This is a genomic window from Bradyrhizobium sp. CCBAU 25338 (assembly GCF_028128965.1).
Lineage (GTDB): Bacteria > Pseudomonadota > Alphaproteobacteria > Rhizobiales > Xanthobacteraceae > Bradyrhizobium > Bradyrhizobium liaoningense.
The window spans coordinates 1-55,903 of record NZ_LFKY01000026.1 but is presented as its reverse complement, the minus strand read 5'-3'; the positions used below and the strand labels follow the sequence as shown (position 1 = coordinate 55,903).

Genomic DNA, 55,903 nt, shown 5'->3' with positions numbered 1-55,903 from the left:
GCGGGCCTGCACCGCGACGACGTGGCCGTCGATCGTGCCCTGCCAGACCGGATCGCCCGGTTTCCATGCGGACCGCAACAAATGCGCGTTGCCGGCCCTGCCGTCGACATCGATGAAACGGATCGCGATCGCCTCGCCTTCGCGGGCAACCTCGAGCAGGATCTCCTGGCGATCGAGCCAGACCGCGCGGCGGCGCTCGCGCTGCACGACGCGGCCGCCCATCTGGCCCGATATCTGCCGCTTGCGCTCGCCGAGTACGTGATCGATGGCAGCGCCAACCGCTGCGATGCGACGCGCGACCTCGCCCTCGGGCATGCGCGGGGCAAAGCCCCTGGGGAATTCCTCGGCGATAAAGCCGGTCGAGAGGTTGCCTTCGCGCCAGCGCGGATGGTTCATCAGCGCCGACAGGAACGGGATGTTGTGCCTGATACCGTCGACATAGAACGAATCCAGCGCTGTGGCCTGCGCTTCGATCGCAGCCGCGCGCGACGGTGCGTGCGTGACCAGCTTGGCGATCATCGGATCGTAATGGATCGATATCTCGCCGCCCTCCTGCACGCCGGTGTCGTTGCGCACGGTGATGCCGTCCTGGCTCGCTTCCGCCGGCGGACGATACTTCACCAGGCGCCCGATCGACGGCAGGAAATTGCGGAACGGATCCTCGGCGTAGAGCCGCGACTCCACCGCCCAGCCCTTGAGCGTAACGTCCTTTTGCGCGATCGCGAGCTTCTCGCCGGCGGCCACGCGGAGCATCTGCTCGACGAGGTCGACGCCGGTGACGAGCTCGGTGACGGGATGCTCGACCTGGAGGCGCGTGTTCATCTCGAGGAAGAAGAAGCTCTTGTCTTGTCCTGCGACGAACTCGACGGTGCCGGCGGAATCATAGTTCACGGCCTTGGCCAGCGCGACCGCCTGCTCGCCCATCTTGCGGCGGGTGGCTTCGTCGAGCAGCGGCGACGGCGCCTCCTCGATGACCTTCTGGTTGCGGCGCTGGATCGAACATTCGCGCTCGCCGAGATAGATGACGTTGCCGTGCTTGTCGCCCAGCACCTGGATTTCGATGTGGCGGGGATCGACGATGAATTTTTCGACGAAGACGCGGTCGTCGCCGAACGAGGCCTTGGCCTCGGCCTTGGCGAGGTTGAAACCTTCCGCGACCTCGGACGTCGAATGCGCGATGCGCATGCCCTTGCCGCCGCCGCCGGCGGAGGCCTTGATCATCACTGGGTAGCCGATCTCGTCGGCGATCCTGACCGCGTGCTTGTCGTCCTCGATGACGCCGAGATAGCCGGGCACGGTCGAGACCTTGGCCTTCGCGGCCGCCTTCTTGGATTCGATCTTGTCGCCCATTGCGGCGATCGCGCCCGGGTTGGGGCCGATGAAGACGATGCCGGCGGCCTCCAGCGCGCGCGGAAATGCTTCGCGCTCGGACAGGAAGCCGTAGCCGGGATGCACGGCCTCGGCGCCCGTCTTGCGGCAGGCCTCGACGATCTTCTCGATCACCAGATAGCTCTCGGCCGCGGCGGGCGGGCCGATCAGCACGGCCTCGTCGGCCATCTCGACATGGAGGGCATCGCGGTCGGCCTCGGAATAGACCGCAACCGTCTGAATTCCCATCCGGCGGGCAGTCTTGATGACCCGGCAGGCGATTTCGCCGCGATTGGCGATCAGAATCTTCTTGAACACAGCTCTTCCTACAACGGCAGATTGTCGTGCTTCTTCGCGGGTGCCTCAACCTTCTTGTCCTTCAGCATCGACAGCGCCCTTGCGATCCGCTTGCGGGTCGAGTGCGGCATGATGACGTCGTCGATGTAGCCGCGCTCGGCGGCAATGAAGGGTGACAGGAAGCGGTCTTCGTATTCCTTGGTGCGGGCGGCGATCTTGTCGGGGTCGCCGATGTCTGAGCGGAAGATGATCTCGACCGCACCCTTGGCTCCCATCACCGCGATCTGCGCGGTCGGCCAGGCGTAGTTGAGGTCGGCGCCGATCTCCTTGGAGGCCATCACGTCGAAGGCGCCGCCATAGGCCTTGCGGGTGATGATCGTCACGAGCGGCACGGTGCACTGCGAGTAGGCGAACAAGAGCTTGGCGCCATGCTTGATCAGGCCGCCATATTCCTGCACGGTGCCCGGCAGGAAGCCCGGCACGTCGACAAAGGTGACGATCGGGATGTTGAAGGCATCGCAGAAACGAACGAAGCGCGCCGCTTTTCGTGACGCATCGCTGTCGAGCACGCCGGCAAGCACCATCGGCTGGTTGGCGACGAAGCCAACGGTGCGGCCGGCAATGCGCCCGAAGCCCGTGACGATGTTCTTGGCGAACATGTCGGCGATCTCGAAGAAGTCGCCCTCGTCCACGACCTTCAGGATCAGTTCCTTCATGTCGTAGGGCTTGTTCGGATTGTCGGGGATCAGCGTGTCGAGCGACATGTCGACGCGGCCGATGTCGTCGAAGCTCGGCCATTCCGGCACGCCGTCGGTGTTGTTGGACGGCAGGAAATCGATCAGGCGACGCATCTGCAAGAGCGTCTCGACGTCGTTCTCGAAGGCGCCGTCCGCGATCGAGGAGCGCGTCGCGTGCACCGAGGCGCCGCCGAGCTCTTCGGCTGTCACGACCTCGTTGGTGACGGTCTTCACCACGTCCGGGCCGGTGACGAACATGTAGCTGGTGTTCTTCACCATGAAGATGAAGTCGGTCATCGCCGGCGAATAGACGTCGCCGCCGGCGCAGGGACCCATGATGACGGAGATCTGCGGGATCACGCCGGAGGCGAGCACATTGCGGCGGAACACATAGGAATAGCCGGCGAGCGCCGCGACGCCTTCCTGGATGCGGGCGCCGCCCGCGTCATAGAGGCCGATGATGGGCGCCCGCGCCTTCATCGCCATGTCCTGGAGTTTTGTGATCTTCAGCGCGTGCGTTTCCGAGAGCGACCCGCCGAACACCGTGAAGTCTTTGGCAAAGACAAACGTCTTGCGGCCATTCACCGTGCCCCAGCCGGTGACGACGCCGTCGCCGGGCACCTTGTTCTTCTCCATGCCGAACTCGGTGGAGCGATGCTCGACGAACATGTCGAACTCCTCGAACGATCCCTTGTCGAGCAGGAGCTCGATGCGCTCGCGGGCGGTCAGCTTGCCGCGGGCGTGCTGCGCCTCGATGCGCTTCTCGCCGCCGCCGAGTTTGGCACCGGCGCGACGTTGTTCAAGCGCTTCGATAACGGACATCGATTGGGCCAACTGATCTACCGCTTTCTGGCGATTGGAGGCAGGTCGGTGCAAATGCCCTCATGGACTTCGGCAGCCATGCCGATCGTCTCGCCGAGGGTCGGATGCGGGTGAATGGTCTTTCCGATATCGATCGCGTCAGCCCCCATTTCGATAGCGAGACAGATTTCCCCGATCATATCGCCGGCATGCGGTCCGACGATCACGCCCCCGACGATGCGACCGGTTTCGGCGTCGAACAGCAGCTTCGTCATGCCATAGGATGCGCCCGACGCGATGGCCCGGCCGGACGCGGCAAATGGGAATTTTGTCGAACGGATCTTCCGTCCGGATTCGGCGACATCACGCTCGGACTTGCCGACCCAGGCGATCTCAGGATCGGTGTAGGCAACATTGGGGACGATCTTCGCGGTAAAGGCCGCCGGCTTCCCGGCAGCTACTTCCGCGGCGACGTGCCCCTCGTGAACGGCCTTGTGCGCCAGCATCGAACCGCCGACGACGTCGCCGATGGCGAAGACGTTGCGCGCCGTCGTTCTCATCTGATCGTCGACCTGAATGAAGCCGTTCGAATCGATGGCAACGTCGATCCGTTCGAGGCCGAGCTCGCTACTGTTGGGAACACGGCCGGCCGATTGCAACACCAAATCGTACGATCGTGTCCGTACCGATGCGCCTGTGGTACCGACCCTCACGCCGTCCGGCGTGATTTCGGCGGTTGATACGCTGCTTGCGACGTCGATATGCTCGAAGCGATGCGCGTTGCGCGAACGCCAGATCTTCACCGCGTCGGCATCCACGCCCGCCAGGATATCGGGAAGCCTTTCGACAAGATCGATCTTGGTGCCGAGCGAGTTGTAGACGGTCGCCATCTCCAGCCCGATGATCCCCGCTCCGATCACGAGCATGCGGCCCGGAATGCTTCGCAGCGCGAGCGCGCCGGTCGAGGTCACGACCCGCTCATCCTTGGGAAGCACCGCTAGCTGCACCGCGCGCGAGCCCGTGGCGATGATGCATTGACCAAATTCAATTTGCTGCGAGCCTGCCCCCTCACCGACAATCTCGAGCCGCGTGGCGGAGGCGAATTTCGCGATGCCGCGGATCACCGTGACGCGGCGCGCTGCTGCCATCTGGCTCAGCCCATCCGTCAGCTTCTTGACAGTGGCGTGCTTGAAGGCGCGCAGCTCCTGCAGATCGATCTGCGGCGCGGCGAAGCGAATGCCCTTGTCCGCGATCCGTTCGGCTTCCTCCTTGACGGCCGCAACATGAAGCAGCGCCTTCGACGGGATACATCCAACGTTCAGGCAAACTCCGCCCAAGGTGCCGTAGCGTTCGACGATCGCGGTGTTCAGTCCAAGGTCTGCGGCCCGAAACGCTGCTGAATAGCCGCCCGGCCCGCCTCCGATCACGACAAGATCGTAGCGCGTATAATCTGTTGCGCGCTGGCCAACATCCTGATCCGCTGAGATCGTCTCGCCTTGCGCGCCCGCTTCGTCCGAGGCCGACGCCGTGCCAATCATGGAGCCTTGAGACACCTTGTCTCCAACACGCAGCGACATGCTCGTGATCACCCCTGCGATCGGCGACGGAATCTCCAGCGTGGCCTTGTCGGATTCCACTGTGATCAACGCCTGCTCTCGCACGACGACGTCGCCCGCCCTGACGTGGACCTCGACGACCTCGACGTCTCGAAAATCCCCGATGTCGGGGACCCGGATTTCCTCTGTCCGCATCTGCGTCCTCACAACGCGAAGCGCCGCAGATCGGAGAGCACCGACGCGACGAAGCCCAGGAACCGGGCCCCAGCCACGCCGTCGACGACCCGGTGATCCCACGACAGACTCATCGGAAGGATGAGGCGCGGTTCAAACTCGCGGCCGTTCCAGACCGCCTCGGTGGCGGCCCGCCCGGCGCCGAGGATCGCCACCTCGGGCACGTTGATGATGGGCGTAAATCCCTGACCGCCGATGCCTCCGAGAGACGACACCGAGAAACAGCCGCCCTGCATGTCGCCCGACGCGAGCTGCCCCGCGCGCGCCTTGTCGGCGAGCGAGCGCATCTCCGCGGCAATTTGCCGAAAGCCCTTCTTATCGCAGTCCCGGATCACCGGCACGACCAGACCTCTCGGCGTGTCGACAGCGACGCCGATGTGGACATAGTGCTTGAGGATCAACTCATCGCCATCGAGCGACGAATTGAAGCGCGGGTATTTCTGCAGCGCCAAGGCCGCGGCCTTGATCAGCAACGACACCATGGTGAGCTTCGCCGTGTCCTTCGCGGCCTCGGCATTGGCGAGTTGACGAAAGGCTTCGGCGTCGGTCACATCCGCTCTGTCGAAATTCGTTACATGGGGAATGACGCTCCAGTTGCGCGAGAGGTTCGTACCGGTCAGCTTCTGGATCCGTGTCAGCGGCAGGCGCTCGACCGCGCCGTACCTCTCGAAATCCACCTTGGGCCAATCGACCGGGGCGCCGGGCTCAGGCGCCGTCGCCGGTCTCGATCGCACCAGTCCGTTGACGAAGGCCGCCACATCCTCGCGCAAAATCCGGCCCTTGGGGCCTGTGGGCACGACAGAGTCCAGCGTCACGCCGAGCTCACGCGCCAAAGCGCGGACCGACGGCGATGCATGCGCCGCCCCGCTAAGCTGCGGCTGCTGTGCACGTGCTCGCGAGTCATCGACTGGAGCCACGGGCGCCGGCCGTGACAGCGCCTCCTGCTGCGAGATCCGTTGCTCCACCTGCTGTGCCGACGCAGTCGCCGGCGGAGGCGCGGTGGATTCGCCGCGCCCTTCGAGGACCATCAGAACCGAACCTTGAGAAACCCGCACCCCGACGTCGATCATCAGTTTGGCCACCGTGCCTGCGGCCGGGGATGGCACCTCCATCGTCGCCTTGTCGGACTCGATCGACAGCAACGGCATGTCGATCGTGACCTCGTCGCCGACCGACACATTGATTTCGACTACCGGAACATCCTTGTAGTCCCCAATATCTGGCAGAACGACTTCAATTGAACGAGACATGCGCGCTCCGCCCTCTCTCAGCGCGACCAAGGCGATGCAACGCCGGTCGGCAATTCGTAGCTGGCGATGGCTTCGGCGACCTGCTCACGCGCCACTTGACCCAATTTTGCCAGCGCCGACAGCGCCGCAACGACGATCTGCTTGCGATCGACCTCGAAGAACGATCTCAGCGCGACGCGTGTATCGCTGCGCCCGAAGCCGTCGGTGCCCAGCACCGTATAGGGCGCCTCGATGTAAGAACCGATCAGTTGCGGATACGCCCGGACATAATCCGATGCCGCGACGATCGGCACCTTGCCGCCGAGGCATTGTACGACGTGGCTCTCGACCGGGGTCGACAGTGGCGAGAGCCGATTAGTTCGCTCCACATCGCGCGCCTCCCGCGCCAGCTCGGAAAAGCTCGTTGCCGACCAGACTTCGCAGGCCACTTTCCATTCGCTTTGCAGCATCGCTGCGGCGGCGAGCACCTCCGGGAGAATGGCGCCCGAGCCGACCAGCCTGATCTTCGCTGGCCCGTCAGCGCTCGGCAGAACCCGATAGAGACCCTTGATGATGCCGTCGCGTGCATCGTCGGGCATCGAGGGCTGCGCATAGTTCTCGTTCATCGCCGTGAGGTAATAGAACTCGTCGTTGCCCTGCTCGAGCATCGACCGCATGCCGTGATCGACGATGACGGCCACCTCGTAGGAGAATGCCGGATCGTAGGCCCGGCAGTTCGGAACGGTCGCCGCCATCAGATGGCTGGACCCGTCCTGATGCTGCAAGCCTTCGCCGCCGAGCGTCGTCCGGCCGGCCGTCGCCCCGATCAAAAAGCCACGCGCGCGCTGGTCCGCCGCCGCCCAGATCAGATCGCCGACCCGCTGAAAGCCGAACATCGAATAGTAGATATAGAACGGCAGCAACGGGAAGTTATGGATGCTATAGGAGGTCGCCGCCGCGGTCCATGACGAAATCGCCCCCGCCTCGGTGATCCCCTCCTCCAGCAATTGACCGTCGATCGCTTCCTTGTAGTATAGCATCGAACCGGCATCTTCCGGCTCGTAGAGCTGTCCCGCCGGCGAGTAGATGCCGACCTGTCTGAACAGGTTCGCCATTCCGAAGGTGCGGGCTTCGTCGGCGACGATCGGGACGATGCGCGGGCCGAGCGTTTTGTCCTTGAGCAAATTGGTGAACAGCCGCACGATCGCCATCGTGGTCGACGTCTCCTTGCCGTCGCCGCGCAGCGCGAACTCCGCGTAGGATTGCAGCGGCGGCACCGGCAGCGCCGCCGAAGCGCGTCGCCGCGCCGGCATGTAGCCACCGAGTGCCGCGCGACGGGCGCGCAGGTACTGAATTTCCGCGCTGTCTTCCGCAGGCCTGAAGAATTCCAGATCCTCGACTTGCTCGTTGCTGAGCGGCAGGGCGAACCGGTCGCGGAACGCATACAGCGCGTCGACATCGAGCTTCTTGGCCTGGTGCGACGTCATGCGCGACTCGCCGGCGCCGCCCATGCCGTAGCCCTTCTTGGTCTTCGCCAGAATGACGGTCGGCCGACCCTTAATGTCTTTCGCGGCGGCAAAGGCCGCGAACAGCTTCTTGAAGTCGTGGCCACCGCGCTTCAGGCCGTCGATATCCGCGTCCGACATGTGCGCAACTAGCGCCCGGACCTCGGGATCCTCGCTGAAGAAGTGGGCGAGGTTGTAGGCCCCATCCTTGGCGCCGAGCGTCTGATATTTGCCATCGACGGTGTCGGCGAATTTGCGCAGCAGCGCATGCTTGCTATCGCGCGCGAAGATATCGTCCCAGTCCGATCCCCACAGCACCTTGATTACGTTCCAGCCGGCGCCCTGGAAAAGTGATTCGAGTTCCTGAATCACCTGCCCGTTGCCGCGGACCGGCCCATCCAGGCGCTGCAGGTTGCAATTGACGACGAAGGTGAGGTTGTCGAGATTTTCCCGCGCCGCCAGGGCGAGCCCGGCGATCGATTCCGGCTCGTCCATCTCGCCGTCGCCGAACACACCCCAGACGTGACGACCAGCCGTCTGCACCAGGCCGCGATGCTGCAGATACTTCATGAACCGCGCCTGGTAGATCGCGCTGATTGGCCCAAGGCCCATCGACGCCGACGGCACCTGCCAGAACTCCGGCATCAGCCAGGGATGCGGATAGGACGACAGACCGGGGCCGCTCAGTTCCTGGCGATACAGCTTCAGATTTTCGTCCGACAGTCGGCCTTCGAGATACGCTCGTGCATAGACTCCGGGGGACGAATGCGGCTGGAAATACACCAAGTCGCCCTCCGACTCGGAGCTTGACGCGCGAAAGAAATGATTGAAACCGACTTCGAAAATCTCCGCGGCCGAGGCGTAGCTGGCGACGTGCCCGCCGAGTTCCCCATAGGCCTTGTTGGCACGGACCACCATCGCGAGCGCGTTCCAGCGAATGATCGCCGTCAGGCGGGTCTCGATCGCGATGTCGCCGGGGTAGGGCTTCTGCTGCTCGAGCGGAATAGAATTGCGATAGGGCGAAAACGGCGGAGAGTCCGGCAGAACGCCGAGCTCCTTCGCGCGCCGATCGAGCGCAGCCAGGATGTAACGCACGCGCTCGGCACCGGCGCTGTGGTGGAGCGATCCAAGCGAGGCGAGCCAATCGGCGGTTTCGACCGCATCCTGATCGGCGTTGACGACCTTGCGTGGCGGATCGATGTGTGCAGTCATGCGTCGGGCTCCGAGAAAGCCCGCACTTGGTAGCATCGGGTGCTATGGCACGTGGTGCTGAATTCGGCCGCGTTCCGACGGATTGCCCGGCTCCGGCGGGACGCGGAGGCTCGCATCGCAGCATTCTCTGCTGTTGGTTTAATCGGGCGAGTGATCGAGCCGTCGGCCGCCTGACAGGTGCTCCCGCTTGGTCACGGCGCAGCATACCGCATCGCTCAGCGCTCACGCCGCAGTAGCGGGCATCTTGTCGCAGATCAGCGAACTCGACGGCTCGCCGCGACTAGTGACCTGACCTTTCAAAACAGCTAACCTCGGCTAGCAGCAGGATCTGCATCAAGGCTTGACTGACTTGACGAATTGGCAGGATTGAAATGCCGCCCGAGACCGAGTTCGATCGCGATTTTGCGCGAATGGATCTGCCCGATCTTCGGATCAACTATGATCCTGTCGATCCGGATCAGTTCGATCGTCCCGTCACTTCATTCTGTCTCGAAACCAGCAAAGACAACGACGACCTGCCGCTGCACTCACACCGCAAAGGCCAATTGGTCGTCGCATCTCACGGCTCGGTGATGTGCCGGGCGCCCGGCGGCTTGTGGATCGTGCCTCCGCAAGGCGCGGTATGGATCCCGGCCGGCGTGCAGCACAGCAATTGCGTGGCCGATTTCGGCAAACTCTACACAGTGTTCATCGATCCGCAGGTCAGCATGCTGCCGCGGACCTGCTGCACGCTGATGATCACGTCGCTGGTGCGGGAATTGATCCACCGCCTCTCGGTGTTCCCACCGCTCTATCCGCTGGATGGACCGACCAGCCGTCTCGGCCGGGTTTTGCTCGACGAACTCGTGCAGATGTCGACGACGGATGAAATGTATTTGCCGATCTCCCCCGACGCCCGTCTTCAACACCTCGCGACCTCCTTGTTGAATAATCCGGGCGACCGCAGCACGATGGACGAAGTCGCCTCGCGCTACGCGATGAGCGAGAGTACCTTCGCACGCTTCATAGCCAAGGAAACGGGGATGACCTTCGGGCGCTGGCGCCAGCGTCTCCACATTCTGATCGCCATGCAACGCCTCACGGCGGGCACTTCGGTCCAGGCCGTGTCGCTGGAACTGGGGTACGAAACGCCCAGCGCGTTCATCACGATGTTCAAGAAGACGATGGGAAAGAGCCCCCGCCGCTTCCTTGCCGAGCGGTCGCGCCTGATTAATTCGGACAGTTTGTCCTAGCTCGCACGTCCCTGCCTGGGCACTTGACGACCGCGACCCCGCGACGCTTTCGCGGGGCCGCCCGTAACGACGTCAGCGTTTGCTGTAAGGCGCAAGCGGATACTCGAGCGACGCTTCCGCAATGGCCTTTGGAGCCACCACCCGAGGCCTGCCTTTCAAACCCTGCAGCATCACCATCGAACAGTGGATGTTCTGGCCGGTCTCGTCGAACTTGGTGTTGTCGCCGTACATCAGGATCGGCTTCATGTCGGTCTTCTTGAGCGCGCCGTGAATCGCCGCGGACTCCGGCGAAGCCGCCCGCGTCACGGCGTCTGCGACGATCTGCACCGCCTCGAACGCGCAGCCCGCATTGGCATCGAACCAGTCGTTCGGGTAGTCGGCCGCGAACATCTTCATGATCTTGTCGGTCTCGGGGCCCTTGGGATTGAGCCACAACGCCGACAGAACCGGACCGTCACCATACTTTCCGAGCGCGTCGTGATACGCCTTGTCGGACACGCCGTTGGAGTTGGGCGAAAACACCATCTTCGGGTCCCAGCCCTGCTTGATGCATTCGCGCGCGATCATGATCGCGTCGTTGACGCGCGTGACCGAGATCAAAGCATCGGCACCCGACGCTTTCGCCTTGGCAACTTCCACCGACAGATCCTTGGCCTTCTCGTCATAGGCAACGTGCTGCGCGATCTTGAGCGGAACATCCACTTCCTTCCACGCCTGATCGATGCTGGCCGCCGTCGACTGCCCCATCGTGTTGTTGAGATGGAGAACAACGGCGCTGCTCGGCGGATCCTTCAGCGTGCCGAGCACGGACTTCAGCTCGGCCAACGATTGCCGCACGATGGTCAGCGACGTGGGGTAATAGCGGAACACCTGGGTGAAGCCCTGTGAAGTTACCTGGGTGGCGCTCGCGATGTGGACCACCATCGGCACCTTGGCGGCCTCGCAGGCCTGCAGCGCCGAAATGGTGGCACCGGAATCCCACGCGCCGATCAGCACGGTGCAGCCCTGCCGGATCAGGCTCTCGGCGGCAATCCGGCCGTTCTCCGGACGGCTTTGCGTATCGGCGTGAACGATCTCGATGTCGAGGCCGAACTTCTCACGCGCGAATTTGGCGCCGAGATCGATGCCGCGCACGCAGGCCTGACCGGGAAACGCCAGCACGCCGCTGCTGGGCATGATCGCCCCGACTTTCACTTTCGTGTTCGCCGCAAACGATGGCCTTGATACCAGGCCTACCGCAATTCCCAATCCGCTTCCGACAATCGTCCGCCGCGTGATTCCGCTTCGCTTGGTCATCTCGATGTCCTGTTGCTGAAGGAGTGAAATCTTATCTCGACTGGTAGCTTCGTACGTTTTGGGACCGACCTCCGACCTCAAAGGCCCATCTCGGCCTTGATCAATTCTTCCTCGGTTTCGTCGTAGAGCGACGCGATCAGCGACTGATAGCGCTCGTTGATCTGCTTGCGACGCTTCTTCCGCGTCGGCGTCATCACGCCGTTCTCGAGCGACAGCTCCTCTGGCAGAATGCGGAACGCCTTGATCTGCTCGGCTCGCGCCAGCCTTCCGTTGGCCTTGCCGATCTCCGCCTCGATCAGCCGGTTGACGATCTCGGAGCCTGCCAGGTCCGCGTAACTCGCGATCTTGTCGTCGCGCGACTTCGCCCAGTCCATTGTGCCGGTGGCATCCACTTCGATCAGGGCGGTGAGATATTTTCGCCCCTCGCCGATCACAGCCGCCTCGGAGATGAACGGGCTGTGCCTCAGCTCGTTTTCGATCTGAGTCGGGCTGATCGATTTGCCGTTCGACGTGTTGATGATCTCCTTCTTCCGGTCGACAAGCTTGAAGGTTCCTTCCGGCGACACTTCGACGATGTCGCCGGTGTAGAGCCAGCCGTCGCGAAGCGCCGCTTTCGTCTCGTCCGGCTTGTTCCAATAGCCCGCGAACAATCCCGGTCCACGGACGATCATCTCGCCGTCCTGGAGCACGGCGGTTTCCCACGCCGGATCCGGCAGCGGGACCCCGACGTTGCCGGCCTTCGGCCACTCCGCCATCTGCACCAGATTGGCACCGACCAGTTCGGTCTGGCCGTAGCACTCCTTGAGCTGCAAGCCCCACAACTGCCACAGCGACATCAGCTCGGACGGCATCGCCGCCGACGAGGTGAACGCGACCTTCAGTTCGTCGAAACCGACCTCCGCGAGCAGCGGCAGGAACACTTGCTCGCGGCAGGCCGCGAACAGTTTGGAGACGAAGGCATCCTCGTGGCCGCGCTGACGGTCTTCGAGCGCCCTGCGCGCGATCGTCACGGCAAGCGTGTAGTTCTGATCTCCCGCTTCCCCGGCGGGATGCACCTTGCTGAGGATCTGTGTCGCAAAGCGCTGGTAGAACCGCGGCGGCGCCATATAGTAGGTCGGCTTCACCTCTTTGATCGTCTGGGCGAAGTCCGCGGTCGTCTCGCCGAAATATGGAACTGCGTCGGCGATCAGCGGCAACGTGGTCGCCTGCCCGCGCGCCACAGTGTGCGACATCGGCAAATGCACGACCACCCGGTGTTCCTCTTCGCGCATGCTGGGGCCGAACAGGGTGATGCAATGAACGCCGGCGAGAATGGAAAGGTGCGTCAGCATGGCGCCTTTGGGGTTTCCGGTCGTCCCGGACGTATAGCCGATGCTGACGACATCGGACGCCTTTGCTGTCGCGCTCTCCTTCTGCAGATAGTCATGCGCATCGACATCGTGTGCTCCAACAAAGTCGGCCAGCGACTTGATCGACGCCGAGGCCTCGCCGGTCCAATCCGGGTCGAGCACGATGATGCCGCGGAGCTGCTCGGCCCGACCGGAGGCGAGCACGATGCGAAGCTGCGGCTCCCCGCCGACGAACGCGAACTTCGCGCCTGAATCCGTGAAGCAGTAAGCCACTTCTTCGGGTGACGAGGTGAAGTAAACGCCCACCATGACGCCGCCGGCGCACATCGTGGCCATGTCGGCGATCAGCCATTCCTCGGACGAATCGCCCATGATCGCGACCCGATCGCCGCGCTCGAGACCAGCACGCCGCAGCGCGCTGGCCAGGTTCACGACACGCTGCGCATAGGCGCCCCACGTCATGGCGGTCCAGGCGCCGTGACGCTTTTGTTGCAAGGCGATCTTGTCGGGCCGCTCCGCGAGTCGCGCGGCCAAAAGCTGCACGACGGTCGTATCCGCCAACTGGGCGCCGGATGTCATCTCAGCGACGTTCATCTCAGCGCTCCGCGAAACGCTTGCGCTTGGCCGCGAATGCGGCAACCGCCTCGGCCCGCTCGGGCGACTTGAACGTCAACATCTCCAGCGCCGCAGAGGTGTCGAGCAGCAGGTGGGCGTACTGCTTGATGATCTTGTTGACGCTGTACTTGGTCCACACGATCGATTCCTTCGGCCCGCTTGCCAGCAGTTCGGCGTATGCGATCGCGGCATCGAGAACGTTGCCGTCTGCGACCACCTCGTTGATCATACCGATAGCAGCCGCTTTCTCGGCGGAGATGAATTCGCCGGTCATCAGATAGTGCTTCGCGCGTACGGGCCCCATCAGCAGCGGCCAGATCACCGCGCCGCCATCGCCCGCGACGACGCCGGCATTGACATGAGTGTCGGCGAAACGGGCTGTCGAGCTCGCATAGATCACGTCGCAGAACAGCGCGAGCGTGGCACCCAGGCCGACCGCGACACCGTTGACGGCCGCGACGATCGGCACTTCGACTTCCAGCATGTTGCGGATGAGGTGGCGACCGCTGCGTGTCGGGGACGGCAGCGTTCCCTTATCCAGCGACTTCTGATCGCCACCAGAGCAAAATCCGCGGCCCGCACCGGTGAGAACGATCGCGTTGACAGAACTGTCGTGATCCAGCTTGACGAAGACGTCTTCGAGCTCCTCGTGCATCTCCCAGTTGATCGCGTTGAGGATCTCCGGGCGGTTCATCGTGACGATCGCGACGCCAGTGGCGCGCTGCTCGACGATCAGGTACTTGTAGCCGTATTGCGACATTGATTTCACCGTTCGATTACTGCTTCTGGGTCCGCATCAGCCGGATCTGCCCGAGAATCTCCTCGGTCGGCCGCACGACGTTGTTTCCGTCGTTGAAATGCGGGATGACGTAGCGACCGACCATGTCGATCGCCTCCATGATCTTTTCGTGCGGGACGGAGTCCATGTGCAGCAGCACCTCGTCGATACCCATGGCCTCGAACTTCTCGATCTGACGAATGACCGTATCGGGGCTGCCGCACACCGTCGTGGCCGACTCGTTGACCAGATAGTCCCAGTCGTTGGCGGCGCGCTCCATCGACGGCACGCTCTCCCCCATGTATTTGTAGTCGTCGGCAATCGCCGCGAGACGCGGATAGGCATCGGTCGAGATCTTGGCATAGTGCATTAGCGGGCCGGCATAATCCGCCTTGGCCTGCTCGTCCGTTTTCCCGATGCCGATGAACAGCGGAATGCCGATACGCGGACGCTGCAGCGGTCCCTCCGCGTCGCACTTCCAGTTTTTTTGATAGGCGCCGATCAGCTTCTGCTGAGCTTCCCAGCCCTGATAGATGTTGCTGCTCATCACGGCGAAGCCCTGCGAGGCCGCCCAGAGATGACTGCGCTCGCTGGTCGCCGCGATCCCGATCACCGGATGCGGCTTCTGCAGCGGCTTCGGAACCAGCTGGCGCGGAGGGATCTGGTAGTACTTGCCGTCAAACGTGAAAATGTCCTGGCGCATCGCCGCTTTCAGCAGCGCCAGCCCTTCTTCCATCTGCGCCAGCGTTTCGTTCGGATCGACGTTGAACGCCCGCATCGCGATGGTGGTGTTGGCGCGGCCGCCGTAGAATTCCATGCGGCCGTTGGACAGGATGTCGGTCACGGCAAGCCGCTCGGCCGAACGCAAGGCGTGGTTGATGCGCTGCGGCATCAGCGTCACCGCCGCGCGCAGCTTGACGCGCGACGTCACCGCGGCCAGATAGCCGAACACCACTTCGGGCGCCGAGCTCGAGATCCCGCCCAGTGCCACGTGCTGCTCGGAGAGCGCGACGCAGTCGAAGCCGACCTTCTCGGCCAGACGGACTTCGTCGACCAGTTCGTGAAGCCTGCGCGAGTAACTGTGGCCGACCTGGGTTTCCTGTTCAGACCAGAACCCAAACGTAAGTGCCATGTCTCAATCCTTTTAGCTTGCGAGATGGCACAGGGTTTCATAGGCGTGGCGATATTTTCGCCCGAAAGCCGCGTTGCGTAGTAACGCTTTCCGAATTTTATGCTGTCAGCATTCGCAACATGGCAGACGCCACGGGAAGCTTCGCCACGCAGCGGACGGGCTGACCGTCAACGGCGGGCGATGGCGGCTCCGGCCTCGCTATCGAAGGTCTTGATCAGCAACTCGGCGACCGCCGCGAGGCACGCTTCGCCGATGGCGTAGCTCGAGCCGATCGGACTTCCGATCACGCCGTTCTGCGAAACCGATCGGATGCCGTTCTTCCACATCAGTGCGAGATCAGCCTCCGACAAGCCGCCAAGATGGCCCACCTCGAAGCGATCCGGCCTGACGCTGTCGGGCCTAATGACCATCATCAGCGACGTCTCGGCGATGTCGGCGTGGCCGCCGACGGCCAACACGTCTCCTCCGGCTTCGCGCACCGCATCGCGCCACGTGTCGATCCATTTCGTCGAGTCGAAGAACGCCAGGATCTCGACATCCGAGGGGACGGCCTCGCGCAAGCGACCGAGCATGTCCTTCAGGACCGGAAAATTGCCAATGTGACCCGAGTGAATCAGGATACGCTTGAAGCCGTGCCGCGCCAGGCTTGTGCAATAATCGACACAAATCGCTTCCAGCGTCCCCGGCCGTAGCGAGATCGTACCCGCGAATGGCAGATGGTGAGACGAGCAGCCGACCGTAATGGTCGGCGCCACCAGCGTGTTGCCGCGGCTGCGCGCGATCCGCTCGGCCAGAGCATCGGCATGATCCGCATCCATGCCCAAAGACAAATGCGGCCCATGCTGCTCGACGGCCCCCAGCGGGATCACTACCGTCGTGCACCCATCGGCCAGCGCCGCGGCGACTTCCTCGTGGCTCATCTGCTCCAGATAGATCTGATCGGGATATCCGCGCGTCATCGGCTCAACCCTTACTGTTCTTTGATAAAAATCTTGCACGCGCTTTGGTTGAGCTCTCGGCTGTGACATAGGCGTCGAGGTCGGCCACGGTCATTTTTTCGAGCGCCTGATCGCTCATTTGCGCGGTGAGGTTGAGCGATCGCTTGATGGCATGGAACAGCTTGCGGTCTTTCTGCCGCAACACGCCGCACACGTCTCGCGCACGGGATGCGACCTCCTCGGTCGGGACGATCTCGTTCACGGCGCCGATCGCCACGGCGCGCTCCGCGCCGACGAGCTCGCCCCAGTACAGCAGCTCTTGCGCCGCCCGCACGCCGAGCTTCTCGACGGCCCGGCGCATGCCTTTGGTCACCGGCAGCAGGCCATGGTTGATTTCCGGAAATCCAATCTTGCACGCCGCATCGGCCACAACATAGTCCGCATGCAGCAGAAACTCCAGGGCGCCTCCGACCGCATAGCCGCGGACGGCGCAGACGATCGGGCCCGGATAGTTCTCCATCGCCACGAGGAGTTCGTGGAAGAACCGGATGCGCGGCCTCGCGACGTCGATCCCGACGACTTCCTTGATGTCGCCGCCTGCGCTGAAGAAGCGGTCGCCGCTTCCGGTGAGCACGATGCCGGGCGGATTCTCGTCGTCGGCAAGGCGCCGGATCGCCTCCAGCAACTCGACGATTAGTTGCGCATTCAGCGCATTGGCCGGCGGCCGGTTCATCGTGATCGTAACCAGGTCTTGATCACGCTCGATCAGGAGAGAAGTGGCAGTATTCATCAATGAGACCCAAGCGAGAGGCGGCTGCAGCAGCCGGGGAGCGGTGGACCGAACGGCGGCGAGACGAGAGCCGCAACGCCCGACGCCTCGCCGAGACGGCGCGCCTCACAATCCCAGATAGGCACGCTGGACATCGGGGTTCTCGAGCAGATCTCGCCTAGATCCATGCAACACCACGGAGCCGTTCTCGAGCACATAGCCGCGGCTGCTCAGAGCGAGCGACTTGGCGACATTCTGCTCGACGAGAAGGACCGTGATGCCCTGCTCGTTGAGGGATTTGACGACGCCGAACATCACATCGGTCAGCGCCGGCGACAGTCCGATCGACGGCTCGTCGAACATCACGATTTCTGGCTTCGACATGATCGCCCGACCGATCGCCAGCATCTGTTGCTCGCCGCCGGACAGCGTGCCGGCGAGTTGGTCGCGGCGCTCGCGAAGTCGCCCGAACAGCTGATAGACGTAATCAAGCGTATTTGCCAGGTCGTGCCTGGCCCGCTTCAGCGAGCCGCCGATCAGCAGATTGTCCTCGACGGAGAGCGCACTGAAAATCTGGCGGCCCTCGGCGACCTGAGCGATGCCCATTTCGCAGATGTCCCACGGCGGTAGCCGCGAGATTTCGACTCCGTTGATCCTGACGGAACCGCGCGACGACGGCACGATCCCCGCGATTGATCGGATCAGAGAGGTCTTGCCGGCGCCGTTGGCGCCGACCACGCAGATCAGTTCACCCTTGCCGATGCGGAGCGACACGCCGTTCAGCGCATTGGAGCCGTCATAGGCCACGCACAGGTCGTCGACTTCGAGAAGCGCGTCGTCAGGCATGGAAACCGGCTCCCAGATAACTTTCCAGCACCGCAGGATCCGCTACCACCTCTGACGGCTTGCCCTCGGCGATCTTGGCGCCGTGGTGTAGCACCACCACGGTCGACGCCACTTCCATCACGATCCGCATCACGTGCTCGACCAGTAGGATCGTCAGTCCACCCTCGGCGAGCCGGTGCAGCACGCCGACGACGCCTGCCGCTTCGGTCGGACGCAGCCCCGCCATCACTTCGTCGAGCAGCAGCAACTTGGGGCGAGTCGAGAGCGCCTTCGCCATCTCGAGCATCTTGCGATCGGGCAACGTCAACTGATCCGTCCGGGCATTCGCCTTGCCGGCGAGCCCGACATTTTCGAGCGACTCATACGCCTTGTCCCGCGCCTCCTTGACGTTCGTCGTCCAGCTGAAGGCGCCCACCATGGCATTCTCGAGCACCGACATATCTTTCATCGGTCGGACGATCTGGAAGGTGCGCGCTATGCCCATGCGGCACACCGCTTCGGGCGGCTCGCGCTCGAGCGAACGCCTCTCGAATAGCACCCGCCCGGCGGTCGGTCTCAGCGCCCCGGCGACGAGATTGAAGCAGGTGGTCTTGCCGGCGCCGTTCGGCCCGATAAGGGCGGTGATGCGGCCTGCCTGCAGTGAGAAGCTGACGTCATTGACCGCGACCAATCCAACGAACGCTTTGGTCAGGTTCTTCACTTCGAGCAGCGCGGTCATTCCTCGACCTTCCGCAATTGTGAGATCCGGCCGCGCGCCGGCAGCTGGATCGCCTCGTAGAGCCGGACGATCGCCGGCCAGATGCCGTCGGGCAGAAACCACACGACCAGGATCAGCACCGCCCCGTAGGCGACGCTGTTCAGTCCGGGGAGCCCCAGGCTGTCGCCGAGCGCCCCCATGGCGTGATGCAGCGGGATCGCTGCCATCGAGCCGACCAGCGGGCCGAACGCAGTGCCCAATCCGCCGACCACAGGGCCGATCAGTACGTCGACCGAGATCGCCATGCCCATGATCGAATCCGGAAAGATCGCACCCTGCACCAAGCCCAGCACGCCGCCGCCGACCGCGGCCGTCGCGGCCGATATCGAGACCACCAGCACCTTGTGGCGAAAGGTCCGCACCCCCAGTGCGCGGGCGGCCTCTTCGTCGTCCCGCATCGCCCGCCAGACATAGCCCCAATAGGACCGCGAGATCAGCTCCGTTCCCGCGACGCCGATGGCCGCAAGCGCGAGCGCGACGAAGTAGTAGAACCGCGCGTCACCGCGCAGCATCCCGAGGTCCATCGTGCCGCTCGGCGCCTGATAGAACAGGCCCTGCATGCCGCCGACATAGTCCCACCCGCCGAACATGATCCGGGCGAATTCGGCGGCTGCGATCGTGAGCAGCGCGAAATAGATGCCACGGACCTCGAAGCGGAAGCTCAGCCACGCCAGCACCGCGCCGACGAAGCCCGCAATCACCGCGCCCAGCAGCAGACCGATCCACGGGGTGACGCCGTATTTGATGTTCAGGATCGCCACCGCATACGCACCGATTCCAACGAACAGCGCGTGACCGATGGATAGCTGCCCGCCGATCCCGAGCATCAGGTTCCACGATTGTCCCATGAAGGTGAACAACAGGACGATCGTCAGAAGTGAGATGACGTAGGCGTTGGACATGCCACCCACCACGGCCAGGGCGGCGAAAACCAGGGCGCCGGCACCCCAACGCTTGGTGTCGCTGGCTTGATCAGATGTCCTTTGCACCGAAAAACCCCCTCGGACGGAAAATCAGGATGATGATCAGGAGCGCGTAAGGGAGTGCTGTTTTCATCGACGGCGTGAACATCAAGGCCGCGATCGCTTCGGCGACCCCGATCGTCAGGCCGCCCAGAAGAGCGCCACCGAAGCTGCCGAGACCGCCGACGATCACCGTCACGAAGGCCAGCAGCGTGAAGTCGACGGCGAGATAGGGCTGCGCATCGAACAGCGGCGAGATCAATGCGCCGGCGACGCCAGCGCAGGCGGCTCCGATGCCGAAGGTCACCGCATAGACCCGAGGGATATTCAGCCCGACCACCAGTCCGCCCAGTCGATTATTGGCGGCGCCCCGCAGCGATCGGCCGAATGCGGAGTACTTCAGATAGGCTCCCAGTGCGGCGATCAGCAGTCCGGCCGTAGCGGCCGCCTGGATGCGGGCCCAATCCAAGGTGAGCGGACCCACGCTCACGGTCTGGAAGGACAACTGAGACGCCGTCGGCCGCGGATCCGGACCGAACGACATCAGCAATACGCCGCTGAAAAGCAGTGAGAGGCCGATGAAGACGATGAACTGATAATGATGCGGCCGATTGACGAACCGCTTCACGACGAGCGTCTCTAGCAGATAGCCGAACACGAACATGACGACCGCGGCGATCGCGGCGGCTAAAACGATCGGGATGTCACAGATTTGAACGGTCCAGTATCCGATGTAGATCCCGAACACGACCATCTCGCCATGAGCGAAATTGACCACGCGCATGACGCCGAAGATGATGGTGAGACCGAGCGCGACGAGCCCGTAAACCAGCCCGATGAGCACCCCGCCGGCGATGACATTGAGCCAGAGCGACAGCATCAGCGACCGACCGCCGATGGATGCGCGATAGAAAGTCTTCGTCTTCCTTGCATGCTGATCGGTTCCATCTTGGCTGTAGCGGAAACGTAGCGGCGCCTGACGTCGTCCTGTGTTTCAGACCGCCTTTGGCGCGGCGAAACATCCGTCGATGTAGACGAGCGACTCACATCCGGCCCTCGTGGTCTGAGCCACCACCTCTCCGGTGAAAATGGTGTGACTACTGTCGCTGTAAGCATTCACCACGCGGCAATCGAAGCTGCAGACCGCGCCGACCAGACTTGGTGCTCCGGTTTTGAGATCGCACCACAAACCGTCACCGAAGCGGATATCGCCCTTGCTGCCGTCCTGCCCGGAAAACTTGAGCGCCAGATCGCGATGCTCGACTCCTAGAATATTCCAGCAGAACGACCCACTGCTGAGAATGATGTCGTGCGCACCGGCAGATCGATTGACACAAACCAGCACGCTGGGCGGAGCCGCCGACAGCGAGCAGCCCGCCGTCAGTGTCAGACCATGGCGGTTCGGCGCCCGACCTGTCGTGACGATCGACACGGTGCCCGGCACGCTGCGCATCGCAGCACGGAATGCTGCGGCATCGAGTGGGCTCGTTTCGGACAGCGGCGGTGTTGCGGACGGCATGGCTACGACCCTTGGATTCATGAGATGGATGCGCCCTCTTTGTCTGGTTGTGAGTCCGGGCATGCAGCGCTGCCCCGGTGAACGTCTGAGCTATCCGGCTGCTTGATAAAACTGGATGACGTTGCCGCCCGGATCCCGCACCTTCACCGCACGGCCGTGACTTTCCATGTCCCGGACCGCGTCGACTTGCGCCCCCATGGCTGCGGCACGCTCCATGGCGGCATCGAGGTCATCGACACCGAAGACAAGAACGGCATCTTGCAGCTGGTCCGAGACCGACTCCGTCGGTCCGGCGACGCAGAACGCAGCCGCATCGCTCACGAACTGGATCCACTTGCCGGGATCAGCGAAGCGCACCTTCAGACCCAGGCCTTCGTAGAACTCGGCCAGGCGTCCAGGATCGTTCGCTGTCAAATAGACTTGCTTCAGTTTCACGCTCGACATCCAAACCGTCGCTACCCAAGTGCGATCGTGGGTGGATAGTCGCCCGAGCCTCTCAGCATTACTGCTTGAACAACGCCTGTCACAGAAGCTTCATCAGCATTTTATGCTGTAACGACTTGTCGAGCCGCTAGATCCAACTCTGCATCCGGCCGATCTTTGCCATTTTCTGGTTGACGAGGTGGGCGTCGTTGCTGCGAACCTTTTGTCTCGCGCAACGCCCGCGGCGTGGTCAGCGACGTGGGACCGAAGCCACACGCGACGACAGGCGGTTGTACGAAACAGGGCAGTTCTCGACATCGAGCTCTGCTGCACGTCCCGTCAAGTGACACGGGGAGCCAATCGATGGAGCGGCGGGCATTACATCTTGACCGAATCCGTGGATCAACGTCGGCCTGCATATCGCATAGGCAAAAAATGTATCGGAAGTAGGCAACTAACCTTTTGATCGCAATGCACAATGCGAAGGTTGACGGTTTTTCGATACAAATCGACGATTTGTCGAAATCCCACAAGCGCAATTGCGGTTAGCTTTTACCACGCGATTGTCATCACCCCGCAAACGACGGTGATACGCGCCGCAGAAGACTGCCATACTTGGGAGATACGCGATGTCGACAACCTCTCTCGACAGAATAGATATTAAGATCCTCAACGAGCTCCAGCAGAATGCGAGCTTGACCAATGTCGAGCTCGCATCACGCGTCAATCTTTCGCCGTCGCCGTGTCTGGCACGCGTCAGAACACTCGAAAAACTCGGCGTGATCGATCGACGGATTGCCCTTCTCGATCCCGCCGTGCTCGGCATTGGTGTAACGGCTTTCATCCAGATCAAGCTGGAAAAGCAGGTCCAGACGTCCCTCGAGAATTTCACCCGATCCATCGACCGGCTGGCCCAGGTAATGGAATGCTATCTCATGACCGGTGAGAGCGACTACATGCTCCGCGTCATGGCGGCCGACATCGAAGATCTCGAAGACCTGATTGTCAACAAACTATCCCGCATTCCCGGCGTCAGCAGCATTCGATCAAATCTGGCCCTCAAGCGCATTTCGCACAAGACCGTGCTGCCGATCGACGCCAATCGGCCGGTCACCGTCAAGGCTTGCGCCACCCCCTCGCGCCCTCTGGAGCGCTCACCAAGACCCCGATACGACCCAACCGGTCCATTGCTGTCCGATGCGCCGATCGGGCTCGACACCAATCGTCCCAGCTACAGCGTGGAAAGGCTATGAGGCGCCCCGCCATGGGCTCCGGCCAGTTGGCAATAATGGTGAAGTTAAGATCGGCAGAGTGCTCGAGCGGCGCTGCGAGCCTGACAATCCGCACACGACCCAACGCGAGCACCCGTCGGTTCCAGCGAGCAGAGCGACCGAGATGACGGGATCGATCGAAGCGGCCCTGCAGGCGCTCGCCGACGGCGAAATCGTCGTGGTCACCGACGACGACGATCGCGAGGGCGAAGGGGACCTCGTCGTTGCCGCCTCGCGGTGTACGGCTGCGAAGATGGCCTTCATCATTCGCCATACATCGGGAATCGTCTGCGCTCCGATTACCCTCGAAGACGCGAGACGCCTGCGGCTTGACCCGATGGTTGTCAACAACGACTCGGCTCACACCACGGCGTTCACCGTGTCAGTGGACTACCGGCCGGATAACGGTACGGGCATCTCGGCCGAAGAGCGGGCCTCGTGCTGCCGTGCACTCGCCAACCCCAACGTCGGCGCCGGCGATTTTTGCCGGCCGGGACACGTTTTCCCGCTGATCGCAAAAGAAGGTGGCGTACTCCTGCGCTCGGGTCACACCGAGGCCGCCGTCGACCTGTGCAGACTGGCAGGTCTCGAGCCGGTCGGTGTCATCAGCGAACTGATGAACGACGATGGCTCGGTGATGAAGGGTCCGCAAGTCGCGGCGTTCGCCGACAAGCACAAGCTGAAACAGGTCACCATCGCAGACCTCATCAGCTTCCGGCAGGCCCGCGAGACGCTGATCGAGCGCGTCTCGAGCGTCACGGCGGAGAGCTCGATCGGCCCGCTCCAGGGCTATTCGTATCGCTCGCCGTTCGACCCCATTCATCACGTCGCCTATATCTACGGAGAACTGGGCGACGGCACCAACGTCCTCACGCGCTTCTATAAACCCAACATCCTGCGCGATTTGTTCTCGGGTCAGGAACAGGCCAAAATGAACGTCATTCTGCAACGCTTCAAGGATAATGGCAGCGGCGTGCTCGTCTATCTGCGCGACGGCGCGGCGGGCGTTCCGCCTGCGCCGCTAGGCCCGATCAGTTCGCGCGAAGACGACCGTAATCGGCAATGGCGCGAGATCGGTGTCGGCGCCCAGATCCTGCGGGATCTCAAGATCAGCTCCATCCGTCACCTCACGTCGTCGACGCATCACTTCAAGGGACTGTCAGGCTTCAGCATCGAGATCGTCCGAAACGAAGCGCTCTAACTCCAGCCATCCGCGTTTCGAAAGTCCATTGAGCGCGTCCCGCACCTCAGGCATCCGGCGAAGCTTGCAGTTCGTGTCGCGGCAGGTCTCCCCCGGGCCAGTCTGGCCGGCCTCGCGCTCGGAGAAGTAGCGCGCCGGCGATTTGCCAAGCGCCTTCTTGAACATGGTGATGAACGCGCTCACCGACTCGTAGCCGAGCGCCTCGGACACGGACTGAACCGTGTTGCCAGCAGACAATTTCTGGATGGCGACGATGATCTGAAGCTGCTGACGCCAGCGACTGAAGGTCATGCCGGTCTCGGCGAGCACAATGCGCATCAGCGTCCGCTCGCCGAGCGCGACGGCTTGCGCCCACTCCGCCACGGTCCTACGGTCGGCCGGATTGTCCATCAAAGCATCGGCGATCATACGCAGTTTCGAACTCCGCGTGATCGGAAGATGCAGCCGTTCGGTCGGCATGGCGATCAACTCGTTGAGGAGCACCGCGGCGATCTGCGCGGGCGGGCCGTCGGGATCGTAGAGCGGGGGCAGCGTCGCCATCCGATGGATCAGCTCGTGCAACAGCGGTGAGATCGACAGCGTGCAGCATTCCTGCGGCACGCTCGCCGCATCCATGTCCACATAGAGAAACAGCAGGCTGGCGTTGCCGCTGACGCGATTGCTGTGGGGCATACCGCCGGGAATCCAGACGCCGCAGCGCGGCGGGACCATCCACAGGCCGCTCGGCACTTCGCACGTCACACCGCCGCGCTGGGCGAGGACGAGCTGTCCCTTGCGATGGATGTGAACCGGCAGTTCGTCCTCCTGCTCCCGGGTATCCACCATGCCGGCCACGATCGGACGGTCCAAAATGTCAGGATCGAACCGCCGATAGTGCTGATAGAGCGTGCCGCGCATTGTCATCCTTTAGCAATTAATTGGCAGAATAACGAAATTCTCTCGACGCAGCAACGCCTATGGTCTCCGTGCTTCACGGACGATCACATCATGCCTTCACCATTTCTGTCTCGGCTTCTCGCAACAGCAGTGCCCGGCCGGCTCGATCCGAAATGGGCGCTGTTCTCTTCGAACTCCTTCATCGCGGCAATGCTCGCGATCTATTTTGCCTTCCGGCTCGGATTGGAGCGGCCATATTGGGCGATGCTCACGGTCTATCTGACCGCACAGCCGTTCGCCGGCGCGGTTCGGTCACGCGCCGTCTACCGCTTTGTCGGGACATTGCTGGGCGCCTGCGTGGCGCTGGCGCTGGTCCCGATCCTGGTCGATCAACCCGCGTTATTGTCGGTTGCCGTTACCGCATGGGCCGGACTCTGCCTCTATATCTCCTTGCAGGATCGCACGCCGCGCAGCTATGCTTTCCTGCTGGCAGGCTACACCGCGACGACAATCGCGTTCTCGAGCGTCAACGTTCCGGCGATGGTATTTGTGACCGCGCTGTCACGTGTCGAGGAGATCCTGCTCGGCATCGGCTGTGCGACCTTGGTGCACACCCTGCTGTTCCCGAGCGACGTCACTACTCCTGTGCTGAAATCCCTCTGCGCCGCATTGTCGGACGCCTTCGCCCGGACCACCGATGTGCTCTGCGCGCGCGTCGACAAGGCACCGAATACGGGACGCTGGAAGCTCGCTGCGGACATCACGCAAATCGAGATCCTGTCGACGCACCTGCGCTACGACACCGCCGCGAGCAAGCCGGACCTGCGCGCCATCGGTGCCGTGCAGGACCAGCTCGCATTGGTCTTGCCGATGCTGCTGTCGGTGGAGGACGGACTCGCCGCCTTGGGAGAGCGGCGCTCGGCCGAGTTGAACCACCTGCTGTCTGAACTCGCCGACTGGACACGTGCGCCGGGGCGATCACCGGCCACTTCCGACGAACTGATCAGAAAGTGCACATCGTTCGAAGCGACCTGTTGCGACGATCGCAGCGAATGGGATCGGCTGATCGAGGCCGGAACCGCGGCCAGATTGGCCACGCTGATCGAAGCGCTGGCTGCCGCGCGAAACCTGTCGCGGGCATTGCACAGCGGTGCTCACCCTGCCACTTGGAGCCAAGCTGGCCTGCGGGATCGACACGTGAGGCGACGCCTGCACAGCGATCCCGGCCTTGCCGTCCTGTCGGTCGTGGCTCTTGGCGTCGCCGTGCTCGGCTGCTGCACGGTCTGGATCACGACGGCCTGGCCGGAAGGCGGCGTCGCCACGCAAATCGCCGCCATCGCCGCGGCGCTCTACAGCAGCCTCGACGATCCCGCGCCAACGCTGATTTCCTACGCGCTCTGGACGCTGGCCTGCCTACCGATCGCCACGATCTACCTGTTTGTGATCTTCCCGGCCACCACCGGCTTTCCGATGCTGGTGTTCTCGCTGGCGCCGACCTTTCTGGTGATCGGCTATCTGCAGGCCAATCCCCGGCATTTCATCAAGGCGCTGGCGCTCGGTCTCGGACTGATCAGCGCGCTCGACCTCCAGAACAAATTCAGCGCCGACTTCGCTCTGTTCATCAATAGCAATGCGGCTGCGATGATCGGACTTCTCACAGCGTTCATCGCAATTCGATTGCTGCGTTCACTGTCGGCATCGGGAGCGGCGCAGCGTCTGCTGCGCCACGGCTGGTCCGATCTGGCGAGGCTGGCTGCTGCACGGCGGCCGATGAGCCGCGCCAGATGGACCAGCATCATGCTTGATCGATTCGGCCTGGTGATCCCTCGGCTGGCTGGCGCGACGACGGACATCGCGGTGGAAGCCCGTCCTTTGGCCGCGCTGCAAATCGGCCTCGATCTGCTCGCGCTCAGGCAAGCCGCAGTGCACGAGGACGCGCGCACCGACCCTGGCCTCCAGCAGCTTCTGCCGATGCTGTCGCAGGCATTCCGCTGGCTGGCCCGCGGCAACGCGAAACTGACGCCTGACGATGCGCGCGCCCTTCTGGCCGCGATCGACAACGCGCTGTGCGACACGCGCAAAGACACGACCGCCTGCCAGCAGCGAACGCTCGCGCTGATCGGCCTACGTCGGACGATGTTTCCGGATGCTCATGCTTTGTCCAGCAAGGCCATGCCATGAACGAGGAAATCGCCATTGCCGGCGTCTACGTTCCGACGTTAGCGCTGGCCTGTGCTTGTGCGCTCGCGGCCTGCTTTATCGCCTCCGCGGCCAACCGCAAATTCATCGGCGTCCATATTCGAAGGTATGCGTGGCACCCCGCGCTGTTCGACTTCGCCGTCTTCGTCATTCTGACCAAGATCTTCTACGCTGTTCTGGGAAAGCTGCCGCTATGACAACGATGAGTTCGATGTTTCCCCGCATGATGCTCACTGTCCTGATGGTGAGCGTCGCGGCACCGGTCGGCATCGGCATGTGGGAGCATTATGAGGCGGCGCCATGGACACGGGACGGCCGCGTCCGCGCCGACATCATCGCCGTTGCCGCCGATGTCTCCGGGCTGGTCGACGAGGTGCTGGTCCGGGACAATCAGGTCGTCCGCAAGGGTGATATCTTGCTGCGGCTGAATCCCGACCGTTTCCGCCTCGCCGTCCAACAAGCAGAGGCGTCTCTGGCCAACCGCGAAGCCGCCGCGGAGAAGGCAGCGAGCGACCGCGCACGATACGAGAAGCTGAGCGAAGGTGTCGTGTCGCAGCAACAGCGCGAGACGATCCGCGCTACGGATTTGCAAGCCAAGGCGCTTTATGGTCAGGCCGTGGCCGACCTTCAGATCGCGCGGCTCGATCTCGATCGATCCGAAATCCGGGCACCCGCGAATGGCCGCGTGACCAATTTCGATTTACGGCCCGGCACCTATCTCGCCGCGGGGCGCGGCATCATGGCGCTGATCGACATCGACACCGTGCGTGTCGAAGGCTATTTCGAGGAGACCAAGATCCCGCGGATCCACCTCGGTGACGCCGTTGACGTGAAGCTGATGAACGGAACGACGCTGAGCGGTCGGGTCGAGAGTATCGCTGGCGGAATCGAGGACCGCGATCGAAGTTTGGGGTCCAGCCTGCTCGCCAGCGTCAATCCATCGTTCTCCTGGGTCAGGCTCGCCCAGCGCATTCCGGTTCGGATCCGCATCCCGCGCAAAGATGTCGATCGCCTGATCGTCGGAACGACTGCGACGGTGCAAGTCAATGTTGGAAACCGCAACGCACCGCCAAACACCATGGGCGTTTTACGGTAACGCTCGGTAACGCGCTCAGCCGGCGCCGAGAAAATCTAATGAAAACAAAGCCGAATGGCGTGCCCGGAACGATTCGAACATCCGACCCTCAGATTCGTAGTCTGGTCCGGAGCATTGAAATAACTAGCGTTTGTTACCGTAAGCGCAAGCAAGAATCGCGAAATAACGCCGTTTCGCCGCGGCACCAGATGACCGTGATAAAGGGTCCGCCGATCGCGCCGGGCCAAGTAGAGGGAGGAAACGAAGATCGGATATCTTTCGCAAACGCCGAATGCGGAATTCGATCGCGGAAATCTAACGAACGACATCCAGCAGCAATACTGTCGTGCACATCAGACCGCATTTTGTGCTGAAGTCCGCAGCTCTCAGCGCCATTTTCGGCATTTGACGCGAGGTACGATTTCGACTGGACCAAAAAGCGCGCGCGAAACTTGAAGGGTCCCGATCACCAGGCTCCGCACGTCCAGAACAGCTCATTTCATCGCCCGGCTCAGATCTCGCAATGCCCGCGCCGCCATACCTGCTTTTGCAATTCAGAACTCCCAATCGCCGAGGGTTCTGCCGAGGATGACTGCCTGAGTTCGCGTTGCGATGATGAGTGTCCATTCCTTTAAATCGCGCGCTGACGAAATCGCGCCTATTTCCCGAGGTACTGTCTTCGATCGTCTCTACCTAGCGCGCGGAGCGTCTTTCTTCTGAAGCTCGACAGGTCGAACAGGAGCCTAGGCACTTTTTCCAGCGCCATCGCCTTGCCTTCGATTGCGAGATGTGGAATTCGCACCAATCTGGCACGACCGAGTTCTACAAATGCGACCGAACATGCGGTCATTCCCAATCCTGAGCTGGCTGTCTACAATGACGATGGATGCTGCTAGATCAGGTCTTCTCTCCAGAACGACGTATCGACATGCCGCGGCAAATTCCTCCTCCTGAACGCTCAAAGGTACCTTGACCTCCCTCCGAGGAGTTCCCGCCATATTCGGGTCCCATATGAACGATCGGCAGCGAGACACCTGATGCAGGTTCATGTTTTGAATTTCTAGTGGCTCGCGCACTTGGTCGACCTCTTCGCACCCGGCAACACATCCGTGCAAACGCCATCGTACTTCGGCAGCTAGGCCTATTGTTTCTCCGAACGTCGGATGCGGATGAATGGTTTTGCTGATATCAATTGCATCGGCGCCCATCTCGATCGCCGACAGGTTCTCCGATCATGTCGCCAGCCTGCGGGCCAACAATCACACCGCCGATGATCCGGTGAGTCTCTTGGTCGATGATTAGCTTGGTCGGCAAACTGGCCTTTCTGGCCGGTCAACGCAGTGTCCCGGCAGACGCAGGCTCCTGGCCAGTTGCATAGCCGCATCACATTCGGCGCTTTGGGGGGTGACGGCTGCGATTTCGGCACAAAATGCCGGGGGCGTTATGAGAATAGGCAAAGACAAACTGTACGAGGCACGACGTTGTGGTGTTTGGTACAAGAGGGTTTTGCCTTGACTTCACCGGCCGCGAAGCGCGGCTCTTTGGTCACTTGTTGTGGGCACAATCAACGAATTGGGCGAGATCTCTGCTCTCGCACCATGCACGGCTTGCTTGGCAGCGATGCACCGCATCTTTCAAAATTTCATTGATCTCCTAGCGACCGCAGAAGATCTCCAAGACTTCTCCAAAGCCATGGCGGACACAGCGACCGCTTTGGACCTATCGTGTTTTGCCTATCTAGCCCTCCAGCACTCAAGCAAAGTCAAACCGCGCCTAATCTCTACATATCCATCGCGGTGGGTAGCACACTATCTACGAAATAATTATCAAGTGCTTGATCCCGTCATCGGAGAAGCTCTTCGAAGCCCCGAGCCCTTTCGGTGGGGGGTTAATTTCAACTCGAAGTTCACATCGAAAGCACAGCATCGGCTTTTCGAAGAGGCCGCGGAATTCGGAATCCGATTTGGCTTTACGGTGCCCATTCACGACGGCCACGGCCCCATCGCTGCATTGACCTTTGCCGTGGACCAGAACCGCCCGCAATTCGAACGGTTCATTGAATCGCATGAACGCGCTCTTCAGCTTATGGCGATGTATTTCCATGCTCATACCCGCCGAAAGCTGGTGAACGTAGACGATATAGAGGGGGCACGCCTGTCACCGCGTGAGTTCGAATGCTTGGAGTGGGCAGCTCGGGGCAAGAGCGCTTGGGAGATTGGTTGCATTCTCGGCATCTCGCGCAACACAGTTGCCTTCTACCTAGAAGGCGCGAAGAAAAAGCTTGGTGTTCGGACGATTGTGCAAGCGGTAGCCCGCTTAGCCGCTGTGAAAAGAAAACAGCAAAATTAGGGGCGCAGCCCCCTACAACTACAGGTACTGACTTAAGACGCGTGATCCGCTCCAAAGGTGACGATGTACACCGTTGGAGGGACTATGATTCAGCTAATCACACCGTCCTTATATGGACAGTTCGCCGAGACACTTGCCGAAATGCATCGGTTACGGTATCGCGTTTTCAAACTTCGCATGGCATGGGACGTTCAAACCAGCGGCGACATGGAGATCGACGATTTCGATGCACTGCATCCCGCTTACCTAGTCCAGCTATGTGACAACGGGCAGGTGCAAGGTTCCGTACGCCTTCTCCCGACACTTGGCCCGACCATGCTTTGCGACACCTTCCCTACGCTTCTCGAAGGTCAACCTGCGCCGTCAACTCCTCTCGTTTGGGAAAGTAGTAGATTCGCGATCGATGTTGCTGCCGATGCCCCGAAGGGGGATCACGGTCTTACTCGTGCTGTTTACGAGCTATTTGCGGGAATGGTAGAGTTCGGGCTCTCAAGACAACTCACTGACATCGTTACCGTCACAGACGTCCGTATGGAGCGAATCCTTAGACGAGCGGGTTGGCCCCTGCGGCGCATTGGCAATCCTTCCGCAATTGGCAACACCTTAGCCGTGGCGGGTTACCTCGAGATCTCGCGCGATACCCTGGTCACCCTTCGTAGAGCCGGCGGGCTTTCGGCACCGGCCCTTTGGACGCCAGTAATTTTCGCGGCCGCGTAGAACAATGCAGGCCAGTACGATATGCCCGTTCCCGCCTAGAGCGGGGACGCCGCGTCTTGCGGTTCGCTACCGAGCTATAAACATGACGGAAATTGAAACTAGGAACGGTCAGCGGAACGCGGCGAGAGCTGTTGACCTGCAACAGCTTCGACTTGCGGTTGCCGCTTCTGACCATGGAAGTTTTCGACGAGCCGCAGAGGCGCTTTCAATCAGACATACCGCGTTCAGCCGTGCTATCGTCCAACTCGAGCACCTCGTGGGAGCTTCACTGTTTGAGCGTTCAAGTGGGGGAATCAAGCCTACGTTGACCGGCAGCGCAGTTTTGCGCATTGCACGACTGATTCTGGAGCAGGTCGATATGCTCGTTGACACCGGAAGGTCCGGTGGTCGCGGCGATACTGGGCATCTTGTCGTCGGCTTCTTCACATCCATGTCCACCGGCAATTTGCGAGCGACGATAGGTGAGTTTAAGAAGCTGTTCCCCGGGCTTGAACTGGCAACGATGGAACGCTCACACTTCCGTCTGATGACTGCCCTCCGTAGCGGAACCGTCGACGTTGTCGTTAGCCCTGGACGTTTACCTTCAAAGGACACAAGATCACTATTGCTCTGGAGCGAACGCATCCTGATCTCGTTGCCGCAGGATCACTGCCTTGCGGCACGCGAGATCATCTATTGGACCGATTTGCGTAACGAAAAGATCCTTCTAAGTGAATATGATCCAGGACGAGAGCTCGAGGATATCTTGATTTCGAAGCTGGTACTGGCCGACGATCGGCCCAAGGTAGAACGCCATGACGTAAGCCGTGGCATTATCAAGAGTCTGACGAGTATGGGCATGGGACTTAGTCTGGCTATGGAATCGGATATTGGTGCAAGCTTCACTGGCCTTGTGTACCGGGAGTTGCAGGACGGAGCGGGACCAAGCCGGGTGGACTTCTATGCGCATTGGCGCGACGACAATGAGAATCCGGCTCTGAAGCGTTTCCTCAATCTGTTGGCAGAACGCTATCCCTCACCCTCGCCGGCTCTTGGGGAATGACCAGATCGTCTCGCTTTTGCAAATCCACGGTCCGTGGCCATAAAGCGCGCCAGCATGGGCGCGATCAGCTTTGCCGGGTCGATACGCTGCCCACTTTCGCGCGCCAAGGCCTCTGCATAGGCGACGAGATCTCGATGCACTGACGCTGGAAGCTCAGTGGCGACCTTGACCGGCTTGTCGTCGGGCAGCGCTCCTATTCTAAGCTTGGGCATGGCGTTACCCTCCGTATGGCACAAGTATGAGGTCACGATTGACGAGAACGCGAACTGGAAAACCAGGTCGCACGGTCAGAGTAGGCTGGACGTTGAGACTGCGCCGAACCACCTGTTGTCCGGTTTGATTCAGCGAGTCCGAGGCGCCGTGTCGCAATGCCTGGATGATGGTGCTGTCGTTGCTATTGGTGTCGGAACCTGCTCCCATTTCCGTCCCGACTGCCAAGAACGTCGATAGCGCCGCAGCCTTGAACAGCTCGCCCCAGTGATTGTCGACCTGGTCTTCAAGGCCCGCATAACCAGCGCTGTCAGCGCCAGGCTGCCGCTCGAGAACGATGGAAAGTCCATTCGGCATGATCAGCCGCGTCCACACGAGCAGGACACGGGACTGGCCGAAGCTTACCTGGCTATCGTAAATTCCGATCAGACGCGCTCCCTGAGGCACAAGCAGAAAGCGTCCGGTCGGCGTGTCGTAGACATTTTCGGTCACCTGTGCCGTGATCTGCCCGGGCAGATCTGAGCGGATGCCGGTGATTAGAGCTCCGGGAATGACCGTCCCTGCCTGAACCACATACGGCGAAGCCGGTTTCGTGACGCGGTCCGGGCTTGTGGTACGGCGATCAACCGATGCATTAACGAAGGCAAGTTTGCGATCCTGGCCGTTCTGCCCAAAGCTATCGTCAGTTCCCGGCACGAATGATGAGGCGGCTCGGTCCGCGCTCGAAGCCTGGGCAGCTGCGGGTGTCGTCTCGCGAATATTGGTGGAAGCGAATAAACGGCTGACACGTGCGGCTTCGGTCTCCTGGTCACGACGCTGCTGCTCCTGATCGAAACCAGTCGTGGTCGTGGCTGGCGGCTGTCCCTGAGCAGCCAGGATTGGCCGGCCGAGATCACCAGGAAGTGGTGGGCCCAGCGAGGGCACTTGACGAGGGACGCTGGCATAGTCCCTCGGCAATTCGGCGAGGCCATCAGCGACGCTATGATGATCGGTGCTGTAGATCTCTTCAGCCGCAGGCCCGCGCGAGCGATTATTTTGGAGCGCCCAAAGCGCGGCACCCCCAACAAGAACCAATGCAACGGCAGCACCTCCCGCCAGGACCCTACGGGACAGCCGCGTGACGCGGGGATGATCTGCTCTTAGCCGGAAGCCCTGCGCCAATTCTTCTGACCTGTTCGGCGCGCCGGGCTGCCCGCTACTGTTATCGCTCTGAGGTGTGCTCATGACGACGGCCTCCCGTCGGTCCGGACAATCCGGACTTTCTGCTGGTGCTCGCCACCGAGCCGCAACTCCGCGGCAGCAAAAAGCCGGTCGACAATGAGGACGTTACCGTTGGCGCGGTAATTCACGATCTCGGTCTTGCCGTCATGACCAATGACGAAGAGAGGCGGCATCTCGCCTTGAACGATGCCCTGTGGGAACTCGATGTAGACCTTGCGTCCATCGTCATAAGCGGTGAGCGGTCGCCAGGGTGGTCCGTCGCCCTCAATGGCATAGCGGAAGCGACGCTGCGTCGGATCGGGCAGCACCGGCGTCAAAGCCACGGGCCGCCCCCTTCCCGGCCGGTCCTCCGGATAGTACCAGGCGACCGAAGGCATATAGGGTTTCTCGCGGGCGCGCAGCTCGATCAGGTATGTGCGCCGATCGGTGTTGACGACAAGATTGGTTTCGATCGACGCGCGCGTGGGCTTCACCAGAATATGGACACGGCGGGTATCTCCGTTGCCGCTTTCGGTATCGCCGACCACCCAACGAATGGTGTCGCCTGCCGCGACCGGACCCGATCCCGTCAGTTGTTCACCTTCCTCGAGCGCGATATCGGTGATTTGTCCGGGCGCGGCGTAAACCTGGTACAGCGCACCCGGACTGTAGGCGTAGACCTGTGCGGCGTTAAAATATCCCTTCTTGCGCGGTTCGACCCGAGCTGCACTGTTCGCCGTCTCGACCCGGCTCACCGGCTCGGTCTCTTCCTTAGTACCGGACTTGCCACCAAGGGCCGGTTTCCACGGTGGCGGGACATGAAGCGGCCGCGGCTTGTCGTCGGCAGGCACCGGCGGTGAAGGAAATGGCGGAACATCACTGTCGTAGCTGATTTCGGGCGGGGTGAACGTGGAGCAACCACCCAAAGCCGAAACGCACAGCAGCAGTGCCGGAAATATCGCTTTTCGGAACGCCGAACCATCTGATCTGAACGAGACGAAGCGGCTGCATGAAGCACGGCGCGGAGAAGCCAGATTACGAAATAACGTATTCACTGCCCCAACTCCTTCGACCAGTTGATGGCGTGGACGTAGACGCCGAGGGGGTTCTTGCGCAGCCGATCGGCATCGCGCGGCGTCTCGATCACGACGGAGAGAATGGCTGTCCAGCGCTCGGTTGAACTGAGAGAGCCGTTGTCGTAGGCCCGCTGAACCCACGCCACCCGAAAACTCTCCATCGACGCGCGAATAACGCTGGATACCTCGACCGACACCTGCACTTTGCCGAGCCTGGCAAAGGGATCATTGGTGCGGGCGTAGTCATTGAGGGCGGCGGCACCGCGATCGGTCGTGAAGTCATAGGCGCGCAGCCAATTCTGACGCAACACGATGGCGTCAGCCGGCAGGCCCCGGACATCTTCGATGAATCGCGCCAGGTGGTAGGCGATCTGCGGGTCGGTCGGCTGGTAGTCTGTATTGGCCGGTGCCACCCGCTGGGCCTGGCCAAGACGATCGACCTCGACCACCCAAGGCGTGATCGTGCCTTGGGTTGATTGCCAGACGAGACTGCCGGCGAGACCCGTCGACAGCGCGAGGCATCCAAATGCCATCAATCGCCAGTTTTTTGCCTGCACGCGGGCTGACCCGATACGGTCGTCCCAGACTTGCGCCGCTCTTTGATAGGGCGTGACGGGCTCAGGCGTGCGGCCGTAGTGAACGGAGGGACGTTTAAACATCAGTGGTTTCCTTCGGAGAGATCGATCGATGCGCCGCCTCCGCCATGGTCGCCGGAGCGAACGGCATGGGTGACGGCTGATGCGCCATGGCTGACGGTCTGGGCACGCTTCATGCGCCGCGCCCAATCGGGCGGACTATCCGTCGCGGTGTTCCCGGTCTCGGCGCCCCCTGTGGTTGGCGCGTGGTCAGCCGATTGAGCGCTATTACTGAGAGTTGCCGCTGCCCGGCGCAGCGGGCTTGCCACTGCCGAGAGCCCGGCATCGGCGACACCGCTGAGGCCGCCACTGCGATAAGCCGCAGATGCACCGCTTGTGAGCGCGGCGCCGCCGCGCGCGGCTCCTGCCATCGCTCCTCCGGCAAGCCCAGCTCCGCCCGCAGCCAGGCCCGCGCCTGCGACAACAATGCCGCCAGCAGCAAGGCCCGTTCCGACCGCGGCACCCGCGCCGAGCTGAGGTCCGCCGGACACCAAGCCGTTGGCGATCCCAGGACCAAAAATGCCGAGACCGAGCAGCGTCAATGCCGCGAGCACCAGCGCCATAGCGTCTTCGATGGTCGGCTGTCCGCCGTTGAACCCAGATGTGAACTGAGAGAAAAGAGTCGAGCCGATGCCAACGATAACGGCAAGGACCAGGACTTTGATGCCTGACGAAACAACGTTACCGAGCACACGCTCGGCCGCAAATGCGGTCTTGCCGAACAAACCAAAGGGGATCAGCACGAAGCCGGCGAGTGTCGTCAGCTTGAACTCGATGAGGGTCACGAACAGCTGGATCGCCAGAATGAAGAAGGCGAGCAGCACCACGACCCAGGCGAACAGCAGAACGACGATCTGGACGAAGTTTTCGAAGAAGCTGATGTAACCCATCAGACCGGAGATCGAGTCGAGGATCGGCCGGCCGGCATCGAGGCCAACCTGGGCAATTCGACCCGGTCGCAGGAAATCCGCGGATGACAGGCCTGTACCGGAGGCCTTCAGCCCGAGACCGGCAAAGCTCTCGAACACGATACGGGCAAGATTATTCCAGTTGCCGATCAGGTAGGCGAAGACGCCGACGAACAGCGTCTTCTTGACGAGCCGTGCGATCAGATCGTCGTCCGTCCCCCAGCTCCAGAACAAAGCCGCGAGGGTAATGTCGATTGCAGCCAACGTCGTTGCAAGAAAGCCAACTTCGCTGCCCAGAAGGCCGAAGCCAGAATCGATATAGCGGGTATAGGTATCGAGGAACTGATCGATCACGCCGGTGCCGGTCATGGCTTATTCACTTTCCGGGAGGGCCACCGACGGATGACCTTGCGGCATCCGGCTCTGATCCTTTAGTGGCAACTCAGATGGTTGGCTGGAGAGCGCGTCACTGCCAGCGGGAGCCGTCGCACTTCTCTTCTGACCGAAAAACCGGCGTCGGTTCTCAGCCCAGATCTGACGACAGTCGTCGTAGGTTGCTGTCTGTTCCGGCGTGACCGTTCGGCACCGCGCGAGACTGGAACCAATCGTGCCGGTGGTCTGTGGACCCGCCGAATTTGACGCCGCCTCATTGCCGTCACCGCGGAGCTGGATGGCGCATGCCGCCATCACCAACATCATGGATCCGGCCGCTGCGACAATTGGCAGTCGTTTGAACCTGCTGAACCCGCTCATCAATGAAACATCTGCACATTTGAGGATTGATAGCCCTGGCCCGGGGTCAGAAACCGCCGCAGCTGCTCGCGGCCCTGATCCTGCGCCGCCGCACGTTGAGCCGATTCAAGATTTTGCGCCCTGCCTTGCGCTGCAACGGTCGCCGTGAGATCGGCGAGTTGCTGAGCCTGAAGTGCAAGGATCTGGTTGCCGGCCTGCGTCGCCTGTAGGGCGCCGCTTGCGCCCTGGCTCGAAGTCACCAGCGCCGACGTCTGCGTGCGGTTGGTGTCGAGGTTGCTGACAACGCCGGCCTGCACACGCAAGGCGTCCTGCAGCGCGGCGACCGAGTTTTGCCAACGCGATTGCGCGTTGGTGATGAGTACTTGATTGGATTGACTGCCCGTCGCCGGCGCATAACTGGTCGAGAACGCGCGGTCGATCTGCTGCACATCATAGGCTATGCGCTGGGCCTGAGCGAGCAGTTGCTGGGTACGTTGGATCGACGATTGAAGTTGCTGCAGCGACGAGTATGGCAAATTGGCGAGATTTTTCGCCTGATTGATCAGCATCTGCGCCTGGTTTTGCAGAGACGTGGTCTGGTTGTTGATCTGCTGCAACTCGCGCGCAGCCGTCAGGACATTCTGGGCATAGTTGTTGGGATCAAAGACAACCCACTGCGCAGATGTCGGCGACACGGCAGCAAACGACAATGCGACAGCGCTCGCCGCCGCGAGAACGCAAAGACGTCTCATGATGATATCTCCAGATTACCCAGATTGGGGATGAGATCAGTGGCCCACGAGGCGTCGCGGTGTCGGAGCCAGGCGGGCACGAAGCCGTCGCGGCCATGTTCTGCGAGCAGCCGTTCGATTGAGGCCTGATCGATCTTGGAAGAGGCCGCAGTAAAAGCGAGCGCGACTTCGCCCAGACCCAACTCAAACATCCGATTGCCGCGGCGGGACTGGCAGTAGTAATCGCGCTTCGGTGTCGCACGGCTCAAAAGCTCGATCTGCCGGTCGTTGAGACCAAAGCGGCGATAAATCGCCGTGATCTGCGGCTCGATGGCCCGCTCGTTCGGCAGCAAAATACGGGTCGGACAACTCTCGATAATGGCAGGCGCAATCGCTGAGCCATCGATATCTGAGAGCGACTGCGTTGCGAAGATGACGGAGGCGTTCTTTTTCCGCAGCGTCTTTAACCATTCGCGTAACTGCCCGGCAAAGTCCTCGTCATCGAGCGCAAGCCAACCTTCGTCGACGATGAGAAGGGTTGGGCGGCCGTCGAGGCGATCTCCAATGCGATGGAAGAGATAGGCAAGTACCGCGGGTGCGGCGCCGGTACCGATCAATCCTTCGGTCTCGAAAGCCTGAACCGATGCTTCGCCGAGGCGCTCGAGTTCGGCATCCAGCAACCGGCCATAAGGCCCGCCGAGGCAATAAGGTTGCAGGGCCCGCTTCAGCGCGCTCGACTGGAGCAATACTGACAAGCCTGTCAGGGTACGCTCCTGGATTGGCGCCGAGGCCAGCGACGTCAACGCGGACCACAGATGGTCCTTGGCCTCGGGCGTGATCTCGATCTTTTCCCGCGTCAGGATCGCGGCGATCCATTCCGTCGCCCAACCCCGCTCGGAGGGGTCGTCGATCCAGGTCAGCGGCTGCAGCGCAACAGGTTCTGACGCATCGTCCGACAGCGCGCCACCCAGGTCATGCCAGTCGCCACCCATGGCGAGCGCAGCCGCCCGGATCGATCCGCCGAAATCGAAGGCAAAGATCTGCGCCCCCGGATAGCGGCGGAACTGCAACGCCATCAACGCCAACAGCACTGATTTACCGGCGCCGGTTGGCCCAACCACCAGCGTATGCCCGACGTCCCCGACGTGGAGAGAAAATCGGAAAGGGGTCGAACCCTCGGCTTTTCCGAACAGCAAAGGCGGTGCCGCGAAATGATGGTCCCTCACCTCGCCGGCCCAGACCGCCGACAGCGGAATCATATGGGCCAGGTTGAGAGTCGAGACCGGTGGTTGCCGAACATTGGCATAGGCATGTCCCGGCAGACTGCCGAGCCAGGCTTCTACCGCATTCACCGTCTCGGTCATCGCCGTGAAGTCGCGCCCTTGAATCGTCTTTTCGACCAGACGCAGCTTCTCGTCGGCGGCGCGCGGGTCGTCGTCCCATACGGTGACAGTCGCCGTGAGATAAGCTTCGCCGATCTGGTCCGAGCCAAGCTCCTGCAGCGCGGCATCGGCGTCCATCGCCTTGTTGTGGGCGTCGGTGTCGAGCAGCGTCGAGGCCTCGTTCGTCATCACCTCTTTGAGAATGGCGGCGATTGACTTCCTCTTGGCAAACCATTGCCGACGGATTTTCGTCAGCAGCTTGGTGGCATCCGTCTTGTCGAGCATGATTGCCCGCGTCGACCAGCGATACGGGAACGCCAGGCGGTTCAATTCGTCGAGTATTCCGGGCGTCGTCACGGTCGGAAACCCGACGATAGTGAGAACGCGCAGATGCGACGCACCCACCATCGGCTCGAGGCCGCCGGTCAGCGGCTGATCCGCCAGCAGCGCATCGAGATACATCGGGATCTCGGGCACCCGAACGCGGTGACGCTTCGTCGACACACAGGAGTGCAGATATGTCAGCGTCTCCGGGTCATCCAGCCAGACGCATTCGGGCATAGAACCCTCGACCAGCTGGAGCACCCGATCGGTGCGGTCGACGAATCCGCGCAACACCTCGCGGGCGTCGGCGTTCTCAGTCCGATCGCGGCCCTCATACAGAAACCGTTCCGCCCGCGCGGCGTCCTCAGCCGGTGGCAGATAGAGGAAGGTGAGGAAATAGCTCGACTCATAGTGAGCTCCCGCCTCCTCGAACTGGGCCTTTCGCTCGGCGTCGACCAGGGCGGACGCTACATCCGGAAACGTGCTTGCCGGATATCGGAATGCAGCATGGCGCTGAGCCTCGACAAAAACGGCCCAGCCGGAGCCAAGACGGCGCAAGGCGCTGTTGAGGCGACCAGCGACGGCGACGAGTTCGGCCGGGACTGCGCTGTCGAGATCCGGTCCGCGGAACCTTGCGGTGCGCTGGAATGAACCGTCTTTGTTGAGGACGACGCCCTCCCCGACCAATGCGGCCCAAGGCAGGAAATCCGCGAGGCGGGTGTTCGAGCGGCGATATTCGGCAAGATTCATCATGACCAGGAACTCAAATGCTGAGATGACCGGGGATGCGCAGATGACGGCGCACCACATCGACGAAGGCGGGATCACGTTTGGCAGCCCACACTGCGGCCGCATGGCCTATCGCCCAGAGCAAGAGACCTGCGATCCAGAGCCGCAGACCGAGACCAAGGGCAGCCGCGAGCGTGCCGTTGACGATGGCGACCGCCCGGGGCGCACCACCCATCAGGATCGGTTCGGTCAACGCGCGATGCACGGGCGCGACAAATCCGGAGACCGGCTCGTCCATCAGATCAAGACTCCGCCGCCGAACGAAAAGAACGACAAAAAGAAGCTCGATGCGGCGAAGGCGATCGACAGGCCGAACACGATCTGGATCAGCCGGCGAAAACCACCGGAAGAGTCGCCGAAGGCGAGCGTGAGACCCGTGACGATGATGATGATCACCGCGATGATCTTCGCGACCGGCCCTTCGACCGATTGCAGGATCTGATTGAGCGGCTGCTCCCACGGCATATTGGAGCCGGCAGCCAAAGCCGGAGCGGCAGTGAATAGAACCATTCCCGACACGGCGAGCGGCATCGCGCGTTTAGAGAGCAATGAACGAGGTCTCATGTTTGGTCTCCTGCTGGTGAAAGGCTGTAGTCGCCGGCGGGTCCGAGCCCCGTGACGCAAGCGAGTTCGGTGAGACGACGATCTGCGCCGCGGCCGGCTAGCACGGCGACGATGTTGATGGTCTCAGCGATCAGGGCGCGCGGAACGGTGATGACCGCTTCCTGGATGAGCTGCTCCAGCCGACGCAGTGCGCCGAGCGCCGTACCCGCATGAATGGTGCCGATGCCACCGGGGTGGCCGGTGCCCCAGGCCTTGAGGAGATCTAGCGCTTCGGCACCGCGCACCTCGCCGATGGGGATGCGGTCGGGGCGTAAGCGAAGTGACGACCGCACGAGATCTGACAGTGAAACCACGCCGTCCTTGGTACGCAAGGCAACGAGATTCGGCGCCTTGCACTGCAGTTCGCGCGTATCCTCGATCAGCACGACACGGTCAGAGGTTTTGGCGACTTCCGCAAGAAGGGCGTTGGTCAACGTGGTCTTGCCGGTCGAGGTGCCGCCGGCGACCAGAATGTTTCTGCGCTGAGCAACCGAACTCCGCAGGGCCTCAGCCTGGTCCGAGGTCATGATGCCGGCGGCGACGTAGTCGTCGAGCGTGAAGACGGCGACCGCCGGCTTGCGGATAGCAAACGCCGGAGCCGCGACCACCGGCGGCAGCAGACCTTCGAAGCGCTCGCCGGTCTCGGGCAGTTCAGCGGAAACGCGCGGCGCGCCGGCATGTACTTCCGCACCGACGTGGTGTGCCACCAGCCGAACGATGCGTTCTCCGTCAGCCGCCGAGAGGCTCTCTCCGGTGTCCGTCAAGCCGCTCGATAACCGGTCGATCCACAACCGGCCATCGGGGTTGAGCATCACCTCAACGATTGAGGCGTCCTCCAAATATCGCGCAATAGCGGGGCCAAGCGCGCTACGGAGCATGCGCGCGCCGCGCGAGATCGCCTCTGCTTGAGCCGAATGAATTGCCACCGCCGCCCCCACCGATGAGGCCGCGTGAAAAGCGCCTCAGATGGGGATGGATAGAAAAGGCAGGAACTGGCCCGGCGCAACAACGCTCCCGAGGCGATCGTAGTTTGGCGTAGAAAGAGAAAGACGCGGCGAGATGAGTGATACCGAGGACGCTGCTAACGACGTCTTGGCCACGAAGATTCTGGCTTCTGAGAATTCCATCAGGTCCGGTCATCCGGCTTTTGGTTCACGATGTCATCCGGAATTTCGCGTAGGAAATTCTGACCCTTCTGCAAGCGGCGGCCAAGCGTCTCGATAAAACCTTCAAAGCGCTCGCGGCCCTTGATCTGAGCGGCCGCCTGCGCGTCGTTCGGCAAGGGCGGCGTGATCGTCAGCCAGAACCGGACGAACAAGGCCAGTGTTTCAGCGGTAAGGCCAACATCCCGCTCCAGCCTCTGCATTTGTCGCGACAGCCGATCGAGACGGCGCGCAAACGCAGCCTCGCGCCGATCCTCCCCGTCCGGAGACAGAAACGAGGCGACCGCCGCTTCCACGATCGCCGATCGTGAAAGCTTCTTGCGGTCGGCAAGATCGGCGATCTGCTTCAGAAGCTCCGGCGGAAAATACACATTCATCCGATCCCGCATGGTCTCACAACTCCATGCCATCGTTCGGGTCGAGCGAGACCTGGCGGGCGATTCCACGCATCTGCTGGCGCAGAATGCGGGCCTGACTGGCGGCATCATCCGACTCGTCGTCGAGTACAATGGCAAATTCTTCCGCAGGCCGCGGGGCGGTCGTCTCCTTGGCGATGGCGACGTGATCGGGGAGCTCGGGTTCCCGGCGCAAGCCGCTGTTGGCGGCATCCTGTTGTGCCTTCTGGATCTCATCAAGCAGCACGGCGTCAGGTGTCTGCGGTGTTAGAGCTGACCACCCGTCCGTCCGTGACGAACGGCCGGACTTCGCGGGATCAGGCGGTGCTAGCACTCGTTCGGTAAACCGACGATCCTCGTAATAGCGTACTTTCTTCACCCGGATCGGGGGCGTACCGGCCACCATAACGATCTCGTCAGCGGGCGGGAGCTGCATCACCTCGCCCGGCGTGAGCAGCGGCCTTGCCGTCTCCTGCCGCGAGACCATGAGGTGACCAAGCCACGGATTCAACCTGTGACCAGCATAGTTCTTCATGGCTCGCATCTCCGTCGCCGTGCCTAGCGCATCGGAAACGCGCTTCGCCGTGCGCTCGTCGTTGGTGGCAAAGCTGACGCGGACATGGCAGTTGTCGAGGATCGAGTTGTTGGCGCCATAGGCTTTCTCGATTTGGTTCAGCGACTGTGCAATCAGAAAGCTCTTGATGCCGTAACCTGCCATGAAGGCCAGCGCAGATTCGAAGAAGTCGAGCCGGCCGAGCGCCGGGAACTCGTCGAGCATCATCAGGATGCGGTGACGGCGATCCTTCGTGTGCAGATCCTCGGTAAGCCTGCGGCCAATCTGGTTCAGCACCAGGCGGATCAGGGGCTTGGTCCGCGAGATATCGGACGGCGGCACCACGAGGTAGAGGGTCGCTGACCGCGGATCTGCGATCAGGTCGGCAATCCGCCAATCACAGCGGGACGTGACCTCAGCGACAACGGGATCGCGGTAGAGGCCGAGGAACGACATGGCGGTGGAGAGCACGCCTGACCGTTCATTATCGGACTTATTCAGCAACTCGCGCGCGGTCGAGGCAACGACGGGATGTGGACCTTTTTCGCCGAGGTGCAGCGTTGTCATCATCGCCTGCAGTGTCGTCTCGATCGGCCGCTTCGGATCCGAGAGAAACGCGGCGACGCCGGCCAGTGTCTTGTCGACCTCGGCATAGAGGACATGCAGGATCGCGCCGACAAGCAGTGAATGGCTGGTCTTCTCCCAATGATTCCGCTTGTCGAGCGATCCCTCCGGGTCGACCAGCACGTCGGCGACGTTCTGGACGTCACGCACTTCCCATTCGCCGCGGCGGACTTCCAGCAGCGGATTGTACGCCGACGACTTGGCGTTGGTCGGATCGAACAGCAGCACCCGACCGTGCTGCGAGCGGTAGCCGGCGGTGAGTTGCCAGTTCTCGCCCTTGATGTCGTGGACGATCGCCGAGCCCGGCCAGGTCAAGAGAGACGGCACGACAAGGCCGACGCCTTTGCCGGAACGGGTCGGCGCGAAGCATAGCACATGCTCCGGGCCGTCGTGACGGAGATAGTCATGGCCGAGCCGGCCGAGCACGACACCATCTGCGCCAAGCAGCCCGGCTGTCTTCACCTCGCGCGGTTCGGCCCAGCGCGCCGATCCGTAGGTCTCGACGTTCTTCGCCTCCCGCGCCCGCCAGACCGACATGCCGATCGCCGCCGCGATCGAGATGAAGCTGCCGGACGCGGCTATGTAGGCGCCCTCGACAAAGACCTGTGGCGCATAGGCGTCGAAGATGTACCACCACCAGAAGAAGACCGGCGGATAGTAGACCGGCATCCCGGCGAGTTCGAACCAGGGCTGACCGAGTTCCGGCTGGTAGCCGAGCCGCCACGCCGTCCATTCAGTGGCGCCCCAGATCGTGAGCAATACGATCAGGAAGACGACGGTGATCTGGCCCCAGAGGATCTTGGTCGCGTACATGGCGAACGCCCTTCTTTGACTTAAGCGTTGTGTAAACGAGGAAGCTACAAACCCAGGTCTCGTTTGCGGCCAAGGGTCCACTCGATGCCGCCTCCGTCCTTGGTGACGCCGGTGACGTGCTGGCCAAGTTTCTTCTCGATCTCGCGCGACCAGGGCACGAGCTGAAAGCCGAGGCCGTTGTCGATCATGGCGAAGCGACCGGAGGCGAGCGTCAGGCGTTGACGATAAGTGCCGCTCACATGCTCGCCGGTCGCGGCCTTCATGTGCGGCAATCCCGTCGTGGTTGAGAGCTCTGCACCCACCGCGTCCAGTTCGCGTCGACGCAAGGTGTTCAAGAGATCGCGCTGCATGATGACGCGCTGACCCTGCCGCCTGGCGAGCCCCTCGCTTGCGAGATGTTCGGCACGGGCCTGCATGGCGGCGCGCGCTTCGCGACCAAACCCTCCCATGGAGAGCGGCATGGGATCGCTCTCAACGAGGCGATGGTCGATCCAGGTTGCGCCGGGAGCGGTGATTTGCCGGTTGAGGTCGAAATCGGAGCGGTTGGCGAGCACCAACGTCGGGAGCCGGTCGTCCGGCCCCCCAAAGCGGCGGACCTCGACGATCCCTCCGATCGGCGGGGCATGCTCGAATGCCTCGATGCCTCGGAAGCGAACGTGGTGGGCGCGTCCGTCCGTGCCGTCGATCACGGCATAGGCCTCGCCGGTCAGTTCATCATGGAGTCCCCTGTCGACCAGCCGGCCGATGATCGGCGATGCCGGCTTCTCACCGTCGATCACGTAGTCAGCGACACCACGGGTCTCCCCGCGCTCCGTGAAGGCGCGGTGCATAGTCTTGATGACGTCGCCGCGCATGCCGAGGTCCCGGAGATTGCGCTCGGCCTCCAGCCCCACCATCCATTCGCCGGGGCCGGCAGGCGCAGCGAGGCCCATCTTCTCCAAGTGCTGGAGCCGTCCAATCATCAAACGACGGATTTCGGGGTCAGCCGCGCCGGGATTTTCGGGGCGCAGGTCGATGGCGCCGGTTTCGTCGGCGGCTAGGCGGATCTCGACGTCGAGCCGCGTCCACCGTTCGGCCGCGATCTCCTTTTCCAGGGCGTTGCGGATCTCGTGCTCGGGCTTCGGACCAAGCTCGATAGACGCCAGTTCCTCGGCGCGCGAGCGCAGGCCCCAGCTGATGTAGTCTCGCGAGATCACGAGGTCGGCGCCGGTCTGATCGACACCCCGCACGAGCAGATGAACGTGCGGGTTATCCGTGTTCCAGTGATCGACGGCGACCCAATCGAGTCGGGTGCCGAGATCGGCTTCCATTTGCCTGGCGAGATCGCGCGTGAAAGCTTTGAGATCGGCCATCTCGCCAGCGTCCTCCGGCGAGACGATGAAGCGGAAATGATGCCGGTCGTCCTTGCAGCGATCCGCGAAGGCCGCGTCGTCTGTACGGTCATGACCGGCATCGAACATCACCGCCTTCTCGCTGTTACGGGTGACGCCGTCACGCTTCAGATAGGAAAGATGGGCGGTCAGCGGCGCGGAACGGAAGGAACGGCCTTGGTGACGAACGACGCGCGCCTTCACCACCACGCGCCGCGCCGGACTGAACAGGCGGCTGCGGCTAAAGCTGATCCGGCCACGGCCGAAGCTCGAGCGCCCGTAGCTTGAGGAGCGCTTACCCGCCGCCGCATGCGAAGGGCTGTGACCGGCCTTCTTCGCCGAGCGCAGCACCTGATTGATGAAGCTCTTGGGCTTCGGCGCTCGTGTCCCGCGGATGCGGCCAGGCCGGATGCGAAAATCGCTGTCACCCGCGCTCATGGCAAAGGCTCCACGGGCGCGGAATGGGGTGCAGTGCCAAAAACACAATTGAATTCATTGGTGAATGCATCAGACGCGGCACGCGCCCCGACCGACCGGCACGGCCGAACCCAAGCCATTCCAATGGCTTGCGGTTCGAGCGGCGAGCCGCTTTTATCTCGCCGTCCTGCCGTCGTGGTCTCCCGGTCGCCGGTTCCCGAAAAAGCCGCCGCGACTTGGCAACCAGCTCGCGAAGCCCCCGCTGCTTCCGAGCGCTTGCGATAGCGATCGTTACCCGAAGGGCCGAGACACCCGAAGGGTGGCTCGGTGAGGAGCGAAGCGACGAGTAGAGCGCGGGCCGAAGGCATCGCCCATACGCCATCAGCTTGCGAACCCGCACACTTGGTCATTGCGATGCTCCCGAATCCGATCGAGGGACGAACACGCCAATAGGCCGGGGGACCATGGGCGAAACATCGGGCTGTGAGATTGCGGTCGTGACACCGCTCGATGGCATGAGCGCCAGCAACCGATCGCGCGGTTTCATTAGATCGGATCGCGTGACGAATAGCGTCGCAGCTGCTGCGGACTGTCCGCTGGACGTCCACCCCGGCGGCAGTTCGATGGCAAGCAGATTTGCAAGCTTTGCGACATAGGCTCGCGTCTCCCCTGGCAAAGAGCCGCCTGAGAGATGCTCTTCATAGCGAGCTGGTCCCGCGTTGTACGCGGCAAACACCCCAGGCGAGCCATACCGATCCAGCAGTTCGCGCAAGTAAGCCGTGCCGGCCAGAATGTTGTCGTGCGGGTCGTAGGGGTCGTTCCCGAGATTGTAACGCTCGCGAAGTTCCGTCCAGGTCGCCGGCATGATCTGCATCAGGCCCATTGCGCCTTTTGGCGATCTGGCCAGCACGTCACCAGCACTCTCGATGCTTAGGACTGATCGGATCCAGTTCGGCGCAATCGCAAACCGTTGCGAGGCTTCATTGATGAAGCCGACAAACGACTGAGCGGTCTGACTGACCGCCGGCTGGGCGGCTGATCCGCTCTGGGCCAAAGCAGCACTGCCACACGCGGTCAGAAGAAGCATCAGGGGCACGACAGCACAAATGCCCGTGCCCAACCCTCCCAAGCACGCGGTCGGGCTCGCGCCAGCCTTGCGGACATCGATCGAGACGGAGGATTGATCCCGGAATCGATCGAACCAGGGAATGGCGAGGAGAACACCTCGAATACGCACGATCACTCCTCCCACGTCCACACCGGCATCGCACGGCCGATCACGCTGGATGCCGGAAGAAGTCCAAAGTACCGGCCATCCAGGGAGTCGTCCGACTGCCAGTTCATCAGAAACAGCTCGCCGTCGCCGACGACGCGGCAGCCCTGCCATTTCGGCAATGGCCGCCCTCGTCCGTCGCGATCCTTCGCCTCGCCCACCGCGACGTCGTCGACCGAAATCGTGAGGCCGGTTCTGCAAACAGTCTGGCCGGGAAGAGCGAGCACGCGCTTCAGCATGGGGACGCCAATGGGCAAATAGCCGTTAAGGTCGAGGAAGGTCGCGAGCGGCTCCGGCGGCTGCACGGCGACCAATTCAGTGACTTGGAATTGGTCCGCCGGTCGGAGGCGGTAGAGACCGATCGGCACGCTCGCAGATGCGTTCCAGATGTAAAGCGGAAGCGGCTCCAGAACGATCGTCGCGATGAGCGCAGCAGCCACCCCAATCGTCACGACCAGCATCATGAGGCGGCCCTTCATCGCATCACCTTTTGGCGATGAAGCCAGGCCTGATGGCGCGCTTTCGTATACGGACGCGGGTTTTCGTTGACGGACAGGCGGTTATGAACGTGATGCCAATGATCAGGAGCGACGTCAGCCGGATCAATGTCGAGGGCCTCAACGGCGTCGATCATCTGCAGCACGCGCTCGACCTTCGGCCAGCCTGACAGCCGCAGCAAAATCTCTCCACCCGGCTTCACATAAGGAACGGTCAAGCAGCGCTGTCCCGATGAGACCGCGCGCAAGATGTCGATCCGCGAAATGATCGTGCCAAAGTCGTTGGACGTCCAACGAACGAAGGCAAAGATGCTGCCTGGTGCGAATGACAAGACGCGCCGATGGCTATCAAGCTTCCGTTCCTTGACAACGCGACCGAACCGAATGCGGTTTTCGATGCGCTTCTCCAGCCACAACACTTCCACTTCCGTGAGATCACTCATGCCACGGCTCCCCGACGCTGGAGCTGGCGGCCATGAGCTTAGGCTCGGCGGAGAGTGTGTATGGCCTGCGAAGGCAGGCTGGACTGTAGGACTGCCGTTGCCGCACGCCAACGGGGCTTTCGGCCTGCTCCGTTAGAAGAAATCCGAAGGATTTCTGGTTAGTAAAGTTAGAGCAGCTGGAAAGCGCGGAGAAACAAGCCCTTAAGTCCGATTCCGGTCCCCGATAGCACGAGGATCGGGTCCCCGATAGCACGAGGGTTGCGGTCCCCGATAGCACGAGCTGATTCACAGATTGTCCTCCGAATTTGGAATGAGACCGCGCCGGCGCAGGCGTGCCGTTAAGGGATCGACAGGCCTAGGCGCGAAGTTCAGCCGCTCGGTGCCGTCAGGATCGCGCGTGAGCACGAGCTGATAGCCGGGCAATGTCTGGCGATGGACGATCTGACGTACGTCGTAAGCAAAATGCTTGAGCGGCGAGAGGATGCCGGACTTGGTATGGAGATGCACAAGGTCAAAGCTCCAGCCGCCGTCCTGCCGGCCGCCGTGCTTGCGCACAAGACGATAAAGCCAGCGCTCAAGTCCGCCCGTCAGCTCGAAATAGGCGCGGTCGATCGTCAGCACGAGCGCTTCGTCGATGACGCCGGCATAGAACCAATCAGGCAGGATCAGCTCGATCCCAAATGGCCGGCCATTTGCATCGGCCGTCTCCTTCCACTCGTTGATCCAGGAGAAGCGATGCCGTCGCCGCTCAGCCGGCTGGCGGATCGATGTCAACACGGTCGTTGACTGGAGTCTGTCTAGGCCGGCTTTCAGCCGGTCGTAGTCACGCGCGCTGGTGCCGCGGCCGACAAACGTCAAAATCTCGTAAGGCGTTGCAGCCATCAGGCGCGACGTCTTCAAGCCGGCGTCACGTGCTTCGACGATTTGAGACGCAGCCCAGATCAGAACGTCTGCATCCCAGATGGTCGCCAAGCCGTGTTCCGGAACAGCTTCGACACGAATTGCAATCGCACCGGCACGGAAATCGATCGGCACGATCCGCTTGGTCTTTGCGAGGGAAAAGAACGGATAAGCCATCAGATCCTGCGCGTCGCGGGGCGCAAGATCGCCGGGTAGCGCCCGAAAGAGCTCAAGCTGCTCGCGCTCGGAATGGTGTTTGCGCCGCATGGTCACTGCTCTCACGCGGCAATCAGCGACGTTCTTGGCCCGCATACGGGCGCAGCGCGGGATGCTTCTTGGCCGGCAGCACCGTTCCCTTGCCGGGATCGGACGTCGATGTCTTGGCGCCGCGGTCGGCCCATGCTTTCAGGTCATCGACGGCGTAGACGACACGTCCGCCAATCTTCCGATATGTCGGTCCGGTGCCGTACGTGCGGTGCTTCTCCAGCGTGCGGCCGGAGAGGCCAAGGTAGCGCGCGGCCTCCGGGGTACGCAGGAAGCGCGGGGGTAGACCGGCCATCGGATCGGGCATTTGAGAACTCCAGGAGGACAGCGCACTACGCCTGGCTAGGCGGGCGTGTGTGCGGTCATCATGGAGAAGCAAGGTCTCGGAGGGGGATGCCGAATATGCAGGGAGCGATTTTCGGCATCCCTCCGGGCGGGCCCTACTCGTCCTTGCGCCTGGGCCGCAGGAGTTTGCGGTAACCACCGCGCATCAGCGCGAGGCCACCTTGCACCAAGCGGATAGTTCGATTGCGCAGATCATGCGTCTTCCAGGCGCGATCGGGGATGCGTTTTTTGCCGAAGAGCGCTTCGGCGATAGTGCGATAGCTGCCGCCGGCGCTGCGAGCATCAAGCGCGCGGATCGCGGCGCTTAGGCGTTCGCGTCGCTGTTTCGACAGTTGGTGAAAGGCAGGACCTGGCGCGCGTCCACTGATCGCGCGCCACAGCCGCCGGGCTGCATAGGCGCGCTCTTCTAAATCGCTGTCGAATGGCAGCTCGGCTGCGTATGACGCGCCGAGCACCGGCGGCTCTTTGGACCAGACACGGTGATCTATCGCGCCGATGCGCAGCACGGCATGCCAGCCGTCGACAGCGCGGCGCACCTGGCCAACTGTAAGGTCAAGCAGTGGCTGAGACGCCGATACGAGGTCGGCCGTCGAGGCAACCGTCACCGGAATGACCGTCGCTAGAACCTCCGGCGCCCAAAAGATCGTCTGCTCGTCGAATGACCTCCGCGGGTCATGGGCGAAAGCAGATACCCCATTTCCTCCTGAACTCCTCGGTCACTTCACCATCTGGGCTGCTTGCGATCATCGCTTCGTACTCGCGTCGATAGTCCGCGTTACGACGGAGACATTCCCAGGCGATGTCGGTGATTTCGGCGTCTTGTAGGCTCTTGTAGGAATCCGGCGACCGCCAGTCGAATTCAGGCATTGCTTCCGCCCCATTGCACGCTGCTAACAACGATTGCGCCGCAATAGGTATGAACGAGGCGGTTGTAGGAAGCCCCTAGTTTGGCACCACGTGGTGCACCGGAATGACCACTAGTTAGCAAAAGAAAATAGTTCTGCCTGCGAGTCGCCAGCCGGCGATTTTCTTCTATTTGGAGCCAGCGCCACGTAATAGGCGGCCCTGCTCGGTCAACCATTTGGCCCGCGCAAGGTGGCTCTGATATGCGATGCGCGCACGGTCCAGCTCTCGCTCTGGATCCATATGCAAGACCACTCGAGCAACTTCGCGCCAGTCCGCCCCCTCGCCCTCCGCCTGCAGGAGGCGCATGTACGTAACGACATGCTGTTCGTCATAGGCAGTCAGCAGCGGCTCGTTCGGCGCACTGTCAGCTACGTCTGGATCGAGGGATGGCTTCTGCATCATACCCGCTTTTAGAACGCCTATAAGCTACGCCATGGTTTGGTCGCAATCCAGACCTCCGCTTCCCGTTGGAATCCTGAATATTCGTTCGGTAGATCGGCGGCCGAGTTCGGTCGCGCACGTAGCGCCGCCACTCGATAGCATGTTCGGACACGAATAGGAACGATCGTTCCTAGAACGATCGTTCCGGCTCAGTTCCCATATCGCCATGGATCTCAAAGAGATCATGGCTGTGAATCTGCGTCGGAAACGCCACGATCTACAAATGACGCAGGAGGAGCTGGCCGAGCGCGCCGGTTTAAGCGCCCGTTACGTCGGCGCCATCGAGCGCGGCGATGTATCAGCAAGCGTCACCGTGCTCGGACAAATTGCTGAAGCATTGGGGGTCGAACCGGGGGACCTGCTCAAAAAGGCTGCGCGGCTTAGCAAATCGTAAGCCCCTTCAGGCCGACCGCGAAGCGCCCCGCCCGGCGGACCGGACGGGGCTTGGTGGGGCGCTCTTACTCGCCGGTCTTGCGCGGCCGGGACCAAAGCAGGGTGTAGCCTTCACCGCCTTCGTCGTCGAACAGGTTCGCGTAGATTGGCGCGTTGAACGAGGGGTCGTCGAGCTTGAGCGAGAGGTAATCGCGGCCCTCCTCGGAACGCTTCGACCAGGCTGCGCCGATCTCCGCGCGACCCACATAGATGCGGTGGCTGGGAGCGTTTTCGTTGGACCGGTTGGTCTCGGCGACGATGCGGACGCCCTTGGCCTTCAGGCTCAGGGTCACGATCTCGCCCTGGAATTCGTTACCGACCTTCTTGAAAGAACCGATGTTAGCCATGTCACTTCTCCTGTTGTGTTTCGAGCCCGCGACCACCGCGGCCTCGATGGCGATCTGCAGGCCGAAGACGATCGGCGACGCACCAGCTCGCGGGCCGGAGCGCAGCGGAGGACACCGTTGTGGCGACTTTCTTGCCTCGCGAGGAATGGGCGAAGCCCAGGGGAAGAAAGTCGCAACGACGGTGTTGCGGCTCAGACGATCGAGGCGAAGCCGGTCTTCGGCCAGATCAAGCCATCAACGAGGCCACGTGCGTCGTGTGCTGAACCGCAATCTCGGGAGAAGACGTGGCGTATCTCGGTTGTGCTGAACAAGAGGTGGTAACGATTCAAGGCAGAAAGAGAAACAATCTGCTGCAAAGGGCGGCATCGTCTCCGAAGAAACGATCGAGACATCGCCGTTCCGCCGCAGGCTTATGGCCGGCCAAAACGGGAACTGGTCTAGGCACTCCGAGGAGGACTGCTCTCCCCGCGCGCAACCCGATCATCCCTCGTTCAATGCTCGGATCTACTTGAGCCTGCTCGACGACGAAGGCGGTGATTGGTCACACCTCGCGCGTGGCGGCCGGAAAAATCGGCGGCGACGGATTCTCCACCACCCCGGCCAACTCGAACGGGCGGGGTTTGGCAAAAACGGTCAAGCGTGTCCATGCTGTACCGCCAACACAGACCGCGCCCAGGCAAGCGAAGATCTCACGCCAAGCCAGCGAGGGCATGCCGATCCGGAACAGGGCGAGCGCCACATGATAGCCGGCGACGGCGGCCGGAATAGCGAATGCGGTCGCGATCGCGATGCGCAAGGTCGAGGACCGAGTAATGGCGACTGCGGCTTGACCGAGGGCAAGCGTCAACGCCCCGCCCGCCGTTCCGATAAGCAGCGCGCCGACCACGCCGGCGCCATTCTGAAACGCCGTGATCCCGAGAGTCAGCGCGACAAAAAACGGCAAGGCATACACAGCGAGGGCAAAGATCGCCCAGCAGAACAAGCCGATGCCGAGTGTGTTGAGAATAAGCCCAATGGCGAGCATGGTGGTGGCTCCATGTGCATAGATTTGAGAGTCGCGCCTTCCACCACCACCACGGCGCAACCTGGACATAGGGTCGAAACGAGGCGGAGTTGCGGCGCATGCACCCCGTTAGGAGGCGAGAAGACGGCGCTCACGCGCCGCCGAACCTCCAAACGGGAATGCCGAGGCGCTTCGCTTTGTCCGCCAGGTTGTCCTGGATACCCGTGCCCGGGAAGTGCAGCACGCCGATCGGCAGGAGTTCGAGCATGGCGTCGTTGCGCTTGAAGGGTGCCGCTTTGGCGTGCTTCGTCCAGTCAGGCTTGAAGGCGATTTGAGGCACCTTGCGATTGGTCGCCCATTTGGAGGCGATAAGCTCCGCACCTTTGGGCGAGCCGCCATGGAGCAGGACCATGTCGGGATGCTTGGCGTAGACCTTGTCGAGGCGGTCCCAGATGAGGTGGTGGTCATTGAAGTCGAGCCCGCCGGTGAGTGCGATCTTCGTTCCTTGCGGCAACAAGACCTCGGTTTCAGCGCGACGCTTAGCTGCGATGAAGTCGCGGGAGTCGATCATTGCCGCGGTCAGCGTGCGGTGGTTCACGAGCGATCCCGATCGAGGGCGCCAGGACGATCCGGTGTGAGTCTCGAAGCGTTCGACGGCCTGGTCGCGGAAGAGCTCCAGGCAGTTGCGGCGCTCGATCAAAGTGATGCCTTCGGCCGTCAAGCGCTCGAGCTCGACCGATCTCACCTCGGAGCCATTCTGCTCGCGCTGGCTGTTTTGCTGTGCCTGCTCGTTGTCGTCGAGGTGACGTTCGATGCGGTCGACGGCACGGTGGAACAGGTTGACGGTCGACCAGAGCAGATCGCCCAGGTCCGGCTCGAGCCGCGTGTCGCTCAACGTCGCGACCAGGGCATCGAAGATGTCGGCGACGGCTCCGGTGATGATGTTGCCCTCGGGAAGCGGCCGTGGATCAGGCTGGTCGTCGAAGGGGCGGTAGCCAAAGAGTTGTAGTTCGGTGAGGACGTGATCAGTCGGAGAAGAGGCGTGCGGCGGTTCGATGTCGTCGTGGCCGGTCATTTGAGGAGTTCCTTTGCCGGATCGGCCGCGCCCATCGCGGCCTTCGTGGCGATCACTCAGACGGCACGCGGAACGGGCCAGAACCCGGAGGGCCGAAGCGGCAGCGGAGGATGGCGGAGGCCGGCTATTTTGTTTCGCGATGCAAAGCGCGCAGACTATATAAGTGTGTGCTCATTGACGGCGCGCGGCGGAAAATAGCCGGGCGTAGCCATTGCCGGCCCGGTCCGGTTGCCGTCCGATCGCCCTCTAGAAGGCCGAGGTCGCGTCCTCTTCCGGCAATGGCCTCGTTACGACCGACCTATCAACGTCGATCGAAGCACCTGCCTATTCTGCGGCTACCGTCGACGAATGCAGGAAGCGGACGACGTCCTCTGGTACGAGTTGAAGCCGCAACTCTGCTCGGAGGGTCTCGAGACCGAAGATGTGCAGGTCTTCGTTGAAATCGCCCAGCCGGGGCGACAACGCGATCGCTTCAACGCCGACGGCTTCTGCACGCTGGCTAAGCGTAGCCTGTACGGCATCTCCGGCGGCATCAGCGTCACGGGCGATATAGAGCCGACGCAGGCCAGACGGCAGCATCATGGCTGCAAGGTGATTGGCCGAAAGCGCGGCCGCCATCGGCAACGTCGGCAGCACGTAACGCAGCGACAGCATCGTCTCGATCCCCTCGCCAGCGGCGAGCACGTCGTCCACCACGCCGAAGCGGACGGCGTTGCCGAGCAGGTCGCCCATCGCCCGTCGTGGCGTATCGACCGGAGCCTTGCCGAGACGAATGCGATCAAAGCCGTCTGGATCGAGCCAGGTTCGGTGCGCTCCTGTGATCCGCCCCTCAAGGTCCGTGACGCGGGCAATCATCGCCGGCCAGGTTTCGGTCGGTAAATGCTCGTTCGGCCGATAGTAACAACGAGGATGGAAGCGAAGGCTGCCACCATGGTGGGCAAAGGCTATTCCGCGACGCTGCAAGTACGTTTCGGCTACCGTCCCCTCGATCGGGCTGGATATCGCAAAGAGCCGACGGGCGGCTTCCTGCGATCCAGCGGGCGCCACCGAACGAACGAGGTTCGAGACCGGCTGCGGGTCAGGACGAGGCAGCTTCAGAAACCGCCTCGCCTCCTCGGCGGCCGCGCTGAAGTCGCGCAATCCCCTGGATTCGCGGATGATGTCGAGGAGGTCGCCATGCTCGCCGGTCGCAGCGTCAGTCCATTTTCCGGCGGGGCCCTTCGGCGATTCCTGGAGCCGCACGAACATCGAGCGGCCCGGCGTGTTGTGGACATCACCGACCACCCAGTACCGCCCCGCCCGCTTGCCATTGGAGAGATAGTGTCGGCACACGGCCTCGGCCTCGCGCGCGAGACGGCGTGCCAGTTCGCAAGGCGCGGGGGACATCACGCGGCCTCCCGCCCACTGAGGCGCGCGACCGGATAGGTGTCGAGCACCTTTGTCAGGATCCCGACGCCGCTTGCGTCCGTGGGCACGAACATCCGTAGCTTCCAGGAGATGATCTCTCCAAAGAGGCCGTAAGCGCGGAGGCGATCGCGCATCGTGTCGTTGAACCCCGACAGCTCGATGCGGCATGCGCCCATCACCCGGACGCGGCGAAGCTGGAGCCCCTCTGCGAGGTCGAGGACGGTGCGTCCCTCCATCACCGCGGCAAAGGCAGCGTCCGGCGACAACGTAGGCGCGTCCGCCGAGACGACGTTTGCGACCCACGCGGCAGAAACCTTGCGGCCGATGATGCGTTCGCCCGCATCGGTCTGGAGCCGATAG

At 62.2% G+C, this 55,903-nt stretch carries 55 protein-coding genes and 1 pseudogene (1 of these 56 cut by a window edge); 10 read left to right on the top strand and 46 right to left on the bottom strand.

Annotated elements, in window-relative coordinates:
- The 5 genes in view from ACM42_RS09270 to mdeB are tightly spaced (at most 17 nt apart) and all read right to left on the bottom strand, a layout consistent with a single transcriptional unit that may run on beyond the window.
- Positions 1 to 1,686, bottom strand: the 5' portion of a protein-coding gene (locus ACM42_RS09270; RefSeq protein WP_271527629.1) for an acetyl-CoA carboxylase biotin carboxylase subunit. The gene continues 330 nt to the left of window position 1, outside the view; only the first 1,686 of its 2,016 coding nucleotides appear in the window; it begins with the start codon at positions 1,684 to 1,686; its stop codon lies off the left edge, out of view.
- An 8-nt stretch (positions 1,687 to 1,694) separates the two neighbouring features.
- On the bottom strand, positions 1,695 to 3,224 hold the full coding sequence (locus ACM42_RS09265) for an acyl-CoA carboxylase subunit beta (protein ID WP_271527628.1): 1,530 nt from the start codon (positions 3,222 to 3,224) through the stop codon (positions 1,695 to 1,697).
- Positions 3,225 to 3,241: 17 nt separating this feature from the next.
- Positions 3,242 to 4,954: a dihydrolipoyl dehydrogenase gene (gene lpdA, locus ACM42_RS09260; RefSeq protein WP_271527627.1), complete on the bottom strand. Its 1,713-nt coding sequence runs from the start codon at positions 4,952 to 4,954 to the stop codon at positions 3,242 to 3,244.
- An 8-nt stretch (positions 4,955 to 4,962) separates the two neighbouring features.
- Positions 4,963 to 6,243 (bottom strand): 2-oxo acid dehydrogenase subunit E2, encoded by a 1,281-nt coding sequence (locus tag ACM42_RS09255; protein ID WP_271527626.1) that lies wholly within the window; start codon positions 6,241 to 6,243, stop codon positions 4,963 to 4,965.
- A 17-nt stretch (positions 6,244 to 6,260) separates the two neighbouring features.
- Positions 6,261 to 8,939: an alpha-ketoglutarate dehydrogenase gene (gene mdeB, locus ACM42_RS09250; protein WP_271527625.1), complete on the bottom strand. Its 2,679-nt coding sequence runs from the start codon at positions 8,937 to 8,939 to the stop codon at positions 6,261 to 6,263.
- Between the two features lie 371 nt (positions 8,940 to 9,310).
- Between mdeB and ACM42_RS09245 the strand changes: the two genes are divergently transcribed.
- Positions 9,311 to 10,171 carry an AraC family transcriptional regulator gene (locus tag ACM42_RS09245; protein WP_271527624.1) on the top strand — a complete coding sequence of 287 codons (861 nt, stop codon included), beginning with the start codon at positions 9,311 to 9,313 and terminating at the stop codon, positions 10,169 to 10,171.
- 72 nt (positions 10,172 to 10,243) lie between these two features.
- On the opposite strand, the gene ACM42_RS09240 is transcribed toward ACM42_RS09245, so the two are convergent.
- The 12 genes from ACM42_RS09240 to ACM42_RS09185 form a co-directional block, all read right to left on the bottom strand.
- Positions 10,244 to 11,467, bottom strand: coding sequence for an ABC transporter substrate-binding protein (locus tag ACM42_RS09240; protein WP_271527623.1), 1,224 nt, complete (start codon positions 11,465 to 11,467; stop codon positions 10,244 to 10,246).
- Between the two features lie 77 nt (positions 11,468 to 11,544).
- Positions 11,545 to 13,410 carry an AMP-dependent synthetase/ligase gene (locus tag ACM42_RS09235; protein ID WP_271527622.1) on the bottom strand — a complete coding sequence of 622 codons (1,866 nt, stop codon included), beginning with the start codon at positions 13,408 to 13,410 and terminating at the stop codon, positions 11,545 to 11,547.
- 1 nt (position 13,411) lies between these two features.
- Complete coding sequence (locus tag ACM42_RS09230; RefSeq protein WP_271527621.1) at positions 13,412 to 14,191, bottom strand: enoyl-CoA hydratase/isomerase family protein; 780 nt, start codon at positions 14,189 to 14,191, stop codon at positions 13,412 to 13,414.
- A 16-nt stretch (positions 14,192 to 14,207) separates the two neighbouring features.
- A complete protein-coding gene (locus ACM42_RS09225; RefSeq protein ID WP_271527620.1) occupies positions 14,208 to 15,341 on the bottom strand; it encodes an LLM class flavin-dependent oxidoreductase in 1,134 nt (377 codons plus the stop codon).
- Positions 15,342 to 15,508: 167 nt separating this feature from the next.
- Positions 15,509 to 16,300, bottom strand: a complete 792-nt coding sequence (locus ACM42_RS09220) for a creatininase family protein (protein ID WP_271527619.1) — start codon at positions 16,298 to 16,300, stop codon at positions 15,509 to 15,511.
- Between the two features lie 4 nt (positions 16,301 to 16,304).
- Complete coding sequence (locus tag ACM42_RS09215; protein WP_028140597.1) at positions 16,305 to 17,069, bottom strand: enoyl-CoA hydratase/isomerase family protein; 765 nt, start codon at positions 17,067 to 17,069, stop codon at positions 16,305 to 16,307.
- Between the two features lie 105 nt (positions 17,070 to 17,174).
- A complete protein-coding gene (locus ACM42_RS09210) occupies positions 17,175 to 17,894 on the bottom strand; it encodes an ABC transporter ATP-binding protein (RefSeq protein ID WP_271527618.1) in 720 nt (239 codons plus the stop codon).
- Positions 17,887 to 18,612, bottom strand: coding sequence for an ABC transporter ATP-binding protein (locus ACM42_RS09205; protein ID WP_028140599.1), 726 nt, complete (start codon positions 18,610 to 18,612; stop codon positions 17,887 to 17,889). The genes ACM42_RS09210 and ACM42_RS09205 overlap by 8 nt, the downstream gene beginning before the upstream one ends.
- On the bottom strand, positions 18,609 to 19,640 hold the full coding sequence (locus tag ACM42_RS09200; RefSeq protein WP_240536500.1) for a branched-chain amino acid ABC transporter permease: 1,032 nt from the start codon (positions 19,638 to 19,640) through the stop codon (positions 18,609 to 18,611). The genes ACM42_RS09205 and ACM42_RS09200 overlap by 4 nt, the downstream gene beginning before the upstream one ends.
- Positions 19,624 to 20,493, bottom strand: a complete 870-nt coding sequence (locus ACM42_RS09195) for a branched-chain amino acid ABC transporter permease (protein ID WP_028140601.1) — start codon at positions 20,491 to 20,493, stop codon at positions 19,624 to 19,626. Before ACM42_RS09195 ends, ACM42_RS09200 begins: the two co-directional genes overlap by 17 nt.
- Positions 20,494 to 20,607: 114 nt before the next feature.
- Positions 20,608 to 21,132: a flavin reductase family protein gene (locus ACM42_RS09190; protein ID WP_018316668.1), complete on the bottom strand. Its 525-nt coding sequence runs from the start codon at positions 21,130 to 21,132 to the stop codon at positions 20,608 to 20,610.
- 90 nt (positions 21,133 to 21,222) lie between these two features.
- Positions 21,223 to 21,576, bottom strand: coding sequence for a VOC family protein (locus tag ACM42_RS09185; RefSeq protein ID WP_271527617.1), 354 nt, complete (start codon positions 21,574 to 21,576; stop codon positions 21,223 to 21,225).
- A 608-nt stretch (positions 21,577 to 22,184) separates the two neighbouring features.
- Here ACM42_RS09185 and ACM42_RS09180 point away from each other — a divergent pair.
- Both ACM42_RS09180 and ribB read left to right on the top strand, forming a co-directional pair.
- A complete protein-coding gene (locus tag ACM42_RS09180; RefSeq protein ID WP_028140604.1) occupies positions 22,185 to 22,808 on the top strand; it encodes an Lrp/AsnC family transcriptional regulator in 624 nt (207 codons plus the stop codon).
- A gap of 142 nt (positions 22,809 to 22,950) precedes the next feature.
- Entirely contained in the window at positions 22,951 to 24,027 is a 1,077-nt protein-coding gene (gene ribB / locus ACM42_RS09175) for a 3,4-dihydroxy-2-butanone-4-phosphate synthase (RefSeq protein ID WP_271527637.1), read from the top strand.
- Here the strand turns inward: ribB and ACM42_RS09170 are convergent.
- Positions 23,986 to 24,852, bottom strand: coding sequence for an AraC family transcriptional regulator (locus ACM42_RS09170; protein ID WP_442868917.1), 867 nt, complete (start codon positions 24,850 to 24,852; stop codon positions 23,986 to 23,988). The two genes, ribB and ACM42_RS09170, sit on opposite strands and share 42 nt — an antisense overlap.
- Between ACM42_RS09170 and ACM42_RS09165 the strand changes: the two genes are divergently transcribed.
- From ACM42_RS09165 to ACM42_RS09155, 3 genes are read left to right on the top strand one after another with little or no spacing between them, the layout of a single operon-like run.
- Positions 24,805 to 27,084 (top strand): FUSC family protein, encoded by a 2,280-nt coding sequence (locus ACM42_RS09165; protein WP_271527616.1) that lies wholly within the window; start codon positions 24,805 to 24,807, stop codon positions 27,082 to 27,084. The genes ACM42_RS09170 and ACM42_RS09165 overlap by 48 nt on opposite strands.
- A complete protein-coding gene (locus tag ACM42_RS09160; RefSeq protein WP_195787492.1) occupies positions 27,081 to 27,299 on the top strand; it encodes a DUF1656 domain-containing protein in 219 nt (72 codons plus the stop codon). Before ACM42_RS09165 ends, ACM42_RS09160 begins: the two co-directional genes overlap by 4 nt.
- A complete protein-coding gene (locus ACM42_RS09155; RefSeq protein WP_442868916.1) occupies positions 27,296 to 28,198 on the top strand; it encodes an efflux RND transporter periplasmic adaptor subunit in 903 nt (300 codons plus the stop codon). The genes ACM42_RS09160 and ACM42_RS09155 overlap by 4 nt, the downstream gene beginning before the upstream one ends.
- A 1,039-nt stretch (positions 28,199 to 29,237) precedes the next feature.
- Here the strand turns inward: ACM42_RS09155 and ACM42_RS09150 are convergent.
- Positions 29,238 to 29,485, bottom strand: a pseudogene (locus ACM42_RS09150) (dihydrolipoyl dehydrogenase); the annotation flags it as partial.
- A gap of 312 nt (positions 29,486 to 29,797) precedes the next feature.
- On the opposite strand from ACM42_RS09150, the gene ACM42_RS09145 reads away from it, so the two are divergent.
- The 3 genes from ACM42_RS09145 to ACM42_RS09135 all read left to right on the top strand — a co-directional run bounded on the left by ACM42_RS09145 (position 29,798) and on the right by ACM42_RS09135 (position 32,285).
- Positions 29,798 to 30,526: a LuxR family transcriptional regulator gene (locus ACM42_RS09145; protein ID WP_271527636.1), complete on the top strand. Its 729-nt coding sequence runs from the start codon at positions 29,798 to 29,800 to the stop codon at positions 30,524 to 30,526.
- Between the two features lie 84 nt (positions 30,527 to 30,610).
- The gene (locus ACM42_RS09140) at positions 30,611 to 31,243 is read left to right on the top strand and encodes an acyl-homoserine-lactone synthase (protein WP_195787491.1); all 633 of its coding nucleotides are present in this window, start codon (positions 30,611 to 30,613) and stop codon (positions 31,241 to 31,243) included.
- A gap of 82 nt (positions 31,244 to 31,325) precedes the next feature.
- Complete coding sequence (locus ACM42_RS09135; protein WP_271527614.1) at positions 31,326 to 32,285, top strand: LysR family transcriptional regulator; 960 nt, start codon at positions 31,326 to 31,328, stop codon at positions 32,283 to 32,285.
- Here ACM42_RS09135 and ACM42_RS09130 read toward each other — a convergent pair.
- The 22 genes from ACM42_RS09130 to ACM42_RS09030 all read right to left on the bottom strand — a co-directional run bounded on the left by ACM42_RS09130 (position 32,252) and on the right by ACM42_RS09030 (position 51,237).
- Positions 32,252 to 32,497, bottom strand: coding sequence for a DUF2274 domain-containing protein (locus ACM42_RS09130; protein ID WP_128918413.1), 246 nt, complete (start codon positions 32,495 to 32,497; stop codon positions 32,252 to 32,254). The genes ACM42_RS09135 and ACM42_RS09130 overlap by 34 nt on opposite strands.
- Positions 32,498 to 32,501: 4 nt before the next feature.
- Complete coding sequence (locus ACM42_RS09125; RefSeq protein WP_271527613.1) at positions 32,502 to 33,719, bottom strand: TrbI/VirB10 family protein; 1,218 nt, start codon at positions 33,717 to 33,719, stop codon at positions 32,502 to 32,504.
- Positions 33,716 to 34,654, bottom strand: coding sequence for a P-type conjugative transfer protein TrbG (gene trbG, locus ACM42_RS09120; RefSeq protein ID WP_271527635.1), 939 nt, complete (start codon positions 34,652 to 34,654; stop codon positions 33,716 to 33,718). The genes ACM42_RS09125 and trbG overlap by 4 nt, the downstream gene beginning before the upstream one ends.
- 92 nt (positions 34,655 to 34,746) lie before the next feature.
- Positions 34,747 to 35,430 carry a conjugal transfer protein TrbF gene (gene trbF / locus ACM42_RS09115; protein ID WP_271527612.1) on the bottom strand — a complete coding sequence of 228 codons (684 nt, stop codon included), beginning with the start codon at positions 35,428 to 35,430 and terminating at the stop codon, positions 34,747 to 34,749.
- A complete protein-coding gene (gene trbL, locus ACM42_RS09110) occupies positions 35,430 to 36,683 on the bottom strand; it encodes a P-type conjugative transfer protein TrbL (RefSeq protein WP_271527611.1) in 1,254 nt (417 codons plus the stop codon). Before trbL ends, trbF begins: the two co-directional genes overlap by 1 nt.
- A gap of 3 nt (positions 36,684 to 36,686) precedes the next feature.
- Complete coding sequence (gene trbK-alt, locus ACM42_RS38685; RefSeq protein ID WP_442868915.1) at positions 36,687 to 37,067, bottom strand: putative entry exclusion protein TrbK-alt; 381 nt, start codon at positions 37,065 to 37,067, stop codon at positions 36,687 to 36,689.
- Positions 37,067 to 37,798, bottom strand: a complete 732-nt coding sequence (gene trbJ / locus ACM42_RS09105) for a P-type conjugative transfer protein TrbJ (protein WP_271527610.1) — start codon at positions 37,796 to 37,798, stop codon at positions 37,067 to 37,069. Before trbJ ends, trbK-alt begins: the two co-directional genes overlap by 1 nt.
- Positions 37,795 to 40,236 carry a conjugal transfer protein TrbE gene (gene trbE / locus ACM42_RS09100; protein ID WP_271527609.1) on the bottom strand — a complete coding sequence of 814 codons (2,442 nt, stop codon included), beginning with the start codon at positions 40,234 to 40,236 and terminating at the stop codon, positions 37,795 to 37,797. Before trbE ends, trbJ begins: the two co-directional genes overlap by 4 nt.
- 10 nt (positions 40,237 to 40,246) lie before the next feature.
- Positions 40,247 to 40,510 (bottom strand): VirB3 family type IV secretion system protein, encoded by a 264-nt coding sequence (locus ACM42_RS09095; RefSeq protein ID WP_271527608.1) that lies wholly within the window; start codon positions 40,508 to 40,510, stop codon positions 40,247 to 40,249.
- On the bottom strand, positions 40,510 to 40,803 hold the full coding sequence (locus tag ACM42_RS09090) for a TrbC/VirB2 family protein (protein ID WP_271527634.1): 294 nt from the start codon (positions 40,801 to 40,803) through the stop codon (positions 40,510 to 40,512). The genes ACM42_RS09095 and ACM42_RS09090 overlap by 1 nt, the downstream gene beginning before the upstream one ends.
- A gap of 29 nt (positions 40,804 to 40,832) precedes the next feature.
- Entirely contained in the window at positions 40,833 to 41,753 is a 921-nt protein-coding gene (trbB, locus tag ACM42_RS09085; RefSeq protein ID WP_271527633.1) for a P-type conjugative transfer ATPase TrbB, read from the bottom strand.
- Between the two features lie 248 nt (positions 41,754 to 42,001).
- Positions 42,002 to 42,427, bottom strand: coding sequence for a CopG family transcriptional regulator (locus ACM42_RS09080; protein WP_271527632.1), 426 nt, complete (start codon positions 42,425 to 42,427; stop codon positions 42,002 to 42,004).
- Between the two features lie 4 nt (positions 42,428 to 42,431).
- Positions 42,432 to 44,423, bottom strand: a complete 1,992-nt coding sequence (locus ACM42_RS09075; RefSeq protein ID WP_271527607.1) for a conjugal transfer protein TraG — start codon at positions 44,421 to 44,423, stop codon at positions 42,432 to 42,434.
- Between the two features lie 44 nt (positions 44,424 to 44,467).
- Positions 44,468 to 46,231, bottom strand: coding sequence for a relaxase/mobilization nuclease domain-containing protein (locus ACM42_RS09070; RefSeq protein WP_271527606.1), 1,764 nt, complete (start codon positions 46,229 to 46,231; stop codon positions 44,468 to 44,470).
- A 385-nt stretch (positions 46,232 to 46,616) separates the two neighbouring features.
- Entirely contained in the window at positions 46,617 to 47,453 is an 837-nt protein-coding gene (locus tag ACM42_RS09065; protein ID WP_271527605.1) for a lytic transglycosylase domain-containing protein, read from the bottom strand.
- Positions 47,450 to 47,962, bottom strand: coding sequence for a S26 family signal peptidase (locus tag ACM42_RS09060; protein WP_271527604.1), 513 nt, complete (start codon positions 47,960 to 47,962; stop codon positions 47,450 to 47,452). Before ACM42_RS09060 ends, ACM42_RS09065 begins: the two co-directional genes overlap by 4 nt.
- A complete protein-coding gene (locus ACM42_RS09055) occupies positions 47,959 to 48,423 on the bottom strand; it encodes a DUF2840 domain-containing protein (RefSeq protein WP_271527603.1) in 465 nt (154 codons plus the stop codon). The genes ACM42_RS09060 and ACM42_RS09055 overlap by 4 nt, the downstream gene beginning before the upstream one ends.
- A gap of 285 nt (positions 48,424 to 48,708) precedes the next feature.
- Positions 48,709 to 49,590, bottom strand: a complete 882-nt coding sequence (locus ACM42_RS09050) for a replication initiator protein A (protein ID WP_271527602.1) — start codon at positions 49,588 to 49,590, stop codon at positions 48,709 to 48,711.
- A gap of 22 nt (positions 49,591 to 49,612) precedes the next feature.
- Positions 49,613 to 49,894, bottom strand: coding sequence for a helix-turn-helix transcriptional regulator (locus tag ACM42_RS09045; RefSeq protein ID WP_008561544.1), 282 nt, complete (start codon positions 49,892 to 49,894; stop codon positions 49,613 to 49,615).
- A 133-nt stretch (positions 49,895 to 50,027) separates the two neighbouring features.
- Positions 50,028 to 50,537 carry a DUF2285 domain-containing protein gene (locus ACM42_RS09040; RefSeq protein WP_271527601.1) on the bottom strand — a complete coding sequence of 170 codons (510 nt, stop codon included), beginning with the start codon at positions 50,535 to 50,537 and terminating at the stop codon, positions 50,028 to 50,030.
- A gap of 67 nt (positions 50,538 to 50,604) precedes the next feature.
- Positions 50,605 to 50,799, bottom strand: a complete 195-nt coding sequence (locus ACM42_RS09035; protein ID WP_225138239.1) for a transcriptional regulator domain-containing protein — start codon at positions 50,797 to 50,799, stop codon at positions 50,605 to 50,607.
- A gap of 165 nt (positions 50,800 to 50,964) precedes the next feature.
- The gene (locus ACM42_RS09030; RefSeq protein ID WP_271527631.1) at positions 50,965 to 51,237 is read right to left on the bottom strand and encodes a DUF2285 domain-containing protein; all 273 of its coding nucleotides are present in this window, start codon (positions 51,235 to 51,237) and stop codon (positions 50,965 to 50,967) included.
- A gap of 208 nt (positions 51,238 to 51,445) precedes the next feature.
- Here ACM42_RS09030 and ACM42_RS09025 point away from each other — a divergent pair, with 208 nt between their 5' ends.
- Positions 51,446 to 51,673, top strand: coding sequence for a helix-turn-helix domain-containing protein (locus ACM42_RS09025; RefSeq protein WP_050385492.1), 228 nt, complete (start codon positions 51,446 to 51,448; stop codon positions 51,671 to 51,673).
- 64 nt (positions 51,674 to 51,737) lie between these two features.
- Here the strand turns inward: ACM42_RS09025 and ACM42_RS09020 are convergent, their stop codons facing one another.
- The 5 genes from ACM42_RS09020 to ACM42_RS09000 all read right to left on the bottom strand — a co-directional run.
- Complete coding sequence (locus tag ACM42_RS09020; protein ID WP_092220534.1) at positions 51,738 to 52,058, bottom strand: DUF736 domain-containing protein; 321 nt, start codon at positions 52,056 to 52,058, stop codon at positions 51,738 to 51,740.
- A 541-nt stretch (positions 52,059 to 52,599) separates the two neighbouring features.
- A complete protein-coding gene (locus ACM42_RS09015) occupies positions 52,600 to 53,082 on the bottom strand; it encodes a hypothetical protein (RefSeq protein ID WP_271527600.1) in 483 nt (160 codons plus the stop codon).
- Between the two features lie 130 nt (positions 53,083 to 53,212).
- Positions 53,213 to 54,136, bottom strand: coding sequence for a DUF2493 domain-containing protein (locus ACM42_RS09010; protein ID WP_271527599.1), 924 nt, complete (start codon positions 54,134 to 54,136; stop codon positions 53,213 to 53,215).
- 324 nt (positions 54,137 to 54,460) lie between these two features.
- On the bottom strand, positions 54,461 to 55,522 hold the full coding sequence (locus tag ACM42_RS09005; protein ID WP_271527598.1) for a DUF7146 domain-containing protein: 1,062 nt from the start codon (positions 55,520 to 55,522) through the stop codon (positions 54,461 to 54,463).
- Positions 55,522 to 55,903 (bottom strand): hypothetical protein (locus ACM42_RS09000; RefSeq protein WP_271527597.1); only part of this gene is annotated, 382 nt, incomplete at its 5' end. The genes ACM42_RS09005 and ACM42_RS09000, both read right to left, overlap by 1 nt.

What these genes read in the sequence shown, in the direction of transcription:
- ACM42_RS09265 (WP_271527628.1), bottom strand. Translation starts at nt 3,224, where the DNA reads ATGTCCGTTATCGAAGCGCTTGAACAACGTCGCGCCGGTGCCAAACTC.
- lpdA (WP_271527627.1), bottom strand. Translation starts at nt 4,954, where the DNA reads ATGCGGACAGAGGAAATCCGGGTCCCCGACATCGGGGATTTTCGAGAC.
- ACM42_RS09255 (WP_271527626.1), bottom strand. Translation starts at nt 6,243, where the DNA reads ATGTCTCGTTCAATTGAAGTCGTTCTGCCAGATATTGGGGACTACAAG.
- mdeB (WP_271527625.1), bottom strand. Translation starts at nt 8,939, where the DNA reads ATGACTGCACACATCGATCCGCCACGCAAGGTCGTCAACGCCGATCAG.
- ACM42_RS09245 (WP_271527624.1), top strand. Translation starts at nt 9,311, where the DNA reads ATGCCGCCCGAGACCGAGTTCGATCGCGATTTTGCGCGAATGGATCTG.
- ACM42_RS09240 (WP_271527623.1), bottom strand. Translation starts at nt 11,467, where the DNA reads ATGACCAAGCGAAGCGGAATCACGCGGCGGACGATTGTCGGAAGCGGA.
- ACM42_RS09235 (WP_271527622.1), bottom strand. Translation starts at nt 13,410, where the DNA reads ATGAACGTCGCTGAGATGACATCCGGCGCCCAGTTGGCGGATACGACC.
- ACM42_RS09230 (WP_271527621.1), bottom strand. Translation starts at nt 14,191, where the DNA reads ATGTCGCAATACGGCTACAAGTACCTGATCGTCGAGCAGCGCGCCACT.
- ACM42_RS09225 (WP_271527620.1), bottom strand. Translation starts at nt 15,341, where the DNA reads ATGGCACTTACGTTTGGGTTCTGGTCTGAACAGGAAACCCAGGTCGGC.
- ACM42_RS09220 (WP_271527619.1), bottom strand. Translation starts at nt 16,300, where the DNA reads ATGACGCGCGGATATCCCGATCAGATCTATCTGGAGCAGATGAGCCAC.
- ACM42_RS09215 (WP_028140597.1), bottom strand. Translation starts at nt 17,069, where the DNA reads ATGAATACTGCCACTTCTCTCCTGATCGAGCGTGATCAAGACCTGGTT.
- ACM42_RS09210 (WP_271527618.1), bottom strand. Translation starts at nt 17,894, where the DNA reads ATGCCTGACGACGCGCTTCTCGAAGTCGACGACCTGTGCGTGGCCTAT.
- ACM42_RS09205 (WP_028140599.1), bottom strand. Translation starts at nt 18,612, where the DNA reads ATGACCGCGCTGCTCGAAGTGAAGAACCTGACCAAAGCGTTCGTTGGA.
- ACM42_RS09195 (WP_028140601.1), bottom strand. Translation starts at nt 20,493, where the DNA reads ATGCTGTCGCTCTGGCTCAATGTCATCGCCGGCGGGGTGCTCATCGGG.
- ACM42_RS09190 (WP_018316668.1), bottom strand. Translation starts at nt 21,132, where the DNA reads ATGCCGTCCGCAACACCGCCGCTGTCCGAAACGAGCCCACTCGATGCC.
- ACM42_RS09185 (WP_271527617.1), bottom strand. Translation starts at nt 21,576, where the DNA reads ATGTCGAGCGTGAAACTGAAGCAAGTCTATTTGACAGCGAACGATCCT.
- ACM42_RS09180 (WP_028140604.1), top strand. Translation starts at nt 22,185, where the DNA reads ATGTCGACAACCTCTCTCGACAGAATAGATATTAAGATCCTCAACGAG.
- ribB (WP_271527637.1), top strand. Translation starts at nt 22,951, where the DNA reads ATGACGGGATCGATCGAAGCGGCCCTGCAGGCGCTCGCCGACGGCGAA.
- ACM42_RS09165 (WP_271527616.1), top strand. Translation starts at nt 24,805, where the DNA reads ATGGATGTGAACCGGCAGTTCGTCCTCCTGCTCCCGGGTATCCACCAT.
- ACM42_RS09170 (WP_442868917.1), bottom strand. Translation starts at nt 24,852, where the DNA reads ATGGTGGATACCCGGGAGCAGGAGGACGAACTGCCGGTTCACATCCAT.
- ACM42_RS09160 (WP_195787492.1), top strand. Translation starts at nt 27,081, where the DNA reads ATGAACGAGGAAATCGCCATTGCCGGCGTCTACGTTCCGACGTTAGCG.
- ACM42_RS09155 (WP_442868916.1), top strand. Translation starts at nt 27,296, where the DNA reads ATGACAACGATGAGTTCGATGTTTCCCCGCATGATGCTCACTGTCCTG.
- ACM42_RS09145 (WP_271527636.1), top strand. Translation starts at nt 29,798, where the DNA reads ATGCACCGCATCTTTCAAAATTTCATTGATCTCCTAGCGACCGCAGAA.
- ACM42_RS09140 (WP_195787491.1), top strand. Translation starts at nt 30,611, where the DNA reads ATGATTCAGCTAATCACACCGTCCTTATATGGACAGTTCGCCGAGACA.
- ACM42_RS09135 (WP_271527614.1), top strand. Translation starts at nt 31,326, where the DNA reads ATGACGGAAATTGAAACTAGGAACGGTCAGCGGAACGCGGCGAGAGCT.
- ACM42_RS09130 (WP_128918413.1), bottom strand. Translation starts at nt 32,497, where the DNA reads ATGCCCAAGCTTAGAATAGGAGCGCTGCCCGACGACAAGCCGGTCAAG.
- ACM42_RS09125 (WP_271527613.1), bottom strand. Translation starts at nt 33,719, where the DNA reads ATGAGCACACCTCAGAGCGATAACAGTAGCGGGCAGCCCGGCGCGCCG.
- trbF (WP_271527612.1), bottom strand. Translation starts at nt 35,430, where the DNA reads ATGTTTAAACGTCCCTCCGTTCACTACGGCCGCACGCCTGAGCCCGTC.
- trbL (WP_271527611.1), bottom strand. Translation starts at nt 36,683, where the DNA reads ATGACCGGCACCGGCGTGATCGATCAGTTCCTCGATACCTATACCCGC.
- trbK-alt (WP_442868915.1), bottom strand. Translation starts at nt 37,067, where the DNA reads ATGAGCGGGTTCAGCAGGTTCAAACGACTGCCAATTGTCGCAGCGGCC.
- trbJ (WP_271527610.1), bottom strand. Translation starts at nt 37,798, where the DNA reads ATGAGACGTCTTTGCGTTCTCGCGGCGGCGAGCGCTGTCGCATTGTCG.
- trbE (WP_271527609.1), bottom strand. Translation starts at nt 40,236, where the DNA reads ATGATGAATCTTGCCGAATATCGCCGCTCGAACACCCGCCTCGCGGAT.
- ACM42_RS09095 (WP_271527608.1), bottom strand. Translation starts at nt 40,510, where the DNA reads ATGGACGAGCCGGTCTCCGGATTTGTCGCGCCCGTGCATCGCGCGTTG.
- ACM42_RS09090 (WP_271527634.1), bottom strand. Translation starts at nt 40,803, where the DNA reads ATGCCGCTCGCCGTGTCGGGAATGGTTCTATTCACTGCCGCTCCGGCT.
- trbB (WP_271527633.1), bottom strand. Translation starts at nt 41,753, where the DNA reads ATGCTCCGTAGCGCGCTTGGCCCCGCTATTGCGCGATATTTGGAGGAC.
- ACM42_RS09080 (WP_271527632.1), bottom strand. Translation starts at nt 42,427, where the DNA reads ATGCGGGATCGGATGAATGTGTATTTTCCGCCGGAGCTTCTGAAGCAG.
- ACM42_RS09075 (WP_271527607.1), bottom strand. Translation starts at nt 44,423, where the DNA reads ATGTACGCGACCAAGATCCTCTGGGGCCAGATCACCGTCGTCTTCCTG.
- ACM42_RS09070 (WP_271527606.1), bottom strand. Translation starts at nt 46,231, where the DNA reads ATGAGCGCGGGTGACAGCGATTTTCGCATCCGGCCTGGCCGCATCCGC.
- ACM42_RS09060 (WP_271527604.1), bottom strand. Translation starts at nt 47,962, where the DNA reads ATGAAGGGCCGCCTCATGATGCTGGTCGTGACGATTGGGGTGGCTGCT.
- ACM42_RS09055 (WP_271527603.1), bottom strand. Translation starts at nt 48,423, where the DNA reads ATGAGTGATCTCACGGAAGTGGAAGTGTTGTGGCTGGAGAAGCGCATC.
- ACM42_RS09050 (WP_271527602.1), bottom strand. Translation starts at nt 49,590, where the DNA reads ATGCGGCGCAAACACCATTCCGAGCGCGAGCAGCTTGAGCTCTTTCGG.
- ACM42_RS09045 (WP_008561544.1), bottom strand. Translation starts at nt 49,894, where the DNA reads ATGCCCGATCCGATGGCCGGTCTACCCCCGCGCTTCCTGCGTACCCCG.
- ACM42_RS09035 (WP_225138239.1), bottom strand. Translation starts at nt 50,799, where the DNA reads ATGCCTGAATTCGACTGGCGGTCGCCGGATTCCTACAAGAGCCTACAA.
- ACM42_RS09030 (WP_271527631.1), bottom strand. Translation starts at nt 51,237, where the DNA reads ATGCAGAAGCCATCCCTCGATCCAGACGTAGCTGACAGTGCGCCGAAC.
- ACM42_RS09025 (WP_050385492.1), top strand. Translation starts at nt 51,446, where the DNA reads ATGGATCTCAAAGAGATCATGGCTGTGAATCTGCGTCGGAAACGCCAC.
- ACM42_RS09020 (WP_092220534.1), bottom strand. Translation starts at nt 52,058, where the DNA reads ATGGCTAACATCGGTTCTTTCAAGAAGGTCGGTAACGAATTCCAGGGC.
- ACM42_RS09015 (WP_271527600.1), bottom strand. Translation starts at nt 53,082, where the DNA reads ATGCTCGCCATTGGGCTTATTCTCAACACACTCGGCATCGGCTTGTTC.
- ACM42_RS09010 (WP_271527599.1), bottom strand. Translation starts at nt 54,136, where the DNA reads ATGACCGGCCACGACGACATCGAACCGCCGCACGCCTCTTCTCCGACT.
- ACM42_RS09005 (WP_271527598.1), bottom strand. Translation starts at nt 55,522, where the DNA reads ATGTCCCCCGCGCCTTGCGAACTGGCACGCCGTCTCGCGCGCGAGGCC.